Source organism: Clostridium ljungdahlii (assembly GCF_001636845.1).
Lineage (GTDB): Bacteria > Bacillota > Clostridia > Clostridiales > Clostridiaceae > Clostridium_B > Clostridium_B ljungdahlii_A.
The window spans coordinates 115,344-173,014 of record NZ_LITT01000035.1; the positions used below are offsets into that span (position 1 = coordinate 115,344).

General features: G+C 31.7%; 61 protein-coding genes, 4 pseudogenes, 2 CRISPR repeat arrays, 1 riboswitch and 1 other annotated feature (1 of these 69 only partly in view). Of the genes and pseudogenes, 18 read left to right on the top strand and 47 right to left on the bottom strand.

The annotated features are described in order from the left end of the window. Positions 1 to 518, bottom strand: the 5' portion of a protein-coding gene (locus tag WY13_RS13005; RefSeq protein WP_063556232.1) for a YncE family protein. It extends 370 nt beyond the left edge of the window; 518 of the gene's 888 nt are visible here — the first part of the coding sequence; its start codon is at positions 516 to 518; its stop codon lies beyond the left edge, outside the window. 142 nt (positions 519 to 660) lie between these two features. On the opposite strand from WY13_RS13005, the gene WY13_RS13010 reads away from it, so the two are divergent. Then, a complete protein-coding gene (locus WY13_RS13010) occupies positions 661 to 912 on the top strand; it encodes a TIGR03905 family TSCPD domain-containing protein (protein WP_063556065.1) in 252 nt (83 codons plus the stop codon). A 544-nt stretch (positions 913 to 1,456) separates the two neighbouring features. Here WY13_RS13010 and WY13_RS13015 read toward each other — a convergent pair. From WY13_RS13015 to surE, 5 genes are all read right to left on the bottom strand, one after another. Next, positions 1,457 to 2,803, bottom strand: a complete 1,347-nt coding sequence (locus WY13_RS13015; protein ID WP_063556066.1) for a bifunctional folylpolyglutamate synthase/dihydrofolate synthase — start codon at positions 2,801 to 2,803, stop codon at positions 1,457 to 1,459. 23 nt (positions 2,804 to 2,826) lie between these two features. After that, positions 2,827 to 5,475 carry a valine--tRNA ligase gene (locus WY13_RS13020; RefSeq protein ID WP_063556067.1) on the bottom strand — a complete coding sequence of 883 codons (2,649 nt, stop codon included), beginning with the start codon at positions 5,473 to 5,475 and terminating at the stop codon, positions 2,827 to 2,829. A gap of 84 nt (positions 5,476 to 5,559) precedes the next feature. Further along, positions 5,560 to 5,771: a binding site (T-box leader), on the bottom strand. A gap of 90 nt (positions 5,772 to 5,861) precedes the next feature. Then, positions 5,862 to 6,266: a hypothetical protein gene (locus tag WY13_RS13025; RefSeq protein ID WP_063556068.1), complete on the bottom strand. Its 405-nt coding sequence runs from the start codon at positions 6,264 to 6,266 to the stop codon at positions 5,862 to 5,864. Positions 6,267 to 6,488: 222 nt separating this feature from the next. Next, complete coding sequence (locus WY13_RS13030; protein WP_242866492.1) at positions 6,489 to 7,289, bottom strand: ABC transporter substrate-binding protein; 801 nt, start codon at positions 7,287 to 7,289, stop codon at positions 6,489 to 6,491. 30 nt (positions 7,290 to 7,319) lie between these two features. Beyond that, positions 7,320 to 8,069: a 5'/3'-nucleotidase SurE gene (surE, locus tag WY13_RS13035; RefSeq protein WP_063556070.1), complete on the bottom strand. Its 750-nt coding sequence runs from the start codon at positions 8,067 to 8,069 to the stop codon at positions 7,320 to 7,322. Positions 8,070 to 8,252: 183 nt separating this feature from the next. Here surE and WY13_RS13040 point away from each other — a divergent pair, with 183 nt between their 5' ends. Both WY13_RS13040 and WY13_RS13045 read left to right on the top strand, forming a co-directional pair. Then, complete coding sequence (locus WY13_RS13040; RefSeq protein ID WP_063556071.1) at positions 8,253 to 8,585, top strand: PadR family transcriptional regulator; 333 nt, start codon at positions 8,253 to 8,255, stop codon at positions 8,583 to 8,585. 3 nt (positions 8,586 to 8,588) lie between these two features. Next, on the top strand, positions 8,589 to 9,338 hold the full coding sequence (locus WY13_RS13045) for a DUF2812 domain-containing protein (RefSeq protein WP_063556072.1): 750 nt from the start codon (positions 8,589 to 8,591) through the stop codon (positions 9,336 to 9,338). 78 nt (positions 9,339 to 9,416) lie between these two features. On the opposite strand, the gene yjfF is transcribed toward WY13_RS13045, so the two are convergent. The 20 genes and pseudogenes from yjfF to WY13_RS13140 all read right to left on the bottom strand — a co-directional run bounded on the left by yjfF (position 9,417) and on the right by WY13_RS13140 (position 30,348). Then, a complete protein-coding gene (gene yjfF / locus WY13_RS13050; protein ID WP_063556073.1) occupies positions 9,417 to 10,424 on the bottom strand; it encodes a galactofuranose ABC transporter, permease protein YjfF in 1,008 nt (335 codons plus the stop codon). Then, positions 10,421 to 11,470: an ABC transporter permease gene (locus WY13_RS13055; RefSeq protein WP_431602466.1), complete on the bottom strand. Its 1,050-nt coding sequence runs from the start codon at positions 11,468 to 11,470 to the stop codon at positions 10,421 to 10,423. Before WY13_RS13055 ends, yjfF begins: the two co-directional genes overlap by 4 nt. Then, positions 11,463 to 12,992: pseudogene (locus WY13_RS13060) on the bottom strand (sugar ABC transporter ATP-binding protein). The gene WY13_RS13055 and the pseudogene WY13_RS13060 overlap by 8 nt, the downstream one beginning before the upstream one ends. Positions 12,993 to 13,069: 77 nt before the next feature. Beyond that, on the bottom strand, positions 13,070 to 14,062 hold the full coding sequence (locus WY13_RS13065; protein WP_063556074.1) for an ABC transporter substrate-binding protein: 993 nt from the start codon (positions 14,060 to 14,062) through the stop codon (positions 13,070 to 13,072). A 434-nt stretch (positions 14,063 to 14,496) separates the two neighbouring features. Next, entirely contained in the window at positions 14,497 to 15,225 is a 729-nt protein-coding gene (locus WY13_RS13070) for a polymer-forming cytoskeletal protein (RefSeq protein ID WP_063556075.1), read from the bottom strand. A 19-nt stretch (positions 15,226 to 15,244) separates the two neighbouring features. Next, positions 15,245 to 15,874 (bottom strand): YhbD family protein, encoded by a 630-nt coding sequence (locus WY13_RS13075; RefSeq protein WP_063556076.1) that lies wholly within the window; start codon positions 15,872 to 15,874, stop codon positions 15,245 to 15,247. Between the two features lie 320 nt (positions 15,875 to 16,194). Next, complete coding sequence (locus WY13_RS13080; protein WP_063556077.1) at positions 16,195 to 17,001, bottom strand: MBL fold metallo-hydrolase; 807 nt, start codon at positions 16,999 to 17,001, stop codon at positions 16,195 to 16,197. A 242-nt stretch (positions 17,002 to 17,243) separates the two neighbouring features. Beyond that, positions 17,244 to 18,020: an ATP-binding protein gene (locus WY13_RS13085; protein WP_242866493.1), complete on the bottom strand. Its 777-nt coding sequence runs from the start codon at positions 18,018 to 18,020 to the stop codon at positions 17,244 to 17,246. A gap of 304 nt (positions 18,021 to 18,324) precedes the next feature. Further along, positions 18,325 to 19,017 (bottom strand): hypothetical protein, encoded by a 693-nt coding sequence (locus WY13_RS13090; protein WP_063556078.1) that lies wholly within the window; start codon positions 19,015 to 19,017, stop codon positions 18,325 to 18,327. A gap of 1 nt (position 19,018) precedes the next feature. Beyond that, the gene (locus tag WY13_RS13095) at positions 19,019 to 20,542 is read right to left on the bottom strand and encodes a hypothetical protein (RefSeq protein ID WP_063556079.1); all 1,524 of its coding nucleotides are present in this window, start codon (positions 20,540 to 20,542) and stop codon (positions 19,019 to 19,021) included. After that, positions 20,539 to 21,621, bottom strand: a complete 1,083-nt coding sequence (gene csm5 / locus WY13_RS13100; RefSeq protein ID WP_063556080.1) for a type III-A CRISPR-associated RAMP protein Csm5 — start codon at positions 21,619 to 21,621, stop codon at positions 20,539 to 20,541. Before csm5 ends, WY13_RS13095 begins: the two co-directional genes overlap by 4 nt. Next, on the bottom strand, positions 21,621 to 22,667 hold the full coding sequence (gene csm4, locus WY13_RS13105; RefSeq protein ID WP_063556081.1) for a type III-A CRISPR-associated RAMP protein Csm4: 1,047 nt from the start codon (positions 22,665 to 22,667) through the stop codon (positions 21,621 to 21,623). The genes csm5 and csm4 overlap by 1 nt, the downstream gene beginning before the upstream one ends. A gap of 8 nt (positions 22,668 to 22,675) precedes the next feature. After that, the gene (csm3, locus tag WY13_RS13110; RefSeq protein WP_082848501.1) at positions 22,676 to 23,440 is read right to left on the bottom strand and encodes a type III-A CRISPR-associated RAMP protein Csm3; all 765 of its coding nucleotides are present in this window, start codon (positions 23,438 to 23,440) and stop codon (positions 22,676 to 22,678) included. 18 nt (positions 23,441 to 23,458) lie between these two features. Then, positions 23,459 to 23,929 (bottom strand): type III-A CRISPR-associated protein Csm2, encoded by a 471-nt coding sequence (gene csm2 / locus WY13_RS13115; RefSeq protein WP_063556082.1) that lies wholly within the window; start codon positions 23,927 to 23,929, stop codon positions 23,459 to 23,461. After that, entirely contained in the window at positions 23,922 to 26,048 is a 2,127-nt protein-coding gene (cas10, locus tag WY13_RS13120) for a type III-A CRISPR-associated protein Cas10/Csm1 (RefSeq protein ID WP_063556083.1), read from the bottom strand. The genes csm2 and cas10 overlap by 8 nt, the downstream gene beginning before the upstream one ends. A gap of 164 nt (positions 26,049 to 26,212) precedes the next feature. Continuing rightward, positions 26,213 to 26,707, bottom strand: coding sequence for a hypothetical protein (locus WY13_RS13125; RefSeq protein WP_063556084.1), 495 nt, complete (start codon positions 26,705 to 26,707; stop codon positions 26,213 to 26,215). A 592-nt stretch (positions 26,708 to 27,299) separates the two neighbouring features. Beyond that, positions 27,300 to 27,539 carry a DUF4351 domain-containing protein gene (locus WY13_RS13130; RefSeq protein WP_063556085.1) on the bottom strand — a complete coding sequence of 80 codons (240 nt, stop codon included), beginning with the start codon at positions 27,537 to 27,539 and terminating at the stop codon, positions 27,300 to 27,302. Positions 27,540 to 27,901: 362 nt separating this feature from the next. Next, a complete protein-coding gene (locus WY13_RS13135) occupies positions 27,902 to 28,465 on the bottom strand; it encodes a zeta toxin family protein (RefSeq protein WP_063556086.1) in 564 nt (187 codons plus the stop codon). 2 nt (positions 28,466 to 28,467) lie between these two features. Beyond that, positions 28,468 to 28,638: a hypothetical protein gene (locus tag WY13_RS21070; protein ID WP_013240121.1), complete on the bottom strand. Its 171-nt coding sequence runs from the start codon at positions 28,636 to 28,638 to the stop codon at positions 28,468 to 28,470. Positions 28,639 to 29,316: 678 nt separating this feature from the next. After that, the gene (locus WY13_RS13140) at positions 29,317 to 30,348 is read right to left on the bottom strand and encodes an Rpn family recombination-promoting nuclease/putative transposase (RefSeq protein ID WP_063556087.1); all 1,032 of its coding nucleotides are present in this window, start codon (positions 30,346 to 30,348) and stop codon (positions 29,317 to 29,319) included. Positions 30,349 to 30,519: 171 nt separating this feature from the next. Next, positions 30,520 to 30,881: a CRISPR direct-repeat array (repeat unit 30 nt; unit sequence ATTTAAATACATCCCATGTTAAGGTTCAAC). Between the two features lie 356 nt (positions 30,882 to 31,237). Between WY13_RS13140 and WY13_RS13145 the strand changes: the two genes are divergently transcribed. Both WY13_RS13145 and WY13_RS13150 read left to right on the top strand, forming a co-directional pair. Continuing rightward, entirely contained in the window at positions 31,238 to 32,050 is an 813-nt protein-coding gene (locus WY13_RS13145) for a MerR family transcriptional regulator (protein WP_063556088.1), read from the top strand. A 139-nt stretch (positions 32,051 to 32,189) separates the two neighbouring features. After that, a CRISPR array of direct repeats spans positions 32,190 to 32,612; the repeat unit is 30 nt; unit sequence ATTTAAATACATCTCATGTTAAGGTTCAAC. Positions 32,613 to 32,886: 274 nt separating this feature from the next. Then, on the top strand, positions 32,887 to 33,285 hold the full coding sequence (locus tag WY13_RS13150; protein ID WP_063556089.1) for a hypothetical protein: 399 nt from the start codon (positions 32,887 to 32,889) through the stop codon (positions 33,283 to 33,285). A 14-nt stretch (positions 33,286 to 33,299) separates the two neighbouring features. Here WY13_RS13150 and WY13_RS13155 read toward each other — a convergent pair whose 3' ends face one another. From WY13_RS13155 to WY13_RS13165, 3 genes are read right to left on the bottom strand one after another with little or no spacing between them, the layout of a single operon-like run. Next, positions 33,300 to 33,827, bottom strand: coding sequence for an AAA family ATPase (locus tag WY13_RS13155; RefSeq protein ID WP_242866494.1), 528 nt, complete (start codon positions 33,825 to 33,827; stop codon positions 33,300 to 33,302). A 6-nt stretch (positions 33,828 to 33,833) separates the two neighbouring features. Continuing rightward, positions 33,834 to 34,376: a nitroreductase family protein gene (locus WY13_RS13160; protein ID WP_063556090.1), complete on the bottom strand. Its 543-nt coding sequence runs from the start codon at positions 34,374 to 34,376 to the stop codon at positions 33,834 to 33,836. A 40-nt stretch (positions 34,377 to 34,416) separates the two neighbouring features. Further along, positions 34,417 to 35,316, bottom strand: coding sequence for an AraC family transcriptional regulator (locus WY13_RS13165; RefSeq protein WP_063556091.1), 900 nt, complete (start codon positions 35,314 to 35,316; stop codon positions 34,417 to 34,419). Positions 35,317 to 35,471: 155 nt separating this feature from the next. Between WY13_RS13165 and WY13_RS13170 the strand changes: the two genes are divergently transcribed. The 4 genes from WY13_RS13170 to thiM all read left to right on the top strand — a co-directional run bounded on the left by WY13_RS13170 (position 35,472) and on the right by thiM (position 39,269). Continuing rightward, positions 35,472 to 36,896, top strand: coding sequence for an MFS transporter (locus tag WY13_RS13170; RefSeq protein WP_063556092.1), 1,425 nt, complete (start codon positions 35,472 to 35,474; stop codon positions 36,894 to 36,896). Positions 36,897 to 37,025: 129 nt separating this feature from the next. Further along, the gene (locus tag WY13_RS13175) at positions 37,026 to 37,499 is read left to right on the top strand and encodes a GNAT family N-acetyltransferase (RefSeq protein WP_082848503.1); all 474 of its coding nucleotides are present in this window, start codon (positions 37,026 to 37,028) and stop codon (positions 37,497 to 37,499) included. Between the two features lie 43 nt (positions 37,500 to 37,542). Continuing rightward, positions 37,543 to 37,648, top strand: a riboswitch (TPP riboswitch). Between the two features lie 288 nt (positions 37,649 to 37,936). After that, entirely contained in the window at positions 37,937 to 38,506 is a 570-nt protein-coding gene (thiW, locus tag WY13_RS13180) for an energy coupling factor transporter S component ThiW (protein WP_063556094.1), read from the top strand. Next, the gene (gene thiM, locus WY13_RS13185) at positions 38,484 to 39,269 is read left to right on the top strand and encodes a hydroxyethylthiazole kinase (protein WP_063556236.1); all 786 of its coding nucleotides are present in this window, start codon (positions 38,484 to 38,486) and stop codon (positions 39,267 to 39,269) included. Before thiW ends, thiM begins: the two co-directional genes overlap by 23 nt. A gap of 52 nt (positions 39,270 to 39,321) precedes the next feature. Here thiM and WY13_RS13190 read toward each other — a convergent pair whose 3' ends face one another. Continuing rightward, positions 39,322 to 40,737 (bottom strand): MerR family transcriptional regulator, encoded by a 1,416-nt coding sequence (locus WY13_RS13190; RefSeq protein WP_063556095.1) that lies wholly within the window; start codon positions 40,735 to 40,737, stop codon positions 39,322 to 39,324. A 104-nt stretch (positions 40,738 to 40,841) separates the two neighbouring features. Here WY13_RS13190 and WY13_RS13195 point away from each other — a divergent pair, with 104 nt between their 5' ends. Further along, positions 40,842 to 41,066, top strand: a complete 225-nt coding sequence (locus WY13_RS13195) for a hypothetical protein (protein WP_063556096.1) — start codon at positions 40,842 to 40,844, stop codon at positions 41,064 to 41,066. A 52-nt stretch (positions 41,067 to 41,118) separates the two neighbouring features. On the opposite strand, the gene WY13_RS13200 is transcribed toward WY13_RS13195, so the two are convergent. Then, positions 41,119 to 41,556, bottom strand: coding sequence for a GNAT family N-acetyltransferase (locus tag WY13_RS13200; protein ID WP_082848504.1), 438 nt, complete (start codon positions 41,554 to 41,556; stop codon positions 41,119 to 41,121). 148 nt (positions 41,557 to 41,704) lie between these two features. On the opposite strand from WY13_RS13200, the pseudogene WY13_RS13205 reads away from it, so the two are divergent. After that, positions 41,705 to 42,022 (top strand): annotated as a pseudogene (locus WY13_RS13205) (alpha/beta hydrolase); the annotation flags it as partial. Positions 42,023 to 42,110: 88 nt separating this feature from the next. Here the strand turns inward: WY13_RS13205 and WY13_RS13210 are convergent. Then, positions 42,111 to 42,365 (bottom strand): TfoX/Sxy family protein, encoded by a 255-nt coding sequence (locus tag WY13_RS13210; RefSeq protein WP_063556098.1) that lies wholly within the window; start codon positions 42,363 to 42,365, stop codon positions 42,111 to 42,113. Positions 42,366 to 42,943: 578 nt separating this feature from the next. Then, positions 42,944 to 43,366, bottom strand: a complete 423-nt coding sequence (locus WY13_RS13215; protein WP_063556099.1) for a GNAT family N-acetyltransferase — start codon at positions 43,364 to 43,366, stop codon at positions 42,944 to 42,946. Between the two features lie 248 nt (positions 43,367 to 43,614). Here WY13_RS13215 and WY13_RS13220 point away from each other — a divergent pair, with 248 nt between their 5' ends. Beyond that, a complete protein-coding gene (locus WY13_RS13220) occupies positions 43,615 to 44,397 on the top strand; it encodes an alpha/beta fold hydrolase (protein ID WP_063556100.1) in 783 nt (260 codons plus the stop codon). A gap of 15 nt (positions 44,398 to 44,412) precedes the next feature. Here WY13_RS13220 and WY13_RS13225 read toward each other — a convergent pair whose 3' ends face one another. Next, entirely contained in the window at positions 44,413 to 44,928 is a 516-nt protein-coding gene (locus WY13_RS13225; protein ID WP_063556101.1) for a DUF2812 domain-containing protein, read from the bottom strand. A gap of 3 nt (positions 44,929 to 44,931) precedes the next feature. Next, on the bottom strand, positions 44,932 to 45,252 hold the full coding sequence (locus WY13_RS13230) for a PadR family transcriptional regulator (protein ID WP_063556102.1): 321 nt from the start codon (positions 45,250 to 45,252) through the stop codon (positions 44,932 to 44,934). A gap of 427 nt (positions 45,253 to 45,679) precedes the next feature. On the opposite strand from WY13_RS13230, the gene WY13_RS13235 reads away from it, so the two are divergent. After that, complete coding sequence (locus tag WY13_RS13235) at positions 45,680 to 46,042, top strand: hypothetical protein (RefSeq protein ID WP_156499039.1); 363 nt, start codon at positions 45,680 to 45,682, stop codon at positions 46,040 to 46,042. A gap of 434 nt (positions 46,043 to 46,476) precedes the next feature. Here the strand turns inward: WY13_RS13235 and WY13_RS21545 are convergent, their stop codons facing one another. Together WY13_RS21545 and WY13_RS13240 are read right to left on the bottom strand one after the other, a co-directional pair. After that, positions 46,477 to 46,617: a hypothetical protein gene (locus WY13_RS21545; protein WP_156499040.1), complete on the bottom strand. Its 141-nt coding sequence runs from the start codon at positions 46,615 to 46,617 to the stop codon at positions 46,477 to 46,479. Further along, entirely contained in the window at positions 46,607 to 47,062 is a 456-nt protein-coding gene (locus WY13_RS13240; protein WP_082848517.1) for an ATP-binding cassette domain-containing protein, read from the bottom strand. The genes WY13_RS21545 and WY13_RS13240 overlap by 11 nt, the downstream gene beginning before the upstream one ends. On the opposite strand from WY13_RS13240, the pseudogene WY13_RS21830 reads away from it, so the two are divergent. Further along, a pseudogene (locus WY13_RS21830) lies at positions 46,975 to 47,190 on the top strand (hypothetical protein); the annotation flags it as partial. The gene WY13_RS13240 and the pseudogene WY13_RS21830 overlap by 88 nt on opposite strands. A gap of 13 nt (positions 47,191 to 47,203) precedes the next feature. Here WY13_RS21830 and WY13_RS13245 read toward each other — a convergent pair. Next, on the bottom strand, positions 47,204 to 48,016 hold the full coding sequence (locus WY13_RS13245; RefSeq protein ID WP_063556105.1) for a helix-turn-helix domain-containing protein: 813 nt from the start codon (positions 48,014 to 48,016) through the stop codon (positions 47,204 to 47,206). A 171-nt stretch (positions 48,017 to 48,187) separates the two neighbouring features. On the opposite strand from WY13_RS13245, the gene WY13_RS13250 reads away from it, so the two are divergent. Beyond that, positions 48,188 to 49,084 carry a transposase gene (locus tag WY13_RS13250; RefSeq protein WP_242866495.1) on the top strand — a complete coding sequence of 299 codons (897 nt, stop codon included), beginning with the start codon at positions 48,188 to 48,190 and terminating at the stop codon, positions 49,082 to 49,084. Positions 49,085 to 49,243: 159 nt separating this feature from the next. After that, positions 49,244 to 50,440 (top strand): MFS transporter, encoded by a 1,197-nt coding sequence (locus WY13_RS13255; RefSeq protein ID WP_063556106.1) that lies wholly within the window; start codon positions 49,244 to 49,246, stop codon positions 50,438 to 50,440. Positions 50,441 to 50,704: 264 nt separating this feature from the next. On the opposite strand, the gene WY13_RS13260 is transcribed toward WY13_RS13255, so the two are convergent. Together WY13_RS13260 and WY13_RS13265 are read right to left on the bottom strand one after the other, a co-directional pair. Further along, positions 50,705 to 51,478, bottom strand: coding sequence for a nitroreductase family protein (locus tag WY13_RS13260; protein ID WP_063556107.1), 774 nt, complete (start codon positions 51,476 to 51,478; stop codon positions 50,705 to 50,707). Then, positions 51,471 to 51,932, bottom strand: coding sequence for a MarR family winged helix-turn-helix transcriptional regulator (locus WY13_RS13265; RefSeq protein ID WP_063556108.1), 462 nt, complete (start codon positions 51,930 to 51,932; stop codon positions 51,471 to 51,473). Before WY13_RS13265 ends, WY13_RS13260 begins: the two co-directional genes overlap by 8 nt. A gap of 41 nt (positions 51,933 to 51,973) precedes the next feature. On the opposite strand from WY13_RS13265, the gene WY13_RS13270 reads away from it, so the two are divergent. After that, entirely contained in the window at positions 51,974 to 52,468 is a 495-nt protein-coding gene (locus WY13_RS13270; RefSeq protein WP_242866496.1) for a hypothetical protein, read from the top strand. Between the two features lie 181 nt (positions 52,469 to 52,649). On the opposite strand, the gene WY13_RS22100 is transcribed toward WY13_RS13270, so the two are convergent. From WY13_RS22100 to WY13_RS13290, 5 genes are all read right to left on the bottom strand, one after another. Continuing rightward, the gene (locus WY13_RS22100; RefSeq protein WP_347459377.1) at positions 52,650 to 52,901 is read right to left on the bottom strand and encodes an ABC transporter transmembrane domain-containing protein; all 252 of its coding nucleotides are present in this window, start codon (positions 52,899 to 52,901) and stop codon (positions 52,650 to 52,652) included. Continuing rightward, positions 52,834 to 53,367, bottom strand: coding sequence for an ABC transporter transmembrane domain-containing protein (locus WY13_RS13275; protein WP_063556110.1), 534 nt, complete (start codon positions 53,365 to 53,367; stop codon positions 52,834 to 52,836). Before WY13_RS13275 ends, WY13_RS22100 begins: the two co-directional genes overlap by 68 nt. A gap of 133 nt (positions 53,368 to 53,500) precedes the next feature. After that, the gene (locus tag WY13_RS13280) at positions 53,501 to 54,265 is read right to left on the bottom strand and encodes an MBL fold metallo-hydrolase (protein WP_063556111.1); all 765 of its coding nucleotides are present in this window, start codon (positions 54,263 to 54,265) and stop codon (positions 53,501 to 53,503) included. A gap of 28 nt (positions 54,266 to 54,293) precedes the next feature. Further along, entirely contained in the window at positions 54,294 to 55,553 is a 1,260-nt protein-coding gene (locus WY13_RS13285; protein WP_082848505.1) for an amidohydrolase family protein, read from the bottom strand. Between the two features lie 61 nt (positions 55,554 to 55,614). After that, positions 55,615 to 56,298 carry a MarR family transcriptional regulator gene (locus WY13_RS13290; protein WP_063556112.1) on the bottom strand — a complete coding sequence of 228 codons (684 nt, stop codon included), beginning with the start codon at positions 56,296 to 56,298 and terminating at the stop codon, positions 55,615 to 55,617. 96 nt (positions 56,299 to 56,394) lie between these two features. Between WY13_RS13290 and WY13_RS21080 the strand changes: the two genes are divergently transcribed. Next, positions 56,395 to 56,592 (top strand): hypothetical protein, encoded by a 198-nt coding sequence (locus tag WY13_RS21080; RefSeq protein ID WP_156499041.1) that lies wholly within the window; start codon positions 56,395 to 56,397, stop codon positions 56,590 to 56,592. Positions 56,593 to 56,777: 185 nt separating this feature from the next. On the opposite strand, the gene WY13_RS13295 is transcribed toward WY13_RS21080, so the two are convergent. Beyond that, positions 56,778 to 57,050 (bottom strand): hypothetical protein, encoded by a 273-nt coding sequence (locus tag WY13_RS13295; protein ID WP_156499042.1) that lies wholly within the window; start codon positions 57,048 to 57,050, stop codon positions 56,778 to 56,780. A gap of 19 nt (positions 57,051 to 57,069) precedes the next feature. Further along, a pseudogene (locus WY13_RS21085) lies at positions 57,070 to 57,540 on the bottom strand (alpha/beta fold hydrolase); the annotation flags it as partial. Positions 57,541 to 57,671: the final 131 nt, after the last annotated feature.

Genomic DNA, 57,671 nt, shown 5'->3' on the forward strand with positions numbered 1-57,671 from the left:
TGTCCATCCACTGCAAACACAGCCTTAGTAGGATAGTATCCTACCCTTATGTTAGCTATACGTTCATTTTTTTTGCAGTCTATTAATGTTATGCTATCGTCTTCCATATTAGATATTACTAGCAACTTTTTTTCCTTATTCAAACATATACTATAAGGAAGATTTCCACAGGGAACTTCTTCAACCACTTTTCTCATGCTAAGATCAAAAACAAGTAAGCTGTTTAAATCACTGCATATTATATATGCATTATTTTTATAGGTAATAATATCATTGCAGCATGCCCCAACGTAATAAGTTTCTTCCTGAATTTCATTTTTTATATCTATTATAGATATGCTGTTATTATATTTATTTGCTGTTATAAGTTTAGAATCACTTAAACATACACCATGGGGTCCAACTCTATAGGTCATGTCCTCAGATTTTAAATGTATTCTAGTTTCTTCATGAAAATCATCCAGATTCACCTTTGATACCGTATCAGAAGAAGTGCTACATATATAAAGATACTCCAACACACCATCGCCCCCTTACAACTATAATATGAAGGTTAGCTAAAATAGGTAATACTAATTAATTTATTTTGTTGTATATTAACTTTATATTCTATATAATTATTTTGTTACTACATTATTTTATATGAAACAAGGTGATGAAATGTACAGTTATATAACAAAAGGAGTTTGTTCAAGTCAAATAAATTTTGATGTTGTAGAAAACAAAATTAGAAATGTAAATTTTGTAGGAGGATGTAATGGGAACTTACAAGGTATATCAAAATTAGTAGAAGGAATGGATGTAGCTGAAGCTGTCGAAAAATTAGAGGGAATTTCCTGCAGTGGAAAAGGGACTTCCTGTCCTGATCAATTTGCAACTGCCCTTAAAAAATTAGTTTTAAACCGTAAGTAAAAAATTTATCTAACATATAGATCTTCTAAGCAAAAAATCAACTTATTCTACGGATATCTTTTACAACCTTCAGTTCATTAAATATTTTGATAAGTCTAAGTAAAAAATTCTAAAAAAGCTAAGAACTTTTGAAAACTCGTACCTCAGACAATTCAAAAGTTCTAAGTTTTTACGAATTTTTTTCTAAGACTTATATGCAAAATATTTAAAAGAACTTCATTATTGTAAAAATATACCTGCGTATAAGTTGATTTTTAAGTTAGAATACCCATATAAATCTATATAGGGCTTCTAATTGAAATTTAAACTTATACATAAAATGTAATGACAAAATTGAAAGCACCTTTAAAAACTTTTCCATAAGTCTTAGCGAGGCATTTTAGAAAATCTTAGGAGCTTAGATATGTTTGAGGTACGAGTTTATCTAAGGTTCTTAGATTTTCAAAATACCGAGCTTTAGACTTGTCAAAAGTTTTTATGGTGCTAAAATTTGTCATTACATGCTTTGTATAAGTTAACTTTCAATCTAGAAACTTTATAGTGGTTATTTGCTGTTATTGTGCTTTCTTATAATTTTCCTCATGTCGCCTATCATATAAAGAGAACCCGATATCAATAAGATATCATCTTCGCTGCAGTAAGAAAGTGCCTTTTCGTAAGCCTCTTCATAACTATCCAAAGCTTCACATTTAGAGTTATATTTTTCTATGACACCTTTTAATTCTTTTGAATTTTCAGCTCTTGTATTGTTTGGAGTAACAGCTATTACTCTCTCCGCTAAAGGAACAATAGTTTTTACCATTACTTCAACTTCTTTATCTGCCAATATACCAAGTATAAGTATCATCTTATTGTAGTTAAAATAGGTACACAAGTTTTTCCTCAGCATGGAAATTCCTTCTCTATTGTGTGCCCCATCTATTACAACCAGTGGCTTTCGGTGCATTACTTCAAGTCTTCCAATCCATTTCACATTAGAAAGTGCTTTTAATATAGTCTGCTTATCTATATCAAATCCATATCTAGACAGTTCCTCTATAGCAAATAGGGCACAAGCACAATTTGTAAGCTGATGTCTACCTAAAAGGGATAATTTAATATGGTAATCTTCTTTTTTTGTATGTACCTTTATCTTTTGCACATATTCTTTGCTGTTATTGTTCACCTTTTCCTGATCTTCAGGCTCTACACAATCACAAGGAACCTTTATAAGTGTGCTTCCCCTTTCACTGCATACTTTTTCTATAGCTTCTTCTGCTTCTTTTTCTTCAGGATAAAGTATTACGGATATACCAGGCTTAACTATTCCTGCCTTTTCATGAGCTATCTCAGCTAAGGTATCTCCTAGTATCTGCATGTGGTCATAGCTTATAGAAGCAATTATGCTAAGTAATACTCCTCCATCTTCTTCTTTTGAAAATGGTGCCATAACATTTGTGGCATCAAGTCTTCCCCCAAGTCCAACTTCAACTACAGCTATATCAACTTTCTTCTCATAGAAATAATAGAACATAGTACAGGTAATTATCTCAAATTCGGTAGGGTTTTCATACCCGAGTTCAATAACTTTTTTAACAACTTCTGCCACCTTTGTTACTACCCTACTCAAATCATCCTTAGGTATATTGACACCATTTATCTGAATTCTCTCTTCAAATACTTCTAAATAAGGTGAAGTATACATACCTACCTTAAATCCTGCTTCCATTAGTATTCTATTTATCATTGCCGTAATAGAACCTTTTCCATTGGTACCCGCTACATGTATTGTCTTTATTTTCTTCTGTGGGTTACCTAAAAGCTCCAACATCTTTTCTGTCCTATCAAGTCCATAGTTACTTCCAAATTTAGCAGTAGTTTCTATATATTCAACTGTTTCATTGTAATTCATAGTAACACATCCCCACATTTTGTTTATTTTATATTCTGCAATCTTTCAATTACAGTATTCAGCATTTCTCTGTACTTATCTCCTTTTTCTCTTTCTGCATTTACCACAGCTTCCGGTGCCTTGGAAACAAATTTTTCATTTGAAAGTTTGTTTTCTACTCTCTTTATTTCTCCCTCTAGTTTTTCCTTTTCCTTATTAAGTCTTTCAATTTCCTTATCCATATCTACCAGATCAAAAAGTGGAATAAATAATTCTGCTCCTCTAGTTACTGCCGATACTATATTTTTTGGTGCATCATTTTTATCTTTTAAAAATTCAACCTCACTAGCAGAAGCTAATTTTTTGAAATAATCTTCTCCATTTTGAAAAGCTTCATATGCACCTTTTTCAGCTACATGAACCATAATTTTTGCTTTTCTAGAAAATGGTACATTCATTTCTGTTCTAATATTTCTTATTTCTCTAATAGCCTCTATAATATATTCCATATCTTTTTCTGCCTTTAAATCCTTCAGGCTTTCATCATATTCTGGCCATTTCGATATAGTTATGGATTCATACTCTGTATAAAGATGAGTATATATTTCTTCAGTTATGAAAGGCATTACAGGATGTAATAGCTGCAAACTTGTGGATAATACATTGTTTAATACATTGTATGCCACACCCTTAGCTTTTTCGTCCTCACCATACATAACAGGTTTAACAAGTTCTATATACCAATCACATAATTCTCCCCATATAAAATCATATAATTTCTGAGAAGCTATTCCAAGTTCAAATTTTTCTATATTATCTGTAACTTCTTTTACAAGAGTATTTAATTTAGACATTATCCATCTATCTGCACCACTGTAATCTTTGCAGTCTTTATACTTATTCATCAAATCTTCATCTATGTTCATAAGTACAAATCTTGAAGCATTCCATATTTTGTTTGCAAAATTTCTAGATGCTTCAACTCTTTCTGGATAATACCTTATGTCATTTCCTGGTGCATTTCCTGTAATAAGAGTAAATCTAAGAGCATCTGCTCCATACTCATCTATTACCTCTATTGGATCTACACCATTTCCAAGTGATTTTGACATTTTTCTTCCTTGAGAATCCCTTACGATACCGTGTATAAGTACATTTTCAAAAGGAATATCATCCATACAGTAAAGACCTGAGAATATCATCCTTGCAACCCAGAAGAATATTATGTCGTATCCTGTAACAAGAGTATTGTTAGGGTAGAAGCATTTCAAATCCTCTGTCTTATCTGGCCATCCAAGTGTTGAGAAAGGCCATAGTGCAGAACTAAACCAAGTATCCAGTACATCTTTATCCTGCTCTAAGTTAGTTGAACCGCACTTTGGACATTTTAAAGCTTCTCCATCTGTTACTATAACTTCACCACAATCCTTGCAGTACCAAACAGGAATTCTATGTCCCCACCAGAGCTGTCTTGAAATACACCAATCCTGAATATTTTCCATCCAGTTGAAGTAAGTTTTTTCAAATCTTTCAGGTACAAATTTAACCTTTTTATCTCTTACAACCTTAATAGCAGGTTCTGCTAGTGATTTCATCTTTACAAACCACTGCTTTGAAAGCATAGGTTCGATAGTAGTACCACATCTGTCATGACATCCTACATTATGTGCATGTTCTTTGATTTTAACCAAATATCCCTGCTTATCTAAATCTTCTACTACTAACTTTCTAGCTTCATATCTATCAAGTCCATCATATTTTGTTCCAGGTAATTTTATAGTTCCATCTTCGTTCATTATTATTATTTCAGGAAGGTTATGTCTTTTTCCTACATGATAGTCATTAGGGTCATGCGCTGGTGTTATCTTAACTGCTCCTGTACCAAACTCCATGTCTACATAGTCATCGGAAACTATAGGTATTTCCCTATTTATAATTGGAAGTATAGCTTTCTTTCCTACTAAATGCTTATATCTTTCATCCTTAGGATTAACTGCAATGGCTGTATCTCCAAACATTGTTTCAGGCCTTGTCGTTGCAATTTCAAGGTATTCGTCACTACCTACAATCTTATATTTTATGTGCCAAAAATGTCCCTGCTGCTCTTCATACTCGATTTCCGCATCGGATATAGCTGTCTGACATTTAGGACACCAGTTTATTATCCTGTTTCCCTGATATATAAGGCCATCATTATATAGTTTTACAAAGAACTTTTTTACTGCCTTATTGAGGCCTTCATCCATAGTAAATCGCTCTCTTGTAAAATCTGCAGAACAACCAAGCTTCTTTACCTGGTTTCTTATTCTTCCTCTGTATTCATTACTCCAATCCCATGTTTTTTCAAGGAATTTTTCTCTTCCTATTTTCTTTTTTTCTATTCCATCTTTTAGAAGTTCTTTTTCAACTTTTACCTCAGTTGCAATACTTGCATGATCTTCACCCGGAAGCCATAGTGTACTGTAGCCTTGCATTCTCTTTGTTCTTATTATTATGTCCTGTATAGTATCATCTAGCGCGTGTCCAAGGTGCAATTTTCCCGTAATATTTGGAGGTGGTATTACTATTGTATAGGATTTTTTATTTTTATCTGCTTTGGGTGTAAAGTATCCTTTTTCTTGCCAAAGATCATAAAGTCTGTCTTCAAATTCTTTTGGGTTATAAGTAGTTGCCATTTCTTTCTTTTGTGCCATCAAATCTCCTCCTAATTATTAGATATTCTAATATTAATACCAATTCAAGTATTTACATTCTTAAATCAAAAAAAGCCTTCATCCATAAAGGACGAAGACCCGCGTTACCACCTTTTTTCCTGTAAATACAGGCTCTTAAAAAATAACGATTAAGAAAACCGTCTTTACCTACTGTTATTTCAGCAAAGAAACTCCAAAGCTACCTTCAAGATAATACATATAGAAAACCTCTCAACTAACAAGTTTTCCTCTCTTTATACTCCATTATCTCTAATCCTCTTTTTCACAGTTAACAAATTCAAATTTATATAGTTCTATTATAACGTTATTTTTCAACCTGTCAAGAATTTTTATAGTAAATCCCTATATGCATTAATCTTATACAACTAGTATTTTTTAAACATATTTCCTGGCGAATCATTCAATAATTTTACACACAATCTATATTTATAGTGTATCATAGAAAGGTATTCTTCTTCCGATAATACATCTTGAAAATCATCTTCATCTACAAGACCATATTTAGGATGAAATATAATAGCTCTATAATTTATCCCACCATTTCTTACACCTATAAAAAATATAGCAATAAATTTTTTATTATCTGCATTTAATAACGTTCCTGGAATATATACTTCATCCATTTCATTATACGAAACTCCATATAGATCTTCAAATTTCATACTTATGTCTCTATACACTTTTTCAAAATAAAATGGATTTTCTCCTATTTTCTTAAAATCAACCTTTCGAGCATAATCTTCTATATAATCTAAATATTCATCATTCAAAATATACACCACCTACCATTCATACAGCAAAAAGACTTTAATTGTATTTTATTCCATTATATCAAAATTTATGTGTAGACAGAACTTAAATTTAAAATTAATAGTTAAGAATTAATAGTTATGGTTAATTCTTAACTATTAATTCTTAACTTAAATGTAATTTTCAATTACTAACAGTCTGTTGATGTATTCAAGTTTATTTCTATTTTGAAATACTATAAGCTATTTAATAGCTTTTTCTGCAAAAGAGTTATTAACTATCTTGTTAAAGTCTGGTCTTGAAGGTATTAAACTAGGTTTATAGTTTTGTATTATATCCACAAGTCTGTTTAAATCCTGCTCTTTTATAACTGGAGTAGTCGCATAGGCATTTATAGATCTATAATTTTTCACTACAGAAATCAAGATACCTTCATCTGTTCCAGGGAAAAATGATTTTATAGCTTCAGCTACTTCTGTGTCATTGTGTTTTTGAACCCATATTTGTCCTTGATGAATTGCATCAGTGAATTTTTGTATAGTCTGTGGATTCTTTTCCATATAGGATTTAGTTGAAAAATAACATGTGTATGGAAGTACACCAGCAGATTTGCCTACTGAAGCAACTACGTATCCATTTTTATCTTTTTCAAGCATACTAGCTGTTGGTTCAAAAAGTGCAACATAGTCACCTGTTTTCGATTTAAAAGCTCCTCCTGTTGCAGTATAAGCAATATTAGTTATCAAGTTAACGTCTTTTCCAGGTTGAATTCCATTTTTCTGCAATACATACTCCAGAGCCATTTCGGGAACTCCGCCAGGTCTTCCTCCAATTATACTTTTACCTTTTACAGATTTCCAATCAAAGTTTTTTTCCGCTTTTCTACCAACTAAAAAAGAACCATCTGTAGTTGTAAGTTGTGCAAAAAGTACGGGGTAATCCCTTCTCTTCTGGTTATATATATATATTGTCTGCTCCGGCCCACAAAATCCAATATCACAACTTTTACTAAGTACCTGCTGCATAGTTTTATCTGCTACCATTACAAAAACACAAGTTTTTATCCATTTTTATTAATTAAAAATTTTATCAACCTGTTTAAGCAGTTTAAAATTAGTAAGATCATAGTGAAGTGGCGTTAAAGTAGCATAACCTTGTTTCATAAAATATCCATCTGTGTCATTAGCATAGGAATCACTCATCTTACCTTTTAATTGAAAAGTCTTTCCCTCATCTTTAGAATCCACCTCTATAAAATAACCAGTATATCCTCTTTCACCAATTTTACACACTTTAATTCCTTTTTTTATTTTCATAGGCATATTTAAATTAAATACAACATCATCTTTCATATATTTATCTTCAAGCTTTTCCAGTACTTCTGAAACACATTTTGCTGCATCCTCATATTCTCCTTCTACTCCATCTTCCACTTCCATAGATGCAGCCAGTGAAGGTATTTTATTGATGGCAGCCTCAATAGCTGCAGAAACCGTACCAGAATACAACACGTCCAATCCAATATTCAATCCATTATTTATTCCAGATAAGACCATATCTATATTTCCATCTACAATTTTATCTATTGCAATCTTTACACAATCTGCAGGTGTACCAGTGACGCTGTAGGCTTTTGATTTTATTCCTTCAAGCTTCACTTGTTTGACAAATAAAGGATCTCTTACTGTTATTGAATGACTGCTGGCACTTTTTTCAACATCCGGCGCAACAATTATCAATTCATGCTTTTTTTCTAATTCCTTGGCTAATGCATATATTCCCTTTGCATTAACTCCATCGTCGTTGGTCAATAATAATTTCATAAATTAGCCTCCACACTTATAAATTGATCATTTAAAACTATTCTACTACAAATACAGAAAATTAAATGTAGAAATAAATAAAAAATAATAATTTAAAACTATTTTATATCTGTTGACACATATATCATTAAATGATATAGTATATTAAATCATATGTCATTTAATGATATATAGGAGGTAAAAATGGCTAGAAATAATTCTTTAGAAATGGGTGAACTTACAGACACCTACTATTATATTTTGCTATCTTTAATAAAACCTAAACATGGCTATTTGATTATGAAATCAGTTGAAAAAATGTCAAAAGGCAAGTTTTCAATAGGTCCTGCATCTTTGTATACAAGTATAAAAAAACTTCTTGATGCAAAACTCATAAAACTTACAGAGGAATCAGATCAAAAAAAAGTTTACATTGCTACAGATAAAGGAATTCAATTTTTAAAAAATGAAGTTGAAAGAAAACGTAAGATGGTTCAAATTGCAGAAGAAATATTTAATAATGAGGAGATGTTATAGTATATGTCCAACACAAAATATGTCATGAGCAAAGGAGTAGCTTTTGGAGAAGAGGAAGAAATGGAAATGCTCTCTGATTATGCAAGCAAAGGCTGGATTTTATATAAATTTAGCTTTATGGGGTATAAACTCAAAAAAGCTAAACCTGAAAAACTGCAATATTCTCTAGATTATAGATATAATGCAGATGAAGAGTATTTTTCATACTTCAAAGAAGCAGGATGGAATCATGTATGTTCCATATCAAATGCAATACATATATTCAGTGCCCCTGAAGACACAAAACCAATTTATACAGACAGTTATACCAAATCAGAAAAATATATAAGCCAGTATAAATTAACTAAAAAAATCGCAGTGCCATCATTTTTATTCCTTATTGTATGCTCTATTTTATTTATTATTTTATTATCACTTGCTAAATATAATTATATACCTTACATATATATAAAAATTTTTGGTATTATTTTAATACCTACATTAATAATAACATTAGTAATAACTATTTTTACAGGATTACCTTGTATATCTTATTACACTACATTAAATAGAATTAAGGAGGGTTCTTTAACTCATAAAAATCATAAAGCATTAAAAAAATTATTAGATACATTATCAACAATTGCATCTATATTAGTAATATCTTTGTTCCTTTTAAGTCTATTTAACATTATAATTATAAGCAAAGCAGCGTTTTTTTCAATTTGTCTAATTGCTATCATAACTTGTCTATTCAGTATGTTCATGAAATGAAAAATAAGCTAAATAAAAGGTGACCAAATATAAAACTGGACACCTTTTATTTTACCCTAACTTTAAATATAAAACTCATCAGCTTATAACAACCTTTTTCTTTTCTTCCCTAATAACAATAATTCTCTGCAGTGCAATAAATATAAATAGCAGCATTCCTACTGCAATCTTTGTCCACCAAGAATTAAGATTTCCCTGAAACATTATAAGGCTTTGAATTATACCCATAGTTAAGACACCAAATACAGGTCCTATAGGATATCCTGATCCTCCTGTTAGTAATATTCCTCCTATTACACAAGCTGCAATGGCATCCATCTCCGTCCCCAAGCAATGTAAACCATAACCGGATAGTGTATATAAAGTAAATAACAGTCCCGCTAAAGAAGAACAAAAACCAGATACAGTATAAACAAGAATTTTAACTTTTCCAGTATTTAAACCCATAAGCATAGCTGAATTTTCATTTCCACCAATTGCATATACGGTTCTACCAAACCTTGTATACTTTAATACAAATATAGCAACTGCCGCTACTATTAAACTAACAATTACATTAATAGATATAGCTACACCTGGCCCAATGGGTATTCTAAAACCTGAAATAGCAGTAAATACCGGATTTTTAATGCTTATAGTATTTATACTTATAACATAACTTGAGCCTCGTGCAAAAAACATACCTGCTAATGTTACAATCCATGGGTGAAGATCAAATTTTTCTACTAATATCCCCTGAACTGTTCCAAATACAATACCTACAATTAAAACAAAAATCATAACCAAAAACGGATTAACTCCATTTTGCAATAGGCTTGCAGTAATCATACTTATAAAAGCTATCATAGAACCTACAGAAAGATCTATTCCACCTGTAATAATAACAAAAGTTTGACCAATAGCTAAAACTATTAAATAAGCATTATCTATAAAAAGATTTGCTAATACTTGTCCTGAAAAAAATCCACTAAACATAACAGATCCAATTAAAAATAATACTATAAACAAACCAATTGTAGCGTAAATCGAAATAAATGATGGATTTAATTTAAAAATTTTCTTCTTATTAGTTAACCCTTTTATCATACACGAGCCACCTCTTTTTCAGGTTTACTTTTAGTTGTATTATTTTTTGATTTCTTTCTTACTAGCATTTTTCTAAATGCCTCAGATTGTATAATACAAACTATTATAACTACTATGGCTTTAACTACAAGAGTAATTTCTGGAGCCACTCCCATACTATAAATGGTTGTTGTTAATGCTTGTATAAATATTGCTCCTACTACTGTCCCTCCTAAATAAAATCTACCACCTGCCATGGAAGTTCCTCCAATAACAGTAGCTAATATAGCATCTAATTCCATCCACAATCCTACATTGTTTGCATCTGCACTCTTTATGTTAGAGCATAAAATAATGCCTGCAATACCCGCTAGAATACCAGATATAATATAAAGTGAAAAAATAACTTTTCGTGCCCTTATACCACAGTATCTGCTAGCACTGTTATTTACACCTATAGATTCAACAAATAAACCCAATGCTGTTTTTCTAATAAGTAAATAAATTGCAAAAACAATTACAGCAGCAATAATTATTGCCACAGGTAAAAAAATATATCCTGTTCCTATAAAAATAAATGACTTATTAGTAAATGTTAGTATTTGGCCCCCTGTAATAAGTTGGGCTATACCTCTTCCAACTATGTATAAAATAAGCGTAGCAACCATAGGTTGAATTTCAATATAAGCTACCAAGAAGCCATTCCATATTCCACAAAGTACTCCTACTATTGCTCCCGATAATACTGCCGCTAAAACAGAACCACCTCCAACTATAACTGTTGCCGAAACAGAAGCACTTATAGCAATTATAGATCCAACAGAAATATCTATTCCCTGGGTGGCAATAACTATTGTCATACCTAATGATATTAATATAAGTGGTGCTGAATGATTAAGTATATCTATTACATTTCCAAATAAGTGTCCATCCCTAATTGTTATATTAAGAAAACCTGGTCTTACTAAAAAATTCAATAAAAGCAGCGCAATTAATGCTGCTACCGGCCAAAATATCTGCATATGATAAAATTTCATAAATATATTGGAAGTTTTAGTATTATGCACTGATGTTACCTCCTTCCGCAATAGTCTTAAGTATGTTGGCTTCTTGTACCTCTTCTCCTGCTAACTCCCCTATAATTTTTCTATCTCTAAGTACAAGTACCCTATCACAGCAACTTTCTATTTCTGAAAGTTCGGAAGATATAAATATAATTGACATGCCTTTTTTTGCTAGTTTTATAATTAATTTTTTTATTTCATCCTTGGCACCTACATCAATACCTCTTGTAGGCTCGTCCAAGATTAAAATCTGAGGATCTGTGGCAAGCCATCTTGCCAGTATAACCTTTTATTGATTTCCACCACTCAAATTGTCAATTCTCTGTTCTATACTAGGAGTTTTAATATTTAGGAGTTTAACATACTTTTCAGCAATTTCCTGCTGCTTTTTCATTGGAATGTATTTAAATATACCTTTAATGGATTGCAAGGCTAAAATTATATTTTCTCTTATAGTTAGTTCTCCAACTATGCCTGCTGCTTTTCTATCTTCCGGACAAAGTCCTAAACCTTCCTGAATAGCTTTTTGAGGATAAATATATGAATATTCCTTACCATCAATGATCAATATTCCATGATCTGATTTATCTATACCAAACAACAATTTAGCACATTCAGTTCTTCCGGAACCTAAAAGTCCTGCTAATCCAAGTACTTCACCCTTTTTTATATTCATACTAAAAGAATCTATCGTTCCTTTTCTGCCAAATTGTTTAGTTTCTATCAAGTTTTTTTCTTCCTTACTGTAATAGTCACGAGATAATTGCTTATTTTCTTTTACCATTTCTTCATACTTTTTCCCTATCATCTTCGAGATTAGATCCATTTGAGGTAAATCTTTTACAGCATAAGTTCCAACCAATTCCCCATTTCTAAGTATTGTTATCCTATCTGAAATTTCATAAACCTGATCTATGAAGTGAGTTACAAACACAATTGACATGCCTTCGGATTTTAACTTTCTCATAATACTAAATAGCTGTTTAACTTCATTACTATCCAAACTAGATGTAGGTTCATCAAGAATTAATATTCCACTTGATATATCTACAGCCCTTGCTATAGCCACCATTTGCTGAATTGCAACAGAATAACTAGATAATAATTTTTTTACATCTATTTTTAAATTTAATCTTTCTTCTAATAATTTTGATGCATTTTCATTCATGGTATTCCAATCAATAAATCCCCTTTTCATTGGTTCTCTTCCAATGTAAATATTCTCAGCTACAGTAATGTTTGGACACAAATTGACTTCTTGATAAACAGTGCTTATCCCATTTTCCTGAGCATCGCGGGTTGATTTAATTATAATTTTTTTCCCATTTAAAGTTATGATTCCTTCATCTATTTCATAGACCCCTGTAAGCACTTTAATTAAAGTTGACTTTCCTGCCCCATTTTCTCCCATAAGAGCATGTATCTCACCTTTTTTAAGTTGAAAATCTACATTGGAAAGAGCTTTAACTCCGGGAAAAGATTTGCATATGCCTTCCATATTAAGAACAATATCGCTTTCATCCATTAAATTCACCCCCATTTATCAAAATTTCATAATGTATGAATGTGGAATATCCAATTCATACATTATGATTTACAATTCTAATATTTTCTGTTAGGTAATTCTTTTTTAGCTTGATCTTGAGTAAATACACCCTCTTTAGTGTGTACAATTTTATCTTTAAGTTTACCACTTAGTACTTGTTTTGAAGTTTCTAGCAATTGAGGTCCTAAAAGAGGATTGCACTCAACTATGCCATTTGATTTTCCATCAGCCATTAACTTGAACATATCTTTAATACCATCAACAGAAACTATAAAAATATCTTTTCCTGGTTTTTTACCATATTCCTCTATAGCTTGTATAGCTCCAACTGCCATATCATCATTGTGAGACCACAAAACATTAATTTTATTTCCATCAGATTTCAAAAATGCTTCCATAACTTCCTTACCTTTTGCACGGGTAAAATCACCAGTTTGTGATTTTATAATTTTATAGTTTGGACAATCTTTTATAGTTTCATTGAAACCTTTTTGACGTCCTATCATAGCTGTTGATCCAACAGTACCTTGCAGCTCTGCTATGTTAAGCTTTGCATCTTTTCCAAATTTATCAATTACAATTTTAGCTGCTCTCTTACCTTCTTCTTCCATATCTGAACCAAGGAAAGCTGTAACAAGAGAATTATCTGCTACTTTTACATTTCTATCTACTATAACAACCGGTATCTTGGCATTTTTTGCCTCTCTCAATACTGTATCCCAGCCAGTTTCTACTACAGGATCCAATGCGATTATATCAACTTTTTCAGCTATAAAGGATCTTATAGCTTTTATTTGATTTTCCTGTTTTTGCTGACCATCAGAGAACTTTAGTTCAAAGTTTGGATCTAATTTAGGAATTTCCTTAATAGAACTAGTTTCTGCTGTTCTCCAGCCACTTTCAGCTCCAACCTGTGCAAAACCAATTACCTTTTTCTTACTTGATGAATTTGAGGAGCTTGTCTGCTGACTTGCGCCACCGCATCCCGCAAATATACCAATTGTTAAAACTGCCGTTGCTGCTAAAGCAGCAATTTTTTTAAATTTCATATTTTTCCCCCCATTAAACTTATTTTTATTTCAGAAAATCCAGGATATGCAAAACATCTAACTCCCTGTATGTAAATATTTCCTTATTTTACACAATTATACTTATGTTTTGTATAATGCCCTATCATTTTTGAAATCAAACAATTATATTTTGAAAGCGATTTCTTAATTATTATAATAATATTTATTGGTACAAATGTCAATTATTTTCATATGTTATTATTTATTACCTTTATTCAATATTATTACAATTAGATTCTTCTAATACAATACATATATTAAAACAAAATAGAAATCGCTTGAAAAATTATTACACAATTAATATGTATTAAGTATTAGTAACTATATGCATAAAAATAGACCATACAGTGGAATTAGTATCCATCATATGGTCTTAGTTAGTAAATTAAATGTACTCAAGTATTCTTATTGCTTTAATTATCAGCTATTTTTTTACAAACTATTTTAGAATTTTTACCAACATCTGCTTTATTTCTATATTCCACTGTCTCGATATCGCAATTAGCTCCTATAGTAACATTATTTCCTCTTACTACTTTTGCAGATGTATTTTCAAGATAAATATCATCTCCTTCAATTGTGCCTGTTACAAGTCTTGCAGAATTTGAGAAAAGATTTATCATTTTCATGAAAAAATGACCTTCTCCTAATTTAACACTTATATTTTCTCCGCCTATATCTTTTACTGTGCATTTTCCATACATCTCTATATCTATATTTCCTGCATTTAATAATCCGTCTATATTAAAGCCTCCTCTTGCATTAAAATTTTCTGCTTCACAATCTCCACTTATGGATGCTGAACCTGATATTGATATTTCTTCCGTATGCAAATTACTATCCATACGGGAAGAACCGCTTATTTTAACTTTTTTTGCAGTAACACTGCCTACTATATGAGAAGATCCACTTACGGTTATTTCTTCACAATCAAGATTTCCACATATTTTAGTACTGCCGCTGATTTTAGTTATTTTACTTTTTAAATTTCCGCTCACATTAGAAGATCCTGATACTTTATAAGAACTGCACTCTATATCTCCATTCATTTTAGCAGTCCCACTTATTTTAACTTCGTCATACCTTCCACCCCTAATTATTCCAGCTCCAGAAATTTTTACATCTTGCAAATTCTCTTCCATTTTAAAACTCTCCTTTATTTTATAATGTTAGTTTTGATTTTAATTGTTCCACACATTCCCCTGCATTTATCTTTAATACAAGCATGGCTTCAGTTTCAACATATACTTCATTTGGTATCAGCATTAAAAAACATATAGCAACTCCAAGCTTTCTTATAAGTACTACATCACAATATCTTCCATAAAATTTCTCATAGTTTTTTTCCAGAGTATTGAGTACTAATTTAGCCTCCTCCAAACTCACCTTGCCAGATTTTAAAAACCTATCTACTATAGTCATAAACAGCAGTTCATTAAAATTAAATTCACTACTTTCTTTATGAACATCTTTATATAGCGTGAAAGTAGGTTGTGAAACAATGTTGTGTGATGATATGTCATTTTCTTTTAAAATAACCTTCGAAAGATTTGGTGAAAATATGCTTGCAAGCTCATCTAAAGATACATCATCTTTAAAATTTTTGATCTTTTCTACTCTATCCAGTATTTCCACCCTTGGAAAAAACGTCTCCTGACCTGTAAAGCTGGACCTTTTTATAAACCATTCCTCAGGTATTAATTTTTTTCTCTTCCATCTATACAATTGGCCATAGGAAATACCTGTTACTTTAAGCAATTCTTTTTTAGAAATTAGATTTTCCTCTTCCATATTTTCATTCCTCTCAACAATTTCTTTTTCAAAAACAGTGTAACATAACATTGTTACGTTAGCAATAGTTATTTTATTTAAAATAAAAAATTCACCTTAAATCAATAACTGCTAAAGGTGAATTTAAATAAAACTCCATTAAAATCCTATGTATTATTCTTTTTAAAAACAATATCCTATTACATAACCATTCCACCATCTACATTGATGACCTGTCCTGTAATATACTGGCACATATTTGAAACAAGAAATTAGATAATTTCTTAATAAAATGCTAGTGGTAATTATATCATACTTTATGTATCAAACAAATCCAAAATTCACCAGTTTATTTCCAGCCCCACTCCTACTTCCTTTATAGGTAAATATTTATGTATTTCTGCTTTAACAGCAAAGGAGGTACAATGACAAGGATACAACTCTTTCACATTGTTTTTTCTTAGATATTCAATAGTTTTTCTAACCCCGGAGTTAACTTGAAATAAATGAAATCCACCTATAATTCCAAGTACCCTGTTGTCGCTGCAAACTTTTTTTGCGTATTCCACTATATTGCATATGCCGCTGTGGGAACATCCTGTTATGACATAAATGCCCTTTTCACTTTTATACACAAGTGCCGTATCATCCATTACATAATCGTCAACTAAAGCTTTCCCTGAAGCCTGCCTTCCTATAGGTTTTTTATTTTCAAAATCATTCGTTCTTGGTATCTGCCCTAAAAAAGTTATATGTTTGCTAATTTTTTTAGGTTCTTTGGAAAGAATCAAATTACATTTTTCTTTTAGCTCTTCTTCCAAAATAGGAGAACAAATTTTTAAATCTCCATCTATTTTTTCCTTAAATGCATCAGGATGGGCAAGTATTGAAATTTTATTTTTACATTTTTTTTGAAAGTAATATTTAAGCCCCCCTGTGTGATCATTGTGCCCATGCGAAATAGCAATTATATCTATGTTCTTTAAATCCACCTCCAATGCAGCTGAATTTTTCAAGAATATATCCGAATAACCTGTGTCAAATAGAATTTTAGTGTCCTCGTCTTCAATATAATATGAAACAGCAGGTTCTCCAAAATAATATCTATCTATATAGGTGTTGTTATCTACTAAAACTTTTAGCTTCATTGCTTCATCTCCCAAAAATAATTTTCACTGTCTTCATTATATTTTATAAAACCATTCTTTTGCAAAACTTTTTGGGATGCGGTACAAAGCAAATATCTCCAAAATTTTTGGAAATTAAAAAATCGTCTTCAGCTTTCTACCAAAGACGATTTTAATTATTTCATTTTTGATAAAATTTTTTGTATGGTTTTAGGGTATAGATAGTATGTTTCAGAGAGGTAGTCTATAGATGCTCCCTTTCTTTAAGCTTTATATATAGTTAAAATAAATTCTTCTCCTGATTCCTGCAAAACCGGTTCCCTGGCACCAATATCTTTCATCGTTTTAATTATCATAGGAATTCCCCTACCCAACTGATCTATGTATCTCATATTTTCCATATATTTTACTAAAAATGGATTTCTTGCATAGGATACTCCTATTTTCATTTTTTCAATAGTAACAGTATTAGGTAATTTTCCTGGACTATGAAATTCAATACGATCATCAAACATAAAAATTCTTATTTTAGATCCCAAAATACTATAATTTCTATGGACAAGAGAATTTACAATAGCTTCTCTAAGTACCAACGCAGGATATTCTTCTTTTTCCTGCCTCTTTAGTTGATTAATGGTTGATGGATTTTTTATATTATTTTTTAGTATAACTAACATTTGATCTGCTATATCTTGCAATCTTCCGCACAGTACTTTTTTATCTATAAGATCACCTGTTATTTCATTTCCATTAAAATGTGCAAAACTAATGCCATTCTGAGGCATTACATTATCAATGTTTTTTCCAAATATGAGCAGTCCTCCTACGGAGCATGTTACTTTTCCATCTATTTGCTTTAATATATCTGCATTGATTAATATTCTCTCTATGCTTTTCTTATCTTCTTCATACAAGTCAAAAGTATTATATTCAAAGAAATAATCTCGTATTATGTCTAAATTCAAGTCTTTTATAGAGGTGTTATTAACTGGCGATATGTCAAAGTGAATACTTCCATTAGTTTCAAATATTCCTATCATATTCATTTTCTCCATTTTCAATAATACTGAATAATTTCAATTTATACATAGAATTTCATCTTTCAATAATACTCAACAATTTCAATTTATCCATAAAGAATTCCATCCTTAATTTAAATATAGTAACTACGTATTATTATATCATATTTACTGAACATTTATTCCTCATTTTGGAAACATCATTCACTTAAATACATACTATTTTTTTATTTTTAAAACTACAATAAAAAAGTGTGCTTAATTCTTATATTTCAAGACTTCAAAGACACCTTACTTTAAATCTATATTGGTTAAATGATTAATGTTACTTATAATTGCAAAACCCAGCTCCAAGGCTACTTCCTTTTTCACCTAGTCCTAAAGCAAGTGCTAACAGCGCCTTCTTCTGACTAAACTCATCTTGATTTACCTTTATTTGAACTTTGTTTCCCAATAGATTAATGGATTTATACTTATATTTCATAGGGCATTTGTTTAAAATTTTCATTTCATTAACAAACATTTCCGATTTTCTAAACCCACATTTTTCTCCAATTTGGTTAAGCTTTTTCTCCAAATTATCATTTAGCCTTTTCATTAATAAATCTACTGAATTTTTTTCTTTGAGCCATGGTTTACTATCTATAGTGACAATAACAGGTTTTAAGGTATATATTTCATTAATCTTATCTACTTCTTGCACTTTTAAGTCAACATCTATAGCTTTAATATTATTATATTCATGATTATAAATAGCTATTGCCATTTTGTTTAACAACTGAATATTCATACTTCTAAGTCTAAAAAAATATACCTTGTCTTTTTTATATATCTTGTCCCTCTCTATGGGATAAAAATTATCATATACATATTTATAAAATTTTTCTTCGTGAAATTTTTTTAATAAAGCTGATTTAAGCATAGAATTATTTATAAATACTCCTATATTATAAGGAATTTCAACAAAATTCATATTCATTGATAACTTCACTTTTATCCTAAGTTCATAGAAATTCATTTTATATCTCCTCTACAAGTTTTATCAGTTGACTATTAAATTGACCATCTTTATTATAAAAATTATCATCTGAAAGATTCTCATTAAAAATACCAGTAAACTTTATTACTAAGTTTTCCAGATATTTATCTATTGCAACATCGTCAAGCTCTGTTTCAATTAATGCATTAATTTTTTCTTTTGATACACCACTATAACCATGTGCCAATATGCTTTTATTTCTTAGTGATTTTAAACTTTTTAATTTTGAACATTCATTTACCAACTTAAGTTCTAAAGAATTATCTTCCAATACTATCTCTAATGTTTTTTTCATTGATTCTATATTAAGCTCACAATCCCTATACTCTAATTTAATACCAGATTGTATTTCTGCACTATTTAACTTATCCATTTGAGTCTCTGATAATGCTTCTTCTTTTAGAAATAATTTTCCATATCCCTTGTCTATAACAACTTCTTTACTTAATAAAATATTGCTATATATAGCCTCTTGAATTCTAAATATTCTACCGAGAAAATCCGTATAAGCTCCATTATTATATTTATATACAGCATTGTTTTTCAACTCATTAAGCAAGTATGTTTCATTTTTATCTTTAAGATGTCGCAAATAATTTTGAAACATACTACATGTGCTTCTGCTTACTGGACTATAATCTTTAACTTTCCTAATATATTTTTCAGCACTATCAAAATCAAACTCAATTCTTGATGATGCTGCTTGAATCATATTTAAAACTATATTAACCTGTTCTTTTTCTGATATGTGATATTTACTAGCATAATCTTTAATTAATGTTTCAGCCCCTTTATAATTTTGATCTCTTATAAATAGACAAATCTGTTTTTTACTATCAGCTTTTCTTAATGATTCTGATATAGTAAGATTATATGCATCTTTACTTTTTCTATCTATATAAAATGGATTTACCTTTATATTAATTTGATTTGTAGCATTAAATAAAAGTGCTGTAGACATTGCTGGCGTTCCGCCTGTTATCTCTATGAATAATTTTTCTATGCCTTCAAGTCTATTATTTAGATTATATTCATATTCTTTCATCATTACGTCATAATCTGATGGATTTTCATTTATACACCAAATCTTAACTTTAGGTGTTCCTTTAAGTTCATTAAATCCAATATTTTTTTTTAGTTTTTCATGCTCTCTGTCGTTTTTTATCTTTAATAATATTTTACCTAAATTTACAGTATCTTTCTTATGCTCTTGATCTGTAGTTACAAATATAATTTCTGTTAATTTATCATTTTCCAAATCATTTTTAACTTTTTCCATAGATGCCTTTATAATTGGAAAATCAATATATTCTAACCCATCAGGATAATAATTTAATAGTTTTTCAGTAAACAAACTAAAATTATCTACTACACCATAACTTTCTCCAAGTATTTTTAACATTTCGTTATCATCACTAAATAACTTTTTCATATCCTCATAATTATCTTTTTTAACTTGAAGATCATGGCTACCCAAATTTAATATTAGTGCAGCATTCTTCATCTTTCCTTCACCTCAATCCAACCAAAGGTTCCTTTTATATCGTTATCACTTGAAATTACCCATTTTGTTGTAGGAAATTCACCTTTTTTTCTTTTCTTTCTTAAATTTACTACAAGGCTATAAATTTCATTATCACTAAGTTCCGCTGCTAATGTGTTACTAAAAAAGCCTTTAAGCTTTCCAACTCTTGATATGAAACCATTATTATCTTTTTTGAACATCCTTATTTTCTCTAATAAGAGAGCATATTCATTTATGAGCACATTTTTTTCGTTAAATCTAACTTTTAATATTTCTTTTAGCTCTCTATTTATAACTTTTTCATAAAAATCATTTATTTTATAAAACAAATCTTCTTTTGTAAAAATTTTATTCTTCAATATCATTTGAGAATACATCGTTTGTTTTTGGTCTATACTCTCTAAAAGTATCTTCATATCTAAATTCAATTTTTCACAATTAATGTCTTTATATATATTTATACTTCTAGCTTCATATATAGATGTTTTTACATTGGCATCTATGTCTGTATCCCTTATTATTAAATTTTTAAAAATATCTTCTTGAACTCTTTTAGGATATTTTCTAAATATATCTTGTCCAACATACTCTTTCGAAAATATTTTCTTTTTACCTACAAGATCATTTTTATCTATTTCATTATATAAAACTGCTGTTCTAATACCACCTTTTAACGAACTTCCTGGTATATATGGTATCCCTTTAGATTTAATGCATGTATTTATTTCAACATTTCCTTTTATATTACAGCTGCATTTAATTCTGCCAGCTTCCACCTCTTCTAACTTTATATTTTTATCCTGCAGTAAATTTTTTATAGTATATTTATCGCTACTATTACTTCTCTTATTCCGTAAAATTTCCAGATATTTATTGTAATATTCTTTATCATTAATAAGAATATCTGCAATTTTATCAACATCTAGCAGAATAAACTCATCTTTATCCTTTACTACATCTATGTAAGGACTTAGTTTACTATTACTATCATTTAAAATTGCAACAGGGGAAAGTGTTTTTATTTCCAAATTTATTATATCTTTTTGCAAATAATTCACTAATTTTCACCTCCAAATGGACTCAAAAAGGCTTTACCATAAACATGTATATCATGATTAATCCCCTCTACTTTAAAAGAGTATATGTCTCCTTCTACTTTTCCATTGAAAATACTCCCTTCCTTTATCATCCTTAATGTAGGTTTTTTTATATTTGTTGATCTTTTGGAAAAAATAAATCCATTCCTATTTTCTAAAGAATATTTACTTATTTTACTTAAATCCTTTTTATCAGGATAAATCATTGAAAAATTTATATACACTTTCCCATTATCACAAATATTAAATTTATAGTCACTTATGGATATTTCTTCAACTACTCCTGCACCTAAAGACCTTTTTCCACCTATTGATATAAATTGAAGAGCTTGAATGTATTCATCTTTTAATATTTTTTCATTATCATCTATAAGGAAATAGAAATAAGGTTCTATCTTTATTTCACCTGACTCTTTAGTGGATAATATGCTAAAGGAATCATAATAAGTATCCATAGATTCTTTAGTATATCTATCAATTGTATTTCTTTGAAGCATATCTTTTTTTATTGGAGAATAGTCTTCTAATACTTTTCTAACATCATTTTCTACTTCATCGTTTCCTATGTAATACTTTCCATCAATGATAACTCCATTTTTAAAACTATAATCAATTATATCTTCATCTAAATTATAGTTCTTATTTAGGTTTCTAAAAGAATTGTGAGATACCCACGCTATATTCTTATACTTTTTTCTATTTAACAAATTTTCTTCTTCTACTTTTTTTGAAATTTCTTTTTCCTTAATTAATACATAAGGTTTAGGTAGGAAATCTATATTCTTCGATACATTATTTTTAGTTATTTTCAATCCGAGAAAAGCTGATGATATCTTCACTTTTTCATTTACTAAATTTACTATTACATTTAATTCATCATCTGTAATAACATAAGATAACGCATTAATAATCATAGAATACAGTTTGTCAGAGGATATATAATCATATAGTTCTTCACCAATATGAATTTTCGCATTATCTTTAAAACTTAATGTAGCCTTCTTCATTTTACCACCTACTTAGTTTCAATCATTTCATTTTTTAAATCTTTAATCCAAGTATCATCAATTTCATCTACAGAGGCTTTAGTATCTCCAAATGGCTTACTTGTATAGCCTTTTATTGTTTTTGTAAAAAATTTAATATTCTCAAATTTAACTTTACCATATCCTCTTGTCCCATTTCCCCCCAAATAATCATCTTCGAGGAACTGAAAGCCTTCTATTAAGTATTTAATATTATCTATATCTACTTCATTATATATTGTATAAACTATCTCTAAATCAAATATAGCTCCTTCAGGAACTCTTTCAAAAAGTCTTGGATTCGCTTTAGAAGTTAACCTATCTATTGAATTTTCCCATTTTGATTCAGTATAGCTTAATTCCAAATCTTTAAATTGTCCTTCTTTTTTTCTCATAGTTTCAGCTATACTTTCTTTTAAAAAGGCATCTCTTACTATAATTCTTGTTGGTAATCTATCTGTGATTTTATTTTCTTCACTAGCAGAAACTCCATATATTTTACAAATAAAACATTCTCCACAATTGCAAGGAAGGTTTTTGCCGGTTTTTTCATCTTTATCTATTTTGCCATAGGCAAGTTCTGTGAGACTTCTTAATTTACCTTTTAAAGATGAGCCAGGAATATATGGTTCACCCTTATGATTTTTTATTACACTATTATCTATTCCTCCAATTTCAACACTAGAATTTCCCCCACCTATATGCAGTCCTGTTTTAACAACTAAATCTGCATTTATAATTAATCTACCTAGCATTTTACTAATCACACCCCTTTATTTATCATCACCATAATATTTTCTATAAGCCACTATTGTTTCCATAAATTCTTTTAAAGATTTTATTTCTTCTTTATTGTCATTATCATTAACATTTAACATTTCGATGCCTTTATCCAAAATATTGATTAAACTTCTAATAGCATATTTAGCACGATTATTTTCATTTTTTCCTATTATATACGCAAGTCTTGGTCTTAGTTTCTTCAATTCTATTGCTGTTTCAGCATTCATAATGTCACTATATATTTTTCTGATTTGCGAAGTAGTTAACTTTTCATTTCTTAAATATTTTGCATATTTCTTACATTCATCTATATAATTGTCATATTCTTCTGTTAGGCTTGTAACCCTAAGTATAATATTTCTAAAATACTTTTCACTATTGTCATTCGTTTGCTTTCTATTTTCTGGTTTAGTATCATTATATTTTTTCTTATTATCATAACATCTATTATTGTTATACATTCTTATTCCCCCCTATCATATGTCTACAATTACATTGCGCCCACTTGTTGGCAAATGGTATTATCATGGCTTGTTTACTTAAATCTGATTTTACTACTGCACTTAAACATATGCTTTCATACTGTTCTACTAAACTATCAATTAATGTAATGTTATCCTTAGTTCTCAAATCTCTTAAGTAATATGCCAACCTATACATTTTTATATAGTTTATATTATTACTGCCTTTTTTAAAAACAGCTTTAAAACCTTTAGTACTTTTATCTATTTTTTCAAATATGCTTTTACTTTGGGTTTTTTCGTATATCTTTTCTATAAGATTTTTTAATTTAATTAATTCCAAATATTGCTCCCATGTAAAAACTTCTCCAAGAAAGCATATTTTATCTTTTCCTTTCGTCAGCTTTCCTTTTGATAGAAACTCTTCTGTAATTTCAGCTGTTTTAATAATAGGAAAATCCGAATTAAACATTCCAACACCAGCTGAAAAAGTTTTATCTTTACAATCTACAAATGTTCTAAATAATTCTCTAAGCACATATATAAACTCAAATATCTCATCATATCTCCCTACTACAAAGGTATCATCACCACCCGCATAAATTATTGTAATCTTTTCTTTCCAATTTTTTGTTTTTAAATACCGTCTACATTCTTTCGGAGTGTAACTATTTTCTATAATTTGTTCAACAAAGCCCTCAAAAAACATAGAAATATTTCTACTCAACCCGACAACTTGTCCAATACTCTTTGTATTGATAAATAAACTTCCAAGATTATCAACATCCAATTTAATAACCCCAATTTTATTGTCTCCCAGTAACTGGTTGCTTGCCACCAGTTCATCTAATGAATTAGTACTAAGCTTTGTACTTTTAAAAATATAACCATCGACATTATCATTATCAAAATTATTAATTGAATATGCTGTAGTTCTTTCATTTTCCCTACAAAAATCTTCTGAAAAAGAAATATTATAGCCTAATGCCTTAAATATGTCCTTTACATCTTTATACGTATCTTTTATCAAATCGAACTCTGTCTCTTTTTCTATATAGTAGCTTTTATTTCTTGCATCTTCTATCAATCCTATATATGATTGGCATAATGGACATCTTTTTTCTTCATCTAACTCATCAGATATACAATTGCAAATACTACATGTTTGATTTAATTTTCCACCATTATCTATAGGTCCAAATATTTTTTTAAAATTTTCTTGAAGTCCTATTTCACTCCATCTTTTATTCTTAACTTTTCCTACACTGTCTCCAACTTTCTTCCAAACTTCTTCAAAATTATTAAAATCACTTAATGCAAATTCAACTTCTGCCAGAGCTAAATAAAGTTCTCCACTATGAGCATTAAGTAAAAGTTCACTTAACTCTTTTCTTATTCTTCTAAATTCTTCTATATTCTCTTTACTTGCTATGATATAAAAATTTCCCCCACCACTATACAAAATATTAGTGATGTTAAGATTAAGTTTTCTAACTATATATTTTGAACATAAATCCTGTAAGAGAGTCAAATAAAGCGAATGTGCTTTTAATGTTTTCAGAGCATCTGCCTTTCTAGTTTTATATATGAAATTTTGTATTCCTGAAAGATCACCTTTTATTAATATAAACTGGTTATCATTTTTCTCCTGACACTTTGCTATAGCTGAAGTTATTTTGCAAATATCAAATAATGAAATATCACAGTTTTCTTTATTAATAGCAGGAATATTGCTTAAATATTTCATACATATATAATAGACCCTTTTAAAATTTTCTTTACTGGTTTCAAGTTCATCAAGTACCTCATCAATATAGTTATCCCAAACACATTTTTGGATTGTGTTATTTTCTTTTTTGCTTTTGTTCAATGATTCAAAATCTAATTTTGACTTTCTAAATGGTAAGTAACTATTATCAGTATTTGATAATGTATTTTTTAATTTGTATATAGAATTCTTTACTGATTCATTTTTCTGATTACCTATAGCAGCTTTATATGACTTTTCTATATTATCATTACTCTCAATCGAAAATATATTTAGTAATTTATTATATCTTTCTTTATCAATACTTTCTAAATATTTAGCAAATGCATATACTAATTTACCGCACTTCAAAAACTTATCCTCCTTTTTACCCATTCTGTTATAACATATTACATGTATTGTATTAAATTATATTGTTATGCCAACTTATATTGAAAATCTTCTCTCCGTCAAATTTGGCATAAATAATAAAAACTGCATTGTATCGCCTTTTTCTAATATTTCAAGATTAGTAGTTATCTTTGAAGTTGTCCCCAAAATTCATACTTTTTTTCACTATTAACATTATATTGATATACTAAGACATTAAAATCATTAGACAACTCAGCTCCAATCATAGTAGAAATGCTAACTGGTGCAGCGATGAATAAATGTATTTTACATATACCCTTTTGCTGTAATTTTATTTTCTTATTTCTAAGATTATTAATTATATTACCAATATCTATGCTACTAATATCTCCTATCTTTTCAAGTTTAAATATATATTCACTAGATATGTCTTTATAATATTTTCTTTGACTCAGCCAAAATTTCACCTGATTTTCTATATCATTTTTTCCGATACTTACTATTAATACACCTGCATTTTTAGATGGATTTTTTAATATTTTTCTATATTCAATCCATTTTTTTAGCTTATGCAACTTAATTCCTGCAACAAAAGATATTGCAGCAGTTACTATTGTTATAATACAAGAAAGCTTATTTACATTGCCCCAATCCATCATATACATCACCTTTTAATACACATATTATTTTTTCTCTTCATAATTTTTATAATAAAACTTTTCTTTTAAATCTCAGAATTACACATAAAAATATTTGATTTGTATACCTCATATTTCTAATCACTCTAAATTTATATATATTATACCATATTTTACATTTTATTTACTTAATTGTCACTAACTATTACAATTTACTATACAAAAAACCGCATCTTTTTCAGATACGGTTTTTTATACTTCAAATTTTTTACCTGCTATATATTTTACATCTCATGTTGAGGTTCAACCACAGTAAAATACCCATTCCTTATTTTTATTATAGTCCTAAAACCCTTAATAATAAAGGCATCCGCTGAAAATTTTCCAACCGTTTTTCAATTTTCATAAACTCAGCCAAAAAAGTACCTCAATCCATTACATATCAATGCATTGAAGCATCTTCTATCTTCAAAGAGGTTGGGAAAAGTCTATCCGTGATATTTAGTTTGAAACACACAATAAGTTTTTGCCAAAATTCTCTAACCATTTTTTAATTCCAAATAAAAAAGCACCTCTAAAGCTCACTTTCAAAGCTTTAAAGATACTTTATTATTTAAATTCCATATCTTCTCAAATCTTCTATTGTTTCTATGTCAAATATGCTTTCTATAATTGAATTTAGGCTGTCACTGTCTAATAATTTTACCTTTTCTATCACAGCTTCATCTACATTCTTAAGCTTTTTGTTTAAGAATGTTATAACTCTTTCAGCATCCTTCAATCTGGATTGTTCTCTTTCTTCTTCTCTTCCCTCTTGCTTATAGTGGAGTCTTCTGATTTCATCTATACTCATTTTAAATGCACCTCCAATTTCCTTTTTATCTGATGGCTACCTACTATAAGGAGATAACAGTAGCTACGCCCCTAGATAATTCATCTAAACTTAGTGGGAGAAGCAAATCTCTAAAGAGAAAGCCATTATCACCAAATCAAAGATTTGGGATATCTGCTTGCACACAGCGAAAGCGACTATCACCAAATCAAAGATTTGGGATATCTGCTTTTCCCACTAAGTAAGATTCATTGATATTCCTCATATTTCTTTTCTAACTCTGGATCTTCAATTAAAAATAAGTATTCTAAAAAGTACAGTGGTAAAAGCCCAAACTTTTTGGAACATAAAAACTAGCCTAATATTAACACGTTAAGCTAGTTTTACTTTAGGATTTTTCTAATCCATTTAGGCATATTTTTACTTTGCCATTTAATAGTTCCATTAACCAAATATGCTACTTCTTCAATTTGTTTTGTATTATCATATACATTCGTTTCATCACAGGTATACAATAATGTTCTTAAATTTTCTAATGATTCATAATATCTTCTCTCTACAGCATCGTCTGCGATTCCATGTCCACCTCTTAGGACTCTAATTTTAACTCTTTCTTTAGCAATTTTAGGACTATCTACCCCAATAAAGTTCATAACTACGTAAAACCCTTTCTCTTTTGCCTTTTTTATATTTCTAACAATGCTTTTACCTGAAAGAGTTGTCTCTTGATTAAATGATATATTATTTTCTATATAATAATCTATGAGTTTTACTGCTTCCCTTGCACATTTGATTTGAAGATTATTATCTTTCCATGAACCTATTCTTGCTACCATTTCATCTGTATTTATTCTTTCTTCATTTTTATTTCTTTCATAGTAAACGGATTTATATATTGATGTCTTTCCAGCACCATTAACACCAGCAAATATGGTATATGTAACCATTTTTACTCACCTATTATTCTTTTTTGTTCTTTTTGCAGCACCAGATTAGATAGTGTTATATAAAAATCCTGTTCTTCTTTGGTTTTTGCATTCTTAAATAATTCTTTTAAGTCCCAATACGAATATTTTAAGAATTGTTCATATAAGTTATTTTGTTTATTTGTTTTCTCCATATTAATTCCTCCAACAAATAATACTTTTATTATATTATAGCCTAATACATCACTTATATAAATAATTTTCTGCAAGTGTACATCTCATGTTAAGGTTCAACTTTATATGCTCATGCCTTTCGTCATTTTATTGTAAGATTTAAATACATCCCATGTTAATGTTCAACTAGGTACTGCATATGTTGAAAACTTTATATTACGATTTAAATACATCTCATGTTAAGGTTCAACAATTCAAATGGATTTGTATATTTCTTAGCTTATACATTTAAATACATCTCATGTTGAGGTTCAACAGCACAATGTTTATTGTGTGGTTCAAAGAAAGAGTAATTTAAATACATCTCATGTTGAAGTTCAACATGGCAGGCAACGAAACAGACAAAACATTCGGACCCTTATTTAAATACATCCCATATTAAGGTTCAACCACAGTAAAATAGCCATTCTTTATCTTCATTATAACCCTAACCCCCTTAATAATAAAGGCATCAGCTGAAAATTTTCCAACCGTTTTTCAATTTTCATAAACTGAACCAAAAAAGTGCCTCAATTCATTACATATCAATGTATTGAAGCACCTTCTAATCTTCAGAGAGGTTGGAAAGAATCTACCCGTGATATTTAGTTTGAAACACACAATAAGTTTTTACCAAAATTCTCTAGATATTTTTTTATTTAAATTCCATATCTTTTCAAATCTTCTATGGTTTCTATGTCAAATATGTCTTCTATAATTGAATTCAGGCTATCACTGTCTAATAATTTTACCTTTTCTATCACAGCTTCATCTACATTCTTAAACTTTTTGTTTAGTAATTTTATAACTCTTTCAACATCCTTCAATCTGGCTTGTTCTCTTTCTTCTTCTCTTCCTTTTGCAAGTCCTTCTTCTCTTCCTTCTTCTCTTCCCTCTTGCTTATAGTGGAGTCTTCTGATTTCATCTATACTCATTTTAAATGCACCTCCAATTTCCTTTTTATATTCCTCATATTTCTTTTCTAACTCTGGATCTTCAATTAAAAATAAGTATTCTAAAAAGTCTACTAGTGCTTTTATTTGCTCATTATTTTTTACTTTTTCATATTCTCTTAGTTCTTCTGCTAATTTAATCTTTGCCCTATATATTTCTTCATCATCAGCTTTTGTTTCTAATAGATTCTTTGCTATTTTAAACACTAACTTTAACGGGTTGTTTTCACTGATATTTTCTAGATTTATATTTTCAACATCTATTGTCCTAAAATTATACGTTAATATGTCCTCTTCTATCTCTGGCAATCTATATATGTAATTCTTGTCTTTACCTCTTTCTCCCTTATATGTATATATCGCTGCTGCCACTATTTCCGATTTGTCCTCATACCTATACCTAAATTTATCCCAGATTCTATAGAAATATCTGAACATTCTCTCCCCAAATACTTCATCACAGCTGGCATAACTTTGTACTTCCACATGTATAAACAATATTTTACTCTTATTATTTTTTAATTTTACCTTTATTATTTTATCTGATATTACTTTTTCACTGCTGTCTCTATCAAAAATTTCTCTTTGTATTTCTTGAAGTTCTTTATCTAAAGATTCTGCTCCATATTCCCATGCTATATTTTTAAATATCTCCGGGAAAAGCAGTTCTACTATCTCTACTTCAAAGGCTTCCAAAATTGATTTCCATGCTGCATCAAAATCGTGTTTCTTTGCCAAGTCTCATCCACATCCTCTTATGTTTATCCTTCTTAGTATTAATTATAAAGCATTTATGTTTTTCTATCCAACATATTTTTAAATATTTACAGATTATTATTTTTATTCAGAAAATAGACCATGTTAAGGTTCAACAGAGATTTCACAGGAAGTTCTATATAATCTCTACAGATTTAAATACATCCCATGTTAAGGTTCAACTGATCTTTTAGACATAACTCTTAGAATGAGTAACAAATTTAAATACATCCCATGTTAAGGTTCAACATAGCATACCAAAGATAAGAAAATTGGCTAATAAGAATTTAAATACATCCCATGTTAAGGTTCAACCACTTACGGGCGTGCAAGACGTAAGTATAGAAGAAAAATTTAAATACATCCCATGTTAAGGTTCAACTTTTGTTCCATTCTAAATCTGCTATTGATTTAACTTATTTAAATACATCCCATGTTAAGGTTCAACAGAAAATTATAAAGCTTTATTTTCAAGGCTATACTGTATTTAAATACATCCCATGTTAAGGTTCAACCATAGTAAAATAGCCATTCTTTATTTTCATTATAACCCTAAAACCCTTAACAATAAAGGCATTCGCTGAAAATTTTCCAGCCGTTTTTCAATTTTCATAAACTCAGCCGAAAAAGTGCCTCAATTTATTACATATCAATGCATTGAAGCACCTTCTATCTTCAGAAAGGTTGGAAAATATTTGACCTGTATACTATCAAAAACATTAGTACGTCTTTCATTTAATAAAATAGCCTCCTATATAGTATTTTGCTTCATTTAATGTTAAAGTATAAAAATAAAATATTGACTCTAACATGGTGTGAGGTATTATTCTTAAATTGTAATTAGCAGTGATATTTTTAGGGAGTTGATTCTATGTTTAAAATTGGAGATTTTTCTAAACTAACAATGGTATCTATACGTATGCTGCGATATTATGATGAGGCGGGACTTTTTAAACCTGCTGAAATAGATACATTCACTGGATATAGGTATTATTCAGCTAAGCAAATTACTAAGCTTAATCTCATCGTTTCCCTTCGTGATATGGGGTTTAATGTATCTGATATAGCAATTGCTATAAATGAGCAATCTGATGAGAAATTGAAAGACATTTTAAAACAAAAAGAAGCTGAAGTGAAAAATAATATTAAAGCTGAAGAAGAAAAACTAAGAAAAATCAATGCTAAAATTAAGAATTTGAAAAGGGAGAGAGTCAATATGAATTATAATGTTACACTAAAATCAGTACCATCATATAAGGTTGTCTCATTAAGAGATACTATACCATCATATGATGTAGAAGGAATCCTTTGGCAAAGGTTAGGTGAATATATCCAAGATAAAAAGATTTCTTGTAATAATATTGCTTATGCCACCTATCATGATGAAGATTATAAAGAAGGACCAGTTGACGTCGAGATTGCAGTTGTTGTTGAAAAATTATTAAATGATGCTGATGGTTTTACTTTCAAAGAAACTGCACCAATAGATCAGGTTGTAAGCATCTTAGTTCCAGGTGAATTTTCAAATATTGCTCCTGCATATAATTATCTTGGACAATGGATTGAAGAAAATGGATATGGCATATGTGGTAGTGCCCGTGAGTTGCCTCTAAAAGGACCTTGTAATGAAGCAAATCCTAGTGATTACTTAACTGAAATACAAGTTCCAGTAAAAAAATTATAAATTAATATTGCTTGCAAATTATATATGTATAATTTGTAAGCAATATAAAAAGGCTGTAACTACAAAATAATTTTTATTCTAGCAGGAAATTAAACCTGCTACACCTCATTTGAATCTTTAAAATAAGAAAAATGTCTTAGTTTTACTACATCCCATGTTGAGGTTCAACACATAAAAAATCCATGGATACTAATTTAACTATATTATTTAAATACATCTCATGTTGAGGTTCAACAAGAACTGAAAGAAACACTTAGAGATTTTATTAAAAATTTAAATACATCTCATGTTAAGGTTCAACAAAAGACTTAATAAAAGATACAATACCTTTGTTTACATTTAAATACATCTCATGTTAAGGTTCAACATGGGAGATCCTAATAATGGAGTAACTGGAAAATAATTTAAATACATCTCATGTTAAGGTTCAACTTTCCACATATAGTTTTAATAGCATCTACATAAGCATTTAAATACATCTCATGTTAAGGTTCAACGTGGAAACCCATGTTATAACATTTGTCTCCCATTGATTTAAATACATCTCATGTTAAGGTTCAACCCACAGTAAAATAGCCATTCTTTATTTTCATTATATTCCTAAAACCCTTAACAATAAAGGCATCATCTGAAAATTTTCCAACCGTTTTTCAATTTTCATAAACTCAATAAAAAAAATACCCTCATCCATTGAATTCAAATGACTTAAAGCATCTCTATTCCCCAAACTGGTTGGAAAATACTCAACAAAATATAGTAATATATTGTTTAAAATGGTATAATTTATTTGCACAGCATACAGATAAATAGTAAATTTATAAGGGAGAATGTGTATTATGAAGGAATCAACCATTACAACTACATTTAAATCAGATATTAAAAAAGTATGGCAAGTAGTTACAAATAACAATAAATATGAGTGGCGGAGCGATTTAAGTAAAATTGATGTTTCAGCAGATGGGAACTCTTTCACAGAATATACAAAAAATAATTTTCCTACTAAGTTTAACATTACTTTAAAAAAGCCTTATGAGCGATATGAATTTGATATGGCTAATAAAAATATGAAGGGTCATTGGATTGGAACTTTTAGTCCTGCTAATAATGGTGCCCAGATTGAATTTACAGAAAAAATATCAGTAAATAATCCTATAATGAATTTGTTTGCAGGTTTGTATCTAAAAAAACAGCAGTCACTTTATATAGCAGATTTAAAAAAGGAACTGGGTGAATAAATTTCATATTACTTTTATGTTGCTATGATGCGTTTATAAATTATTTCTGCTGCATCTTTTGCTGAAATTTCATCTACATCTATTTTATCTGTATTCATTTTTAGATAATTGTTTAACCTGGGCACACTTCTATCAATAACATCTTCTGTTCTAATTCCATTTTCAATATCTTTTGTAATTCGTTCAATTAATGATTTTTCTGAACATATAAGAGAAAACTTATATACCTTACAGCCCTTCTTGTTTATTCTAGATAATACATCTTCAAGAATACTCTGCATATGCATTACCCAACAAAATATAATATTGTCATACTCCGAACACGAAATGAAATTATTTAGCATATATGTAATATTGTCAATTACCATCCTTTTAGTTTCATCCGTAACGATGAAAGGTGACATATTCCAGCCCCAATCACCGTCAAGGAAGACACATTTAGGCAGCAGTTTTTGTAATTCTTTACTTACTGCTGTCTTTCCTACACCCATTGTTCCATTTATAAAAATAAGATTTTTTGTCATTTTACCCTTGTTATTCATAATCAATTACTTCCAGCTTTCATAATGTATGATTTCTTCCAGTTTCTTTCGTGGACGAAGTTTAGGCTTTTCATCTGCATAACCAAGTGTAACAATTCCAACTACATATTTATCATCGGGTATATTTAAAATTGGTCTTATTTCATTTTGTACAAACCATCCAACCCAGCAAGTACCTAATCCCAGGTTATTAGCTCCAAGCAATATATGTTCTACAGAAATTGAAGTATCTCTAATTATCTGTTTAAGTTCCTCTTCCGGACTGTTTTCATCCAATGATACAGCTATTTTCTCATCTATTCTGCAGCGTATATCTGCTACGCAAGCAATAAAAACTGGAGCAGAAAGCATCCATTTCTGATTATGACATACTCGTGATATTTTTTGCCTATTTGATTCTGATTTTACTACAATAAAGTGCCATGGTTGAGTATTGCTTCCTGATGGAGCAAGCCTTGCGCCTTCAATCAACTGCAGTATTTTTTCATTTTCAACTTCCCTATCCATGTATTTTCTTATACTCCTGCGTACTGAAATCTCTTCAATCATATCATCCGCTTCCTTTCTTAATAATTATTTTAACATATCTTTATCCTTCAAACTTTTTTAAATATAAATTACTACAAAAATTTTTTCTAAAATTCAGCGGCGATACACTTTTAACTTTTTTATATATACGGCTAAAATAATTCACATCACTAAACCCACAATTCAGTGCTATTTCTGTTATATTTAAATCAGTTTTTTTCAGCAGTGAATCTGCTTTTTGTATTCTAAGGTTATTTATATAATTCGTTAGAGATCTACCTGTAATTTGTTTAAATGTCCTGCAAAAATGCTCTTTACTAATATGAGCCATTTCTGAAATTTCATCTAAAGTTATCTTTTCAGTAAAATTTTCGTTGATGTACAAAAATATATTTTTTAATCTGTTTAGATTATCAACTCGACAATTAAATTGCTTTGCTGTTAAAATTTTTTCAACATATTTTCTGAATAGCAGTACAATAATCTCATATATATATGCTTTTACAGCCAGTTCGTATCCAAGCCTTTTTGAAAAATACTCCTCAATAATTTTATCTGCACAATTAAGTATCTCCTTATCATTTCTAACTAGATTTTTAAATAAAATAAGGTTCTTTGCCAGTGGTACCATAAACTTGGTCTGGCAGGAGTCCATTTGACTGCTAAAGAGAAATGAAAGGTCAACCCTTATAATATAATATATTAAATTATCACATAAACTTTCACAGTAATGAAGTTCATTGCTGTTTACAATTATAAAATCCCCAGCTTTTACATGAATACTTTTATAATTGCATCTGATCAAAGCACTACCCTGAATAAAATAAAAGAATTGAAGATGTTCATGCCAATTTTCTTCAAATGTAGCTCCCGGTTTGTTAACTTTTACTTCGAATATATCTACGAAAAAATTTTTATCGGGCATGTCTTTATAATAATAATTAATTTTAGACTTATTCATAATTGCAGCATCTCCTTATATCAATATAGTGCTAATATTAATCAATATATTCAATGAAATTCAATACTTATATTGTTATTATATATCTAGATGTTTCACTAGTAAATATCAATAAAATATTACTATTTTAAAAAGAAAGGGGTCATCTAACTGACATGGAATATAAAAATAAATACGGAATTTTACTTGTTGTTATATCTATGACTTTTATGTCCTGTCTTGTTTCTAATATTGTGAATGTAGCTCTGCCTGTAATGTCAAAAAAACTTTCAGTACCCATGGTGTCTATAGAATGGGTTGTAGCAAGTTATATCATCTCGATTTGCTCAACTATTTTAATATTTGGAAGACTGGGTGATATAATAGGCAAAATGAAAGTATTTAAATTTGGAATGGTTGTCTTTACTATCGCTTCTTTCACGTGCGGCATTTCAACTTCATTTACAGAGCTTATTATATTTAGAATTATACAAGGCATTGGTGCTTCAGCTTACATGGCCAACAATCAAGGTATTATAACTCAGGTTTTTCCAAGAAATGAAAGGGGAAAAGCTCTTGGAATTTTGGCATCCTCTGTTGCCCTGGGAACTTTAATAGGATCACCTGCAGGTGGATTTATTACCTACTATCTAAGCTGGAATTATATATTTTTCGTCAATGTACCTATCGGGGTAATTGCATTTATCGCTGCTTTAAAAGTACTGCCTCATAGTAAAACTCAAAATAAGGAGATAAATAGTGAACTTGATGTAAAGGGATCAACCTTTATTTTCCTGTCAATGGTGCTTTTATTTGCTTCCCTGATTCAAGGACAGAAGGTCGGATATAATAATCCTTTTATAATTACAATATTTATTGTATCCATTCTATTTATAGCAGCATTTATTGTATTAGAAAATAAAATAGAAAAACCTCTCATACAAATGAAAATTTTTAAGAACAACGTATTTTCTCTAAGCTTGTTTTGTGCATTTATATCATTTGTTTGTCTAAATGCTTCAATAATTATAATACCTTTTTATCTTCAGGATGCAATGAAACTAAACTCTAGTATAACAGGTCTTATAATGATGGTACAGCCGCTGGTCATGGCTGTGATTTCTCCGCTTTCAGGAAATTTGTCAGACAAAATAGGCTCCAAACTTTTAAGTTTTTTAGGACTTTTGCTTATGAGTATAAGTTTTATATTCCTGTCATTTTTAAATCAATATTCTTCTATAACAAAGATTACAATTTATATTGTGGTGTTAGCTTTAGGACAATCATTGTTTCAACCTTCAAATAATTCACTCATAATGTCAACAGTTCCTAAAAATGAACTGGGAATAGCCGGTAGTGTCAATTCTCTTGTGAGAAATTTAGGACAAATTATAGGAATTATACTTTCCACAAGCCTCCTATATAGTTTTATGAGCATTAAGATTGGATATCGTGTGACAGACTATGTTACAGGAAGAGATGATATTTTTGTATATGGAATGAAATATGTATATATTGTTTTGACTATTGTATGTGCCTTCGGAGCACTGCTCACTGCTTTTAGAATGCATAATAAAAAAAGCATACAAATAGATCAGTAAGCTGCAGATGTATACAGTAAAAATTTTTAAAAATGGCCTCTTGTATAATATTTTATTTCAAAGCATTTTAAACAATATTTATGGCAGTAAAAGCAATAAAAAATGTAAAATTCTAAACTATAATGTGATGTGAACTTAGAATTTAAAAAAGGAAGTGAAATAAATTTGGTTACTATAACTAGGATAACATATGATGATTTAAATGATTTGTCAAATTTATATGAGCAACTTTTAGGTAAAAAAACAAATTTGCAAAAATTCAAAGATAAGTTTACATTAATTAATTCAAATAAAAACTATATATTAATTGGAGCAAAAGATGGTGATAATAATTTAGTTGGTTCATTGTTAGGTATTATTTGTCAGGATCTTGGTGGAGAATGTAAGCCCTTTATGGTCGTTGAGAATGTAATTGTAAAAAATAATTGTAGACGAATGGGAATCGGAAAAACTCTAATGACTTTTATTGAAAACTTTGCCAGGAAGAAAGACTGCTATTTTACCATGTTAGTATCGGCTTTCAAGAGAAAGGATGCTCATAAATTTTATGAATCAATTGGATATAATAACGATGTGGTTAAAGGATTTAAAAAGTATCTATAATATAATAAAAAAAATTTGCATACTTAGAAGACATATGGTATGATTTTCATAAAAAGGGAGCATGCTTAAGCATGCTGAGAGGAAGTATATGCTTCGACCTATAACTTGATTCGGATAATGCCGACGTAAGGAAATATTTAATTTATGCTGTTTTTGTATGTTTTATGAGTGTAGATGGAATGTGCCTTACAAGGTATGTTCCATTTTTTATATTTAAAAAGCATTGGGGGAGCGCCCGAGACTTTAAAAAGTACAACTAAATAGCGAGGGAACTTGTGTTTCAAGGTGAGAGGAAGCTTTTGAGCTTCGACCGACCAATATGATTTGTCATATAGGGAATTGCTATTTGGTTACTCTAAAATTATGCCTACGATAATGATGTTTATTTCCTATGTGACAACTTTAGAAAATAAATATTATTATGGAGGTATTTTATTATGGAAAGAAACTCGAAACTATTAAAAAAACTTATGCTGGCAATGATGGTGGCAATGGGAGTTGTCATTTCACCAATTCTTCGTATAGAAGGAATGTGTCCTATGTCTTCTGTTATAAATATTACATGTGCAGTTTTTTTTGGACCTTGGTATGCGCTGCTTTGTGCTGTTTGTATTGGAATTATAAGAATGTTTCTTATGGGAATTCCACCTTTAGCTTTGACAGGTGCTGTTTTTGGAGCTTTTTTAGCAGGATTTTTATATAGAATATCCAAGAATACTTTGATTTTTGCAGTTTTAGGTGAAGTTATCGGAACAGGTATAATAGGTGCTATTATCTCATCGCCTATTATGACATATTTCTGGGGCAAAAAAGGACTTTCACTTATGTTTTATATTCCTTTATTCTTTACTGCTACAATTATTGGTGGAACAATTGCCTTTATTTTTTTAGGAGCATTAAGCAAAAATGGAATGCTTATAAAGATTCAGAAAGACTTGGGGGTAAAAGTCTATGACAAATCAACAGACACTGATAAACAACCTATTGCAAATAAAACGCAATGTTAAAATAAAAAAACCTCTTATTCACTATATTACAAATCCAATTTCAATAAATGATTGTGCAAATGTAATACTTGCCATTGGGGCAAAGCCTATTATGGCCGAGCATCCTCTAGAGGTTTCTGAAATTACATCTGCCTCTAACGCACTTGGAGTTAACCTTGGAAATATAACCGATGTTAGAATGAAATCCATGTTGATTTCAGGTAAAACGGCTTTTAAAGAAAGAATTCCCCAAGTAATTGATCTTGTTGGCGTTGGCTGCAGTAAATTGAGGTTTAATTATGCAAAAAAATTTATTTCTCAGTGTCATCCAGATGTGATCAAAGGTAATTTATCTGAAATAAGAGCAATTTGTGGTATAGAAAGCAATGCAAAAGGAATAGATGCAGGAGAATGTGATAGGATAACAGATGACAATATAGAAATCATGAAAAAACTATCTCTTAGAACAAATTCTGTTATTGCAGCCACTGGTGCAGTAGATGTAATAACTAATGGCAGCGAAACATATTTAATAAAAAACGGCTGTGAAATGCTTTCAATGGTAACAGGTACAGGGTGTATGGTTACTGCACTTATAGCAAGTTATATTTCCTCCTTAGATATATTTGGTGGTACTATTTTAGCTGTATCACTTATGGGAATATGCGGGGAACTTTCTCAGCATGTTACTGGTATAGGAAGTTTTAGAACTGATCTTATAGATAACTTATTTACAATTTCTGATAATACTATAACAAATAAAATAAAGTATGAATTAAAATAGTATAAAAAAGTTTTAAAAATTTGAGAACGTACCTAAACCAAGTACGTTCCCCCTATTCTACCGGCATATAGTTATAAACAGTTGACTCCCCGGTACCTTTATAATCACCTCTATATAACGTCAGCACGGGAAACTTAACAATTTTATGCGCCTGCGAAATGAATGTAATTAAGGGTATTTCATTTTTCATAAAGCTCTTTAAACTTTTACTTTCTAAAGTAGTATACCAGGCATGCTTATGAGAAGGTATAGTAAATACTTGCATGTCTCTCGGTACTTGTTCTGCTTTTGAAACTTGTACCCCTACTATAAATGAAAAGCTGAATTTGTGAATTAAAGTTTTAGGCTTTTCATATTGAGGAAGACTGTCTATTCCATTTATTGTATAAATATCACCGGGATTTACCACATTACTAATCTCATCAATCCTTTTTCTAAAATTCTGAACTAGTTTAGATGTTTTGCCAAGAGGAATAAATTTTTTATATTCGCAGCCAACAAAAGTCATCTCAGTTAAAGTAGTTATACCCATATTATTTTCAATTTCATCAGCACTAACCTTAGAACACCCTGTATACACTTTTTTCATTTTACAATTAACTAATGAAAGATTTTCTTGAAATTTTTTGTACTTTGAACTGAGTACCTTTAAATCTTCATCTATTAATTTAAGTAAATCGTTCATATATTTTATATTGTCTTTAGAGCTTACATAACTTACAAACTGCTCTAATAATTTCAAATCAGTTTCAGTTAGTTCAGCATCATACAAGCTATCTACATAATTTTGAATGTCTTCTTTATTCATTGAATAAAAATCTTTATCTCTGTTTTTAATTATTTCTCCAAGCAAATTCCAATCAATTTCATCTGATTCCATGCTTTCTAATATTTCTTTATTAACTTTTAACTCATGACTGTCGTCAAGTATTTTAACAAGATGAACCCAGGCATTTTCCTTTTCCCTGCTGTCAATTGGCTCATCAAGGTAATTTGAATACTTCAAACAAATGTATCTACCAAAAAATCCAGGAAAGATGCGTATCAACTCTTTTTTCATATATCCTTGTTTTTCTCTTTCACTCATGTCAAGGCTTCTTTTTAGCAGCATCATATCATCAGTAACTTTGCCTATATCAGAGTTTGGTAAATTAATATCATTTATGCACAACTGGAAAATGTCCTTGGATCTTTCCATATTTAAAATTTGTGCCCTTACCTTATTTAAATGTTCTGTAAATATCTTTTCCATTTCTTTAGGGTTCACCAATATTTCTCTAATCTTTTTTACTGGTATATCAAAGTTTCTTAAAACAGAGATTTGCTTTAATTTTTCAATATCTTCTTTAGTATAATCCCTATAGTTATTTTCCTTATTTACTGAAGGACTGATGAGTCCATTTTCCTCATAATAGTTTATTGCTTTTTTTGTAAGAGATGTGGTCTCCATAACTTCACTTATCTTCATTAAAAATTCCCCCTTAGATACTATTCATAGTATAAACCAGTACCCAAGGCATCAGTCAATAATGAATTTTTCATACATCTAAAATAGAATCCAGAGCATCAGATATGAACAACCCCCAAATATATGATCAAAGTGGAGAAATGATTGCATCCTATAATTGGGCAAGTGGATGGACTTCTGTTCCAACATCTGCTGAAAATGCTGGATATCATATGTTAACTTTTGCTTATTATGATGCTTACTGTAATGCACGGGAAGCTATGAAGGCAGGAAATATTTCAAATGTAACAGCTGTCCTGGAACATTACTTAATTCTAAAGCCTAAATAGCAGATACTCTAAGTCCGTGTGTATCAGCCATAGCAAGTTTTATTAATATTACTTAAATAATATAATTTAATTCTTGACAAGGGTAATTAAAAACTGTAACAAGTTTTCCTTCAATAAAACCTATACTCTCATACAATTTTCGTGCAGCTATACCTTTTACATCATCTTCACGGTAAGTTATAACTTTTAAATTTGTACCTTTAGGGAACAAATTAAACATATGCTGTATTAAATTTGTCGCAATTCCCTTCTTTCGATACATTGGATGAATTGCAAGAAATGCAAGTTCACAATTCTCCCTTGAAAATATTAGTTCTCCTACTAATTTTCCTTTATCATTTTTTGCAGTTAATGCCTCTTGATTCAAAATACTTTGATGCAGCACATTTTTATATTCTATTAAATCTAATCCAGGAAAGCTTTCTTTAACAATCTCCAACAAATCTATCCAACTCTGAAAATCGCAGTTATCTGCATAATCTACTTTCACAACCTTCACCTCTTTTTTGATACCTAATTTTTCTATAATAATAAGTTTGTAAATCTTTCATACCTATATTCTTATATCAAAATTGTGCTAAATTTCAGCAATATAATTATTATAATACGAGTACCTTCTATTAATGAAGATAAAAATTTCAAAAGTTGGAGGACATATGCCTGCTTTAGAACTGAAACTTGAAGATGAGGACAAACCATATTTTAAAGACATAGATATATGGGAAAAATATGATCCCATACATATTGCCAGAAACAGTAGTATTTCCACTGATATTGATGTATATCTTAATGCTGGAGATAAGGACGAAAGTGGTTTTTATGAAGGCTGTTCAATTTTACATAAAATATTGAAGGAAAAAGGCGTAACTTCTCAAAATCACGTATTTTGTGGTAACCACAGTGCCGAATATATAAAATCAAACATTGAAAAATATCTACAGTTTTATGGGCGCTAATATTAATTTTTAAAGATATAGGATTTCTAACTTGGAAGTTGACTTCAATTAGAAACCCTATACTTCATTATGCCATTTAATTGCACAATTATTTAAATGTATTATAAAAATCTTTCAGTTCCTTTTTTACTCCTTCTGAAAGATTATGCCACCTAATTCCCTCTATGGCACCTTCCAAAGCATACAACCTATTTATACATGCAGAATGATCAATGCTTTTTATTCTCGACCAAACTTCCCTGCTTCCGATATCAGTTAATTGTTCTATTGTTTCTATCCCAACTTGATTTAATTGTTGTTCAACTGCTTTTCCAATATTGGGCAAGGTGGACAATTCTCCCATAGCATCATTCCTCCATTTATATGTGATAAACATTTTATCCCATATATTCTATCATGCTAAAGCTCATATTTACTGTCATCTTTTATCTTTACATCTCATGTTAAGGTTCAACTTCAATATTACAAGAAGCAAAAGGTACACCAATTTCATTTAAATACATCTCATGTTAAGGCTCAACGGTTATATAATTATAAAAGTATAAAAGCAGGTATATTTAAATACATCTCATGTTGAGGTTCAACTTATCTTAGAGAAGTAGGAGTATTTGCACAAGACCCATTTAAATACATCTCATGTTAAGGTTCAACAGTATAAAAAAGATAGTAACCTGAATAATATTAAAAATTTAAATACATCTCATGTTAAGGTTCAACCACAGTAAAATACCCATTCCTTATTTTCATTATATCCCTAAAGTCCTTAATAATAAAGGCATCTGCCGAAATTTTCCCAACCGTTTTTCGCTTTTCTACATTCAAGCAAAAAAAGTGGCCTCAGCCATTCAATTCAAACGGCTTAAGGCACTTGTGTTTTTCAAATTGGTTGGAAAAATGTTTCTGTCTTTTACTTGCCAGGAGTTATTCAATAAAGCCTTTTGCCTGCATTTTTTCTGTATTGCAAAACAATGCCATTCCTGTTTTCATTTTTCTAAAATTTAATTTTTCATAAAAGGTTTCTTTACCAGGTGAAGCATACAATATAAAATTGCACTGTGGAATACGATTTAAAATACCATTAACAATTGTTCTTCCAACATTTTTTCCTTGATATTCAGGTAATACTGCTACATCATAAATTGCAGCCTGGTAAACTCCATCTGAAATTGCACGACCAAAACCAATTAATTTATTATTATCAAAAACAAATATGGTAGTATGACTATTTTTAAAAGCTTTCTCATGCACTTTTCCTTCAAAATATGACATACCAGCTTTTTTCAATATCTCACATACGTCATCCCAATTAACATTTAAACAATTATATTGAATCTTAAGATCCATATTTTCTCCTCCTTGAAATAATATAACCTTATCTATAAGTATAAATGCTTACGCAGCGTAAGCTTCAAGTGAAATTTCTACATACATTTATCAGAAGACATATTTAAAATTGGTCTTAATTTTTCATAAACTCAAAAATTATCAATAAATATGTTATAATGAATTTGTTTGAGGTTTGTATCTAAAAAATATTTATCACTTTATATGGCAGATTTAAGGCTGGATATTTATTAAATATGGAGGATTTTATGAAAGAATACATAGTAGACAATTTGAAAAATAAAATGAGATATCATGATTTTCCTGGTGAAGACACACCTATACTATTTATTCATGGCTTAGGATGTGCCGGATCATTTGATTATCCAGAAGTAGCTGCACAGGTTGATTTAATAAATCACAGACGAATATTAGTAGATCTGCTTGGAAGCGGCTTTAGCGATAAACCTGATAATTATTTGTATACTGTAAAAGAACATGCAGGGTACTTATATAATTTTGTTAAGAGTTTAAATCTACATAAATTTATTATTTTTGGACATAGTTTAGGTGGACCTATTGCAATTGAACTTGCAGATAAATGTAAAGATAGTATTGAGGCAATTATTTTAAGCGAATCAAATCTAGATAAAAGCAGTGAAGATTCATCAAGTTATGAATTTGGGAGCTTTATAGAAGACGACTTTGTGAATAGTATATTCGATGAAGTTATCAATGAAAATACTATCCATAATTCTATGTGGGCAGCAGCCTTATCAGTTTGCTCATCTACAGCAATTAGTAGAATTTCAAAATCTGCAGTTGAGGGAGGAAATCCATCATGGCGTGAGATGCTGTATTCACTTAAGTGTAAAAAGACATTTATATTTGGTGAAAAATCTCTTCCAGATGATGACCAAGTTGAGCTCAAAAAACACAATATAAATATCGAAATTGTAAAAGCAGCAGGACATTCAATGGCTTGGGAAAATCCTAAAGGATTAGCAAAAGCAATTAAAAAAGGTATTCTTTACGCAAGATTGAATTTTTAATTACTATATTATTGGCTACATTCCTTCGCGTTTAAGTCTCTTAATTTTCAATTTACACTTCCATACAATTCTTAGCATTGTCAAAAATATTCCTGCAAGTAATACTGTAAATATTACAACTATATAGTCACCTGTATTAACTGCTCCTATTAGTTCCACAAAAAAGCAAATAGCTTCTACAAAGGAAAACACCTTAAAAAAATTTCCAATCCTTCTGTATTGAGCAATTTTTGATTCCACATCTGTATACATTTCAAAAGGACCATCTGATGCTTTCTTTTTCAAATATACCCATCTCCACCACTGACCTACAACTTGTACTCCTACATTACTCATAAAAGATGAATAATCAACTGTATCACCTTTCCAATTATCAAGCAAATCTATTTGATAATTGTATTCTCCAGGTTCACATGGTTTAAAAGTGTAAAATCCAAGAAAAAATTTTTTAAATTCCCATCCATCTAAACACATTTTTTTTAGCCAAGCTTCTTCTGCATCTTTGTCATAATACAATTTAAATTTTAACATATATTATCTCCCCCTAATCATCCATCTTTTCGCGTTATTTATAAGTTCCTCAAGCCTCTTGACTTCTTTTTTAAATATTTCTGTTCCCATATTTGTAATCAGGTATTCCTTTTTCTTTCTTGATTTTGTATCCTCACTATATAAACTAATCCATCCTTTTTTAAGCATTGAATTAATAGCACCATATAAGGTCCCTGGTCCCAACGTTACCCTTCCATCTGTCATTTTGCTCACATCCTGAATAATTCCATATCCATGGTTTGGTTTTTGTGTCGCCAATAAAATATAAAATGAAGCCTCTGTTAGAGGTGTACTATTGTCCAAATCTATCATCCTCCGTTATATCGTCATACGATATATTATAATATATCACCTGCCGATATATATGTCAATAATATTTTATACGGTTTTGAACTCATAATATAAACAGAGTTCTAGGCATCAGATGGAGTTTTGACTCCACCTGATGCTTATTAACAGGATTCTAAGTGCTTCAGCACTTAGAAGGCGTTATCTTTTAGGAAAAATCGTTATCCAGGGACGTAGCTGCTCGCAACGTACACTTGGAGAAAAGCAGATATCCCAAATCTTTGATTTGGTGATAGTCGCTTTCGCTGTGTGCGTGGGAGTATTAGAGCAGGTAGTCATCAGATGAAATGATTTTTAAACATTTTTGTAGAATTATATAATAAAGTCAAAGAAAAAATAAAAGAAATCAATATGAAACTATAATTTAAGCGGATATAAGGGCATGTTTTTAATGTTTCTTCCATTTCCTATAGCCGAAGCAGATTCACTGACCTGTCCTGTATGTGGGAATGTAGTCTATAGATGGGGAAGAGAAAGTAATGACTATCATGCAAAATTAGTTAAATTAGGTGAGGGATACAAATTACGAAAAGTACATTTAAAAGATGGGAGCTTGTCAGGTGAAAAAAAATGTACAAGAATAAAATATGGAAAAGAAAAGCAATATAAAAATAACAAGCTACAAAAATGTAATATATGCGGAGCTAAGTTAGGAGAGTATCATTCTCTTGGTTGCAAGAATGAAGAATGTCCAATTTACCATAAAATAGATTGTAAAAGACATGCTATATGTGACTATATTTGATATAAAAAAGCCTCTTAGTTGAGACTCTTTTCAAATGATCTTACATTAATTTTCTCAATTTTACACCTCGGATAATCATACCCGATATCTAATGAAGTGGGATACTAAAAATATAGTAAGAGGGGTTTGTGTAGTAATGGAACAGAAAGCGGCTATAAACGTGTAAATATTTTACATTTATAGCCGTTCATTTTATCCTAACATATCGAATAATAGCAACAACCGTTTATAATATTACAATTTATACTTTCTGAACGTTCACAATTAAAAATTATAGGACTGTATTAGATATCCCATTGTATTTAGACACTACAAATATTTTGACCAGTTTTTTAAATGTTAAATTTCGATTTTGGTTTAACTTTTACCCCGATAAGTGATTTTTTATTTTTCAAATGTCTTAAATCTTGATAAAAATTCAAAAAATTTAACTCTTAATTACTTGAAATTACTATGATAGGCTCCCAATTTACTTTATATGGCATATACTTTTCAGTACATGGCACAGATGCTGGTATTGCCTCTATATATTGTCCTAATTTATTACTATTTTCCAAAGTATCGTTATATTTCAATAACTCTATTAATAAAATCTATCCCTTCTATGACATGAGAAACAATAATTAATGTTCTATCAAAATCCTTGTTCCTTAAAACACCTAAAATTAAATCTCTTGTTTCAGCATCTACATTTGAAATTGGTTCATCTAAAATTATTACATCTTTATTAGAAAGAATAGCTCTTATGAAAGCTATAACTTGTGCTTGTCCACCTGAGACTCCAGAATTATTTTGAATTACTTCAGTTGCCAAACCTTTAGGCAATCTACTAATATACTCCTGAAACCCTAATTTTTTTATAAGTTCTTCCACATCTTTAGGTTTCTTTTTAACTTGTCCATACAATATATTATCTAAAACAGTTCCCTTAACAGGAAGCTCTGCGTAAGAAGGAGGAACACAAGGACAGGCTGCACCGGAATTATTTGCGGCGCAAAGCCAACGGCAAGCAGCAGGAATACGAGGGACGGATAAAAAGCGGCAAGCAGCAGAAAATGGAGGCCCAAAAGGCGGCTTTACGTGCCGAGGATATGGCAAAGGGCGTGTTTACCGTTAAAAAACATTCACTTGCCTACTTTCAGGTCTGAAAATTACCAAATTCTAAAGTGTCAGTTGTTGCAATTTATTTTTTGTACTCTCATCAACAGGCATCTGAATCATAACATATGCACCTTTTATTTCAGTCGTTTCTAAAGTTATATGACTAAGGTATAAATCTCCGACTGTTGGGTGATGTAAGAGCTTTTGTCCTTCTGGAGTCCCAATGACTTCTGGACTATTCCACCAATTCTTGAAAAATTTATCATTTTGTAAGTCATTAATGATATCCACCATAAAAGCATTGTTCTGATATATACTCAGTTTTGTCCTCAATTGTTCCACTCTTAGTTTGGCATATCCTTCCCAGTCATCCAAAATTTGCTTGGTATATGGATCGTGAAATACCCTCCAAACTAAGTTCCGCTCTTTTTCATTTGCATTTTCATAGCCGCCATAGACCCTTGTAGCTGCTTTATTCCATGCAATGACGGTAAAGTTATGATCCATGACATAGGCAAGGCTTGGATTCTGACTATCCAGAAATTTTTGTAGAGTTTCTGAAACCGTTATATATGGCTCATCATCCATTGGCGGAATTTTATCTACCAAATGAAATAGATATTCTTTCTCTTCAAAATTTAGTTGTAATACCTTGGCCAATGAATTTAGAACGGCGTCTGATGGGTTTACGTTTTCTCTGCCTTGCTCAATACGTACATACCAATCAACACTAATTCCTGCTAAATCGGCAACCTCTTCTCGCCTGAGTCCTTTTACTCTTCTTCTACTATCTACAGGAATCTTGAATTGCTCAGGACACAATGTCAGGCGCTTCATTTTTATAAAATATCCGAGTTCCTTACTCTTTGTCATATGATACCTCCTAAACAGCCGAAGTTAGTGTAAAGTTTTTTACACTATTTTTTAATTTGATCTTTACATAGCAAGGGTTACAGAGTTTTTTTGAATAAAAAACTCTGTAACCCTTTTTGTTATAATTGAATCTCTAACAAAACAAAAATAACATAAAAGGATGTCATTGTCTTGGATTCAATTATAACCTATTTACTTCTATATATCCAATATCTTTTAAAAATAAATTCTCAATTAATTTGGTTCATTGCCAAATATATTCCTCTTAAGCAGTGGGCTTTTGAGGATTCACATAGTCCAGAATATCAAAAGTTTAAAGTGGATAATCTCCCCCAAATTATTCGTTTTGAGAAAGTAGATTATCAACTTCTTTTAGCTTACTATCAGCATAAATATGGTAAGACTGTAAGACCGGTAAATCGCAGGTCTGAGACAGCAACTGTTCTTGAGACTACTGTATGTCACCGTTGTGGTGCTCCGCACCAATATATCTACGATAACAACGGTAATAAGGGACAATATCAGTGTAAAGTCTGCAGCCAAACTTTCAACAAAAGCAACCATACTAGTAAGCCTGTAGTATTCACCTGCCCATACTGTGGACAAACTCTTTCTCCTAAGAAAGATCATAAGCATTTTAGAATACATAAATGCGTTAATTCTAAGTGCTGTTATTACCTTAGAAATCTGGCTAAGCTTCCTAAAGATTTGGATGGAGCTGATAGACATAAGTACAAGCTACACTACATATATCGTGAATTTACCATAGATTTTTTTAAGATGGACTTACATGAACTTTCTTCTAGAGCAACTAACTTTAAGTATAAGAAGTTCAATGCCCACATCATGGGTCTTTGTCTTACTTATCACGTAAACCTTAAATTATTTACTAGACAAACAGCTCATGCTACGGAAGAAGTACATGGAATAAAGATATCCCACATAATGGTTGCTAATTTTCAGAGCATTTATTTGTCATGCAGTCAAGGGTGGCGGACTACGTTCTATTGTCTAAATTTTGATGTGCTATTTAGCCTTTTAAGATTTCCAATCTACGATTTTCTTTAATCTTGTTTTTTCATACCTCACTTTACACTATCCAGCCGCACACTTTTTCTCGGTCGATGGTATAAATTATCCTAGGATAATTACATCTCTTTTACTCCAGTATTAAAACCGATATACTCTCTTTGAGAGTTAAATTTGAAAATTTAGGGAGGTAAAAGAATGCAAATTAAAAATAGACAATTTTCAAAATCACTTTTAATCATATTAACGGCTGTGTGTGCCGTCGCCGTTGCCAATTTATATTACGATCAGGTTTTGCTTTTTAATATTGCCAAATACTTCTCGGTTTCCATAGCTACTTCCGGGCTGCTGGTCACGGCAATTCAAATAGGTTACACAATCGGCCTGTTTCTGTTAGTACCACTTGGAGATATGTTTAGCCGGCGGATACTCATTTTATCCGGCCTTGTTTTTTCGGCAATTTTCATCTTTCTAATTACTATTGTATCATCATTTTATCCGGCAGTGGTAATAGGTTTCTTTTTAGGGTTATCTACGTTTTTTGCCCAAGTGATTATTCCATTTGTCTCCTCACACACACCAGCCGAAACCCGGAGCGCTAGGGTTGGCCATTTATTGACTGGAATTTTTCTTGGTGTTCTGTTTGGCAGAGTGTTTGGCGGGTTCATCGGACAGTTTTTAGGATGGAAAGCGGTACACGAAATTGCGGCCGTTATTTTGTTAATAGCCGCAATCTATTTATATTTTACTCTACCGGACGATCAAACAGAAAAAGCAAAATCATATAAAAAAATAATGGGCTCTCTGCTTCCCCTGCTAAAGCAAGAAAAAGTGTTAAGAGAAACTATCCTTTTCGGTACATCCGCCTTTTGCGTATTCAATATTTTCTGGGTTTCATTATCTTTTATATTAGAGAATGCGCCTTACTATTATGGAAGTGTCGTTGTCGGCGCTTTTGGGTTTATCGGAATTGCGGGAACACTAGCGGCGGGATTTTCCGGAAAGTTGGCAGATAGCAAAAAAGTGGACTTGTGGAATATCCTTGCACTCTCAATTATGCTAATCTCTTTTCTTGTGCTGGGTGCCGGTTGGACTCAAATCATTGTATTGATTCTCGTCACTTTTATTCTGGATGTCGGTTCAAGAATGAACACGACTATCAACCAAGGACGCAATTACAAATTAAATCCCCAAAATCATAGCAGATATAGTTCTCTATATATGGTGTTTTATTACTTGGGCGGGTCTTTAGGCTCGCTAATCGGGGCAAATGTTTATCATGCATTTGGAGTTATAGGAATCGTATTGGTAAGTTGCGCTATTTTCTGTGTAGTTTATGTCTATTTCCTGATATCCCGAATTCATGCTCGTAAAAGTGCATCTATGTTCTCGTAACAATAAGGGAACGATTTGAAACAAAGTGCAAAGGCAGTGGTCTTAATCTTCTATAATTGTACAAAATAATTTGCAGAATGAAAAACTTGTACTAAAGGAGGAAACGTCGTACTTGTAATTTAATGTTCACCAATTGTTAATGAAATAAGAACGGACTACATTATGGAGTTTACTTTCATAATGTAGTCTGTTTTCATTCATGTCGACTATTGATAATCGCCATTTAATAAGAAATTCTATGCTTGATTCTAAGGAACCTAAAAATTATTTTTTAATAAATGATGTTAGTTTTTCATACAACATAGCATCCATTTTTTCTATGACTTCAGCTTTTTTAGATGGTGCCCATTTAGTATAGTAAAATTCAAGGTAAGTAGCACAATTTCCTTTTTTTCTTCCTTTGGTACTAAAATGATTTTCTGGATTATTTACAGTTTCTATTATTGCTTCCTTTTCTTCTGTTGTAAGTTTCTTATAGGTATCATAATGTACAATTCCGGCATCTTTAAGTCTACCGTTTTTATAATTAGGGACATTGGTTTTATCTTCATAACCAAGTAACAAAGCAGTAACAGGGAAAAAATGTTCCTCTGGCAGATTTAATTCTTTATACATGTCGGCAAAGTTTTTACGATATAAATGATGTATACTATTTGTGCAAAGAGTCCCAAGTTCTAGGGAAGTTGCCGCCATAACAGCAGTCTGCACTGCTAAAACAGCATCAGTATGTGCAGTTAAGTAGCTAACTAAATTATCATCGTCACTTGGATAACCCAGGTGCTCTCCTATATCATGAATTCTATTAAAATCTACGCAGAAAAGGAGTGAAATTGGTGCTTTGTAACCACAACTAATAATTTTTTGTACATTCTCTTCACCTCTGATTACAATAATTGAATAACTTTGTCTATTTGAGGCATTCTGAGCGTTGACACAGGCATCTAAAATAGTTTTAATTTTTTCTTCTTCAACAGGCTTGGATGTGAAATTTCCATGTACAGCGTGTAGGCTATAAATTGTTTCTAATACTTTATTCATTGTTATTCTCCTTTAAATGTGTTATTTCTTTCATTCTATCTTCACATTTTTTTAGCAAATAAAATAGTTGATCGCTTTCTTCAGAGGTTAGCACATCAAATGGGCTTATTGTAAGTGGTTGAACTGAGGAATTAACTTTTTGTAAAACCTCTTTACCATTTTCTAAAATTATTATTTTATGATATTTTGCATTTTTTTCATCTTTCTTTCGATAAATCCAATCTTTCTTTTCAAGGTTTTTAATGATAACCGAAGCAGTAGGACGGTCGCAATGCAAATAGTCTGCTATTTCATTTGGTGACAGGGATTCGTTTTTATAAAGTTCGTTTAATAGTGCCATTTGTTGAATAGTAATATCATAGATAACCAGTCTTTTTTTGTTAAATCTTCTCCACTCCAGAAAAAGCCACGCAATTTTTTCTGTTAGAATACCAGAGCTTTTAATTGCATTCACCTCCTATTCATAATTAGAACTCTAATTATATACTATTTGTTATGTACCTAAAAAATATAAATCCTATAAAAAAGCTTGTAAAAAAATATAATGGAGTGTTATTGAGTGCTGAAGAATATAAATGTAACTTAGCAGTATGTAAAGCAGAAGAATCAGAAGATACATGGTACTTAGCAACTAATATGGATAGTAAAGAAGCAGTTAGAGAATATAAAAAAAGGTTTATTATAGAAGAAATGTTCAAAGATTTGAAATCAGCTGGCTTTGATATGGAAGGAACATGGACAGAGGATGTTGTATATTTTAAAAACTTGTATTTATGTTTAAGTATAGCTTACACATGGATGATAATATTAGGCGCAGACTGCTTTAAAAATAAGAAGAGTAAAATTGTTGGAGCTACAAAAAGACTAAAGAACAAAATAGTTAGAGTATATAGTTTATTCAGCTGTGGCTTAAAGTGGTTCAATAGGTGTTATGATTCTGATACTAAAAAGTACAGGCTTGAATTTGACTTTATACTTTATGATATATAAAAAACAATAGGTAAATACAGGGTACCTATTGGGATACGCACAGGGGAAGTCTAACCTTTTATTCTTACATAAAATTCATATTTAGGTGTCAATATCATTTTAATTAAAATAATGCATTAGTTGCCAATGGTAATATTATGAGCAGCATAATTATTATTCATTTTTTTCTTATTTAGCTAAATCACTGTCCGTACATCAGCCCTGCACTGATAGACGCTTTGGTATATTCACGGTTGGCGGACTTGTATTTTTCATACTCGGCGTCCTCTTTTCCAAACGCCCGAATGACTTTCACGTCGGTAAGCCCTTCGCGGAAGAAGCGGTTCAGGCTGTCGAGCATTTTTTGCATTTTGCTGTAAAGCGGATTAGCAAAGCGGTTGATGATTAAATAGCTGATTATAAGAAAGGGTACCACGCAAAGGAAGACAAGCACCAATTTTACATTTAAATAAAAGCGCCGTGAGGAGAATGCCCCCGATGAGATAAGCCGGAGCCATGAGCAGAAATTTGCAGCCCATTTCCACCAGCGTCTGTACCTGCGTGACGTCGTTGGTGGTGCGGGTGATTAAGCTGGAAGCTCCGAATTTGTCAAACTCGTTTTTGGAGAATTTCAGGACTTTCCCGTATACGTCCGTTCTCAGCTCAGCTCCGAGGTAGTAGGATATTTTTGAAAAGAAAAGCGTGTTGAGCAGTGCGCCCACAAGGCTTAAAATCGAAAGCCCGATCATTATAAGCCCGCCCTTTGACCAGATAAACGCGGTATCGCCCGACATGACGCCTTTGTTGACAATGTCCGTGGTGACATAGGGCAGATAAAGCGCGCAGCCGATCTGGACAAACAAAAACAGAATGGCCAAAGCGGTCTTTGCAGCTGGCAGCCGCCTGATTATTTTAAGCATAAATTACTCCTTTCCGCCTGAAAAAAGGCGCAAAAAATATAGGCGCTGATGCCGTACTTTTTTGCAGCAGCGCCTGTTAACAAGACAAGCTCAGATCATGTTTATGAAAGATGCAGAGTCAGGGAAACAGCAGTCATTTCATGTAACTGTAAAGCTTTCTGTCTCGAATGACCTCTTTAATCCTCTCATTTGGCTTATCGCTAAATAATCCGCCATGATACGTTATGATATTCACGATGTCATAATCCTCAAGCTTTTTCAGTGAATCAATAGCATCATTTGCATTCACCCCATCTTCTCGCATGGGATCAGCGTTCGGTCCGACCAGCTCTCCGTGAAGAATATTCAAAGCATCCCCCGCAATGAGGGTTCTGCTCGTTTGATGATACAGACAGATGTGTCCCGGCGTATGACCGGGAGTGTGAATTACCGTAATTCCCCCGCAAAAAGGCAGTACGTCGCCATCATGAAGGGCACTGTTCACTTTAACGCTGGAGTTTTCAAACATATCCACAATTCTTGCCTGTTCTTCTTCGGGCAAATCCTTGATGCGGTCCATGAATCCGGGGTTCAACCTTTTAACCTTTATCTCGCCCTGGATATACGGTTTGTCCTTTTCATGGGCCAGAACCGTTACCTCCGGATTTTCGCGCAAGATACCTTTGATTCCCGCAATATGGTCGATATCCTGCTGGGTGGCTATGATTTTATTTAATTTTGCAAAGGATGTTCCGGCAGTTTCCATTTGTTTTTTAATCGCCTCTAAATTATCGGGCGTTCCGGTATCAATCAATATTACGTTATCATCATCCCATATGAGTGTAGGGTAAACGATCCGCTCCACTCTCATGACCTTCATGTGTAATTCCAGCATCTCTAAATGTTCGGCTATTTTCATCGTATTTTCACTCCTTAAAGTCCGGCATCTAAGCATACGGGCATTTTATCAATATTGACGCAAGCCGGACTCCCTGGCGCCAAACCGCAACGGTTGATAAAGTATCGGCAATATTGGTGGTCGGGTCACCCTTCACCAGCAACAGGTCGGCGCGAGCTCCATCCACAATTCGGCCACGGTCAAAAATGCCGAAGCGGCGTGCGGGAACGGACGTGGCGGCCCTGAGCGCCTCGATTGGTGTCAGCCCGGCCCTGACGAGTAACTGCAGCTCATGATGAAGGCTGGCGCCATGCACCATACCCCCAATGGAAGGAAGCGTCGCATCGCTGCCAGCTAATAGATCGACGCCCGCATCATGGAGAGCCTTCACCGTTTCCAAAAGATATTCCGTCTTACCCTGAGGATAAGCACCTATCTGATTATTTAACGCGTTCAGCCATTCCTCACTCAATTTCGAGCTTACGCGCTCGTCCTTTGCAAACTCAGGGGAGTTGCTATCCCCTATGGTAGACGCACCGGCAGCAATTGTGGGGCATACAAACACGCCTGAATTGACAATAGCGTCGATGATCTCCTTTGTATACGGTCTATCGATGAAGATGTGCATCAAACCGTCGATGCCTCGGTTTATGGCGCGTTCGGTAGCCTTAACGGACATGGTGTGCGCAACAGCCATCTTGCCATAACGGTGAGCTTCGGCACAGGTAGCCGCAATCACTTCATCCGTGAGGTCAGGCGTACCCGGATGGCCAAATACGGTTCCGTCTTCGATCATGACCTTAATATAGTCCGCTCCCTGCCCCACACGCTCCGCAACAATACTGGCTGCCTCTTCAGGCGTTGTGGCAAATTTTTTGGGAGCTTTCACTCCGGCTCCCATTTTTGCCATGATCGCTTTATGCTGAGCGGCGGCTTCCGGGCTTATAAGCTCGGACGGGTGGCCGCCCGGCGCTCCGACTGCCGCGAACGCTGTCAGGCAATCCGTCACATCTCTTCGCTCGGTGATTTCCTTGCTCCAGAATCCCTGCATCTGAAACGTGGTAGTAACGCCGAAGGTCAGGGAAAGCTTCAGGGTTTCCATCTTCGGATGGGAATGTGCGTCGATTAATCCCGGCAGCAGTGTACAGCCGCTCCCATCAATTATCTCCGCACCGGTAGGAGCCGGGCCTCCGACGTTTCGTATCTTTTCTCCCTTGATCGTGACAGTATCTTTATCGAGAACGCGCTCTCCGTCAAAAATCCGGGCGTTTGTGATGGTTGTAATCTGGTCTGTCATTTCATGATTCATAAGATATACCTCCGTTTCATTAATAAACCCATTTCAGTTAACAATGTCTGAGCCGATAGAGTTATTCTTTATCCGGCTTATCGTCGGGTTTGTGTGGTGTGCGGTCTGGTCCGAAACCCCTTCCGAATCCGCCGTGATCGGGGCCTCTGCCAAATACGCGTCGGTCGAAGCCGCGTGCTCTCATCTGCTCGATCATTTCAGGGGTTATGCCGTGAGTTTTTAAGTGCTCCTGCATTTCAGGGGTTACGCCGTGGATTCTTAAATGTTCCAGCATTTCCGGCGTCATCGCGAAATCCGGTTCACCCCCGGTCAATTTTTCGAGCTCGGCAATGATACGGCTGAGATAATCGCTGAGATTTTTGCGTTCCTCTTCACTCAAAATTTCAAAAAGCTGATCAGTGTCCTCTTTCTGCTGCTCAGCTTGTTCGGCAGCCGCCTTGCCCTCGTCGGTCAGCTTAATGTCCATCACCCGGCGGTCTGTTTCGGACTGTGTACGGGTAATGAACCCGGCTTTTTCAAGCTTGGTCAGCAGCTCGCTCAGGGACTGATTACGCATATCCAAAAGATAGGATAGGTCCTTCTGACTGATTTCCGGCTGCATTTTAAGCATGACCAGAATGCGGCCTTGCCCACGATGGGGATTTACGAACGCTCCCTGCTCTCTGCCGCCGTGATGCTGATAGCGAAACAGCAGCATACCAGCTTTGCTGAATAGCTCCATCAAAGTGTTGTTGTTTTCCTCCATGATGATTCCTCCGTTAAAATCGTTTTACGTAACATTTCATAGTCATGTACCTGAATGTTCGGTACCTGATTATTATATTATCAGGTACCTGATGATATGTCAAGCGATTTAGAAAATAACTTAAGGCACCTGATGAAAATTCCATACTGCAGTCGAAATCCAGTATGGAATATTACAATTTTATGCAATTTTGATTATTCACCAATAATGGTTCAATCTTTTCTGCATGTAAATGCATACATTGCCGCCGCGAATCCTGTCCAAAAACTTGTGACAGTACGAATGAATGCATAAATCCGGGTAGTATGAGGGAGATCGTAAAACGATGAACTCCCTCTAATACTTGCCCTAAGCAAAAATAATAATTGTTATCAACAGAGTGGCGTTGACAACCCAAAAGGAGAAACTTAATTCACCGGGAGGCAGCGTTGGCATAGGGGACATTTTGCTTGAGTATTATCTTAAACTATAATCCATTATTACTTGTTTGAAAGGCTATCAATAAACGATTGGCTTTTCTCGGAAATCTCCGTAGACTCATAATCCTGCACATAATGTCCACAGTTTAGAAATATTATTTTCCCGTTGCTTATTTTTGAAATATAATTTGATAGTGGTCTACGCCAATTAGCTGTAGAGATACCTGTTCCACCTCCATCTGATGCAAAAAACAGCATAGGTGTATGTGCTGGAATACCGCTTTCTGATACTTTTTTTATATTTCCGCTAATAGCAGTAATTTCATTCAACATATCCGTCGACAAAGTTTTTCTATAAAACAGTGCGATAGATTTTATCTTCTTGATCTGTCAATTGTCCAGCCTTAATTGCATCTGAACTGTCGCAAATAGACGGTATAAAGCGCACTGCACCAATACGAATAAGAAATGATTGAAAGTAAAACGGAATCATATTTGGCGTCGTCATACCGGCATAAGTCTCCGGGACTGCTGGGTCAAGCCCGACAATTGCTTTAACTTCGGCGGGGTAATTTTGAGCCCAGTAAATAGCTTCCAGCCCCGCCACAGAATGCGGGAATAAAATATATGGCCCTTTTTCCCCTGCTTCTGATAATGCCGTTCTTGTTTCTCTAAGAACTGTATCGAGGTCTTTGGGTTCTTTTGTCGTATCACTAAAACCATAACCGAACGGCTCAACTACAACGATACGATTTTTACTGCTAAGCTTGCTGTATAGACTTTTAAAGTCAAGAATCGGTGAACTGGTCCCTGAGCCTGTTAAAAAAACAAGCGTGTTATTTCCGGTACCTTACACGTTGTCAACTGTGATATATTGCCGCAATGAGGGGTCGGCTGACAGTTTGCCAGGACGAGCGTGGAAGCTCAAGCGTACAGCGCGATTGTATTTTACGC

What these genes read in the sequence shown, in the direction of transcription:
- WY13_RS13125 (WP_063556084.1), bottom strand. Translation starts at nt 26,707, where the DNA reads ATGATGGATTGGGGCAATGTAAATAAGCTTTCTTGTATTATAACAATA.
- WY13_RS13280 (WP_063556111.1), bottom strand. Translation starts at nt 54,265, where the DNA reads ATGAAAATAGCCGAACATTTAGAGATGCTGGAATTACACATGAAGGTC.
- WY13_RS13160 (WP_063556090.1), bottom strand. Translation starts at nt 34,376, where the DNA reads ATGATTGAAGAGATTTCAGTACGCAGGAGTATAAGAAAATACATGGAT.
- WY13_RS13235 (WP_156499039.1), top strand. Translation starts at nt 45,680, where the DNA reads ATGTTTTTAATGTTTCTTCCATTTCCTATAGCCGAAGCAGATTCACTG.
- WY13_RS13195 (WP_063556096.1), top strand. Translation starts at nt 40,842, where the DNA reads ATGAACAACCCCCAAATATATGATCAAAGTGGAGAAATGATTGCATCC.
- WY13_RS13170 (WP_063556092.1), top strand. Translation starts at nt 35,472, where the DNA reads ATGGAATATAAAAATAAATACGGAATTTTACTTGTTGTTATATCTATG.
- WY13_RS13210 (WP_063556098.1), bottom strand. Translation starts at nt 42,365, where the DNA reads ATGGGAGAATTGTCCACCTTGCCCAATATTGGAAAAGCAGTTGAACAA.
- csm4 (WP_063556081.1), bottom strand. Translation starts at nt 22,667, where the DNA reads ATGAAGAAGGCTACATTAAGTTTTAAAGATAATGCGAAAATTCATATT.
- WY13_RS13070 (WP_063556075.1), bottom strand. Translation starts at nt 15,225, where the DNA reads ATGGAAGAGAATTTGCAAGATGTAAAAATTTCTGGAGCTGGAATAATT.
- WY13_RS13275 (WP_063556110.1), bottom strand. Translation starts at nt 53,367, where the DNA reads ATGCTTAAAATAATCAGGCGGCTGCCAGCTGCAAAGACCGCTTTGGCC.
- WY13_RS13090 (WP_063556078.1), bottom strand. Translation starts at nt 19,017, where the DNA reads ATGAATTTCTATGAACTTAGGATAAAAGTGAAGTTATCAATGAATATG.
- WY13_RS13190 (WP_063556095.1), bottom strand. Translation starts at nt 40,737, where the DNA reads ATGAAGATAAGTGAAGTTATGGAGACCACATCTCTTACAAAAAAAGCA.
- WY13_RS13015 (WP_063556066.1), bottom strand. Translation starts at nt 2,803, where the DNA reads ATGAATTACAATGAAACAGTTGAATATATAGAAACTACTGCTAAATTT.
- WY13_RS13020 (WP_063556067.1), bottom strand. Translation starts at nt 5,475, where the DNA reads ATGGCACAAAAGAAAGAAATGGCAACTACTTATAACCCAAAAGAATTT.
- WY13_RS13030 (WP_242866492.1), bottom strand. Translation starts at nt 7,289, where the DNA reads ATGGTAGCAGATAAAACTATGCAGCAGGTACTTAGTAAAAGTTGTGAT.
- WY13_RS13065 (WP_063556074.1), bottom strand. Translation starts at nt 14,062, where the DNA reads ATGAAATTTAAAAAAATTGCTGCTTTAGCAGCAACGGCAGTTTTAACA.
- WY13_RS13220 (WP_063556100.1), top strand. Translation starts at nt 43,615, where the DNA reads ATGAAAGAATACATAGTAGACAATTTGAAAAATAAAATGAGATATCAT.
- WY13_RS13045 (WP_063556072.1), top strand. Translation starts at nt 8,589, where the DNA reads ATGTCCAACACAAAATATGTCATGAGCAAAGGAGTAGCTTTTGGAGAA.
- WY13_RS13295 (WP_156499042.1), bottom strand. Translation starts at nt 57,050, where the DNA reads ATGTTGAATGAAATTACTGCTATTAGCGGAAATATAAAAAAAGTATCA.
- WY13_RS13075 (WP_063556076.1), bottom strand. Translation starts at nt 15,874, where the DNA reads ATGGAAGAGGAAAATCTAATTTCTAAAAAAGAATTGCTTAAAGTAACA.
- WY13_RS13225 (WP_063556101.1), bottom strand. Translation starts at nt 44,928, where the DNA reads ATGTTAAAATTTAAATTGTATTATGACAAAGATGCAGAAGAAGCTTGG.
- WY13_RS13080 (WP_063556077.1), bottom strand. Translation starts at nt 17,001, where the DNA reads ATGAAGCTAAAAGTTTTAGTAGATAACAACACCTATATAGATAGATAT.
- thiW (WP_063556094.1), top strand. Translation starts at nt 37,937, where the DNA reads ATGGAAAGAAACTCGAAACTATTAAAAAAACTTATGCTGGCAATGATG.
- WY13_RS13290 (WP_063556112.1), bottom strand. Translation starts at nt 56,298, where the DNA reads ATGGAGGAAAACAACAACACTTTGATGGAGCTATTCAGCAAAGCTGGT.
- WY13_RS13135 (WP_063556086.1), bottom strand. Translation starts at nt 28,465, where the DNA reads ATGGTTACATATACCATATTTGCTGGTGTTAATGGTGCTGGAAAGACA.
- yjfF (WP_063556073.1), bottom strand. Translation starts at nt 10,424, where the DNA reads ATGATAAAAGGGTTAACTAATAAGAAGAAAATTTTTAAATTAAATCCA.
- WY13_RS13285 (WP_082848505.1), bottom strand. Translation starts at nt 55,553, where the DNA reads ATGAATCATGAAATGACAGACCAGATTACAACCATCACAAACGCCCGG.
- WY13_RS13040 (WP_063556071.1), top strand. Translation starts at nt 8,253, where the DNA reads ATGGCTAGAAATAATTCTTTAGAAATGGGTGAACTTACAGACACCTAC.
- WY13_RS13165 (WP_063556091.1), bottom strand. Translation starts at nt 35,316, where the DNA reads ATGAATAAGTCTAAAATTAATTATTATTATAAAGACATGCCCGATAAA.
- WY13_RS13130 (WP_063556085.1), bottom strand. Translation starts at nt 27,539, where the DNA reads ATGAGTATAGATGAAATCAGAAGACTCCACTATAAGCAAGAGGGAAGA.
- WY13_RS13260 (WP_063556107.1), bottom strand. Translation starts at nt 51,478, where the DNA reads ATGAATAAAGTATTAGAAACAATTTATAGCCTACACGCTGTACATGGA.
- WY13_RS13270 (WP_242866496.1), top strand. Translation starts at nt 51,974, where the DNA reads ATGTACCTAAAAAATATAAATCCTATAAAAAAGCTTGTAAAAAAATAT.
- WY13_RS21080 (WP_156499041.1), top strand. Translation starts at nt 56,395, where the DNA reads ATGTCAAGCGATTTAGAAAATAACTTAAGGCACCTGATGAAAATTCCA.
- WY13_RS13085 (WP_242866493.1), bottom strand. Translation starts at nt 18,020, where the DNA reads ATGATAGGAATATTTGAAACTAATGGAAGTATTCACTTTGACATATCG.
- WY13_RS13215 (WP_063556099.1), bottom strand. Translation starts at nt 43,366, where the DNA reads ATGGATCTTAAGATTCAATATAATTGTTTAAATGTTAATTGGGATGAC.
- WY13_RS13145 (WP_063556088.1), top strand. Translation starts at nt 31,238, where the DNA reads ATGTTTAAAATTGGAGATTTTTCTAAACTAACAATGGTATCTATACGT.
- WY13_RS21070 (WP_013240121.1), bottom strand. Translation starts at nt 28,638, where the DNA reads ATGGAGAAAACAAATAAACAAAATAACTTATATGAACAATTCTTAAAA.
- WY13_RS13255 (WP_063556106.1), top strand. Translation starts at nt 49,244, where the DNA reads ATGCAAATTAAAAATAGACAATTTTCAAAATCACTTTTAATCATATTA.
- WY13_RS13245 (WP_063556105.1), bottom strand. Translation starts at nt 48,016, where the DNA reads ATGACAAAGAGTAAGGAACTCGGATATTTTATAAAAATGAAGCGCCTG.
- WY13_RS13095 (WP_063556079.1), bottom strand. Translation starts at nt 20,542, where the DNA reads ATGAAGAATGCTGCACTAATATTAAATTTGGGTAGCCATGATCTTCAA.
- WY13_RS13150 (WP_063556089.1), top strand. Translation starts at nt 32,887, where the DNA reads ATGAAGGAATCAACCATTACAACTACATTTAAATCAGATATTAAAAAA.
- WY13_RS13010 (WP_063556065.1), top strand. Translation starts at nt 661, where the DNA reads ATGTACAGTTATATAACAAAAGGAGTTTGTTCAAGTCAAATAAATTTT.
- surE (WP_063556070.1), bottom strand. Translation starts at nt 8,069, where the DNA reads ATGAAATTATTATTGACCAACGACGATGGAGTTAATGCAAAGGGAATA.
- csm2 (WP_063556082.1), bottom strand. Translation starts at nt 23,929, where the DNA reads ATGTATAACAATAATAGATGTTATGATAATAAGAAAAAATATAATGAT.
- WY13_RS13155 (WP_242866494.1), bottom strand. Translation starts at nt 33,827, where the DNA reads ATGAATAACAAGGGTAAAATGACAAAAAATCTTATTTTTATAAATGGA.
- csm3 (WP_082848501.1), bottom strand. Translation starts at nt 23,440, where the DNA reads ATGCTAGGTAGATTAATTATAAATGCAGATTTAGTTGTTAAAACAGGA.